40 protein-coding genes and 2 pseudogenes (1 of these 42 running past the window's edge) are annotated in these 41,512 nt (G+C 48.9%); 20 read left to right on the top strand and 22 right to left on the bottom strand.

The window, feature by feature from the left end:
- Both O3C43_02940 and O3C43_02945 read right to left on the bottom strand, forming a co-directional pair.
- Positions 1-289, bottom strand: partial view of a DUF6088 family protein gene (locus O3C43_02940; protein ID MDA1065440.1) — the start only. It extends 311 nt beyond the left edge of the window; 289 of the gene's 600 nt are visible here — the first part of the coding sequence; it begins with the start codon at positions 287-289; its stop codon lies beyond the left edge, outside the window.
- 185 nt (positions 290-474) lie between these two features.
- Positions 475-714 carry a hypothetical protein gene (locus tag O3C43_02945; protein ID MDA1065441.1) on the bottom strand — a complete coding sequence of 80 codons (240 nt, stop codon included), beginning with the start codon at positions 712-714 and terminating at the stop codon, positions 475-477.
- Positions 715-905: 191 nt separating this feature from the next.
- Here O3C43_02945 and O3C43_02950 point away from each other — a divergent pair, with 191 nt between their 5' ends.
- Complete coding sequence (locus tag O3C43_02950) at positions 906-1,592, top strand: transposase (GenBank protein MDA1065442.1); 687 nt, start codon at positions 906-908, stop codon at positions 1,590-1,592.
- A gap of 304 nt (positions 1,593-1,896) precedes the next feature.
- Here O3C43_02950 and O3C43_02955 read toward each other — a convergent pair whose 3' ends face one another.
- Complete coding sequence (locus O3C43_02955; GenBank protein MDA1065443.1) at positions 1,897-3,093, bottom strand: restriction endonuclease subunit S; 1,197 nt, start codon at positions 3,091-3,093, stop codon at positions 1,897-1,899.
- Positions 3,093-4,676, bottom strand: a pseudogene (locus tag O3C43_02960) (class I SAM-dependent DNA methyltransferase). Before O3C43_02960 ends, O3C43_02955 begins: the two are co-directional and overlap by 1 nt.
- A gap of 197 nt (positions 4,677-4,873) precedes the next feature.
- Here O3C43_02960 and O3C43_02965 point away from each other — a divergent pair.
- From O3C43_02965 to O3C43_02975, 3 genes are read left to right on the top strand one after another with little or no spacing between them, the layout of a single operon-like run.
- A complete protein-coding gene (locus O3C43_02965; protein ID MDA1065444.1) occupies positions 4,874-5,815 on the top strand; it encodes a hypothetical protein in 942 nt (313 codons plus the stop codon).
- Positions 5,806-6,273 carry a PIN domain-containing protein gene (locus O3C43_02970; GenBank protein MDA1065445.1) on the top strand — a complete coding sequence of 156 codons (468 nt, stop codon included), beginning with the start codon at positions 5,806-5,808 and terminating at the stop codon, positions 6,271-6,273. Before O3C43_02965 ends, O3C43_02970 begins: the two co-directional genes overlap by 10 nt.
- A gap of 10 nt (positions 6,274-6,283) precedes the next feature.
- Positions 6,284-6,634, top strand: coding sequence for a DUF3024 domain-containing protein (locus O3C43_02975; GenBank protein MDA1065446.1), 351 nt, complete (start codon positions 6,284-6,286; stop codon positions 6,632-6,634).
- Between the two features lie 86 nt (positions 6,635-6,720).
- Here O3C43_02975 and cyoE read toward each other — a convergent pair whose 3' ends face one another.
- On the bottom strand, positions 6,721-7,674 hold the full coding sequence (cyoE, locus tag O3C43_02980) for a heme o synthase (protein ID MDA1065447.1): 954 nt from the start codon (positions 7,672-7,674) through the stop codon (positions 6,721-6,723).
- 98 nt (positions 7,675-7,772) lie between these two features.
- On the opposite strand from cyoE, the gene O3C43_02985 reads away from it, so the two are divergent.
- The 6 genes from O3C43_02985 to O3C43_03010 all read left to right on the top strand — a co-directional run bounded on the left by O3C43_02985 (position 7,773) and on the right by O3C43_03010 (position 14,825).
- The gene (locus tag O3C43_02985) at positions 7,773-9,218 is read left to right on the top strand and encodes a cbb3-type cytochrome c oxidase subunit I (GenBank protein MDA1065448.1); all 1,446 of its coding nucleotides are present in this window, start codon (positions 7,773-7,775) and stop codon (positions 9,216-9,218) included.
- A 13-nt stretch (positions 9,219-9,231) separates the two neighbouring features.
- Positions 9,232-9,381: a hypothetical protein gene (locus tag O3C43_02990; protein MDA1065449.1), complete on the top strand. Its 150-nt coding sequence runs from the start codon at positions 9,232-9,234 to the stop codon at positions 9,379-9,381.
- The gene (locus O3C43_02995; protein MDA1065450.1) at positions 9,344-9,919 is read left to right on the top strand and encodes a cytochrome C oxidase subunit II; all 576 of its coding nucleotides are present in this window, start codon (positions 9,344-9,346) and stop codon (positions 9,917-9,919) included. The genes O3C43_02990 and O3C43_02995 overlap by 38 nt, the downstream gene beginning before the upstream one ends.
- 34 nt (positions 9,920-9,953) lie before the next feature.
- A complete protein-coding gene (locus O3C43_03000) occupies positions 9,954-11,663 on the top strand; it encodes a cbb3-type cytochrome c oxidase subunit I (GenBank protein MDA1065451.1) in 1,710 nt (569 codons plus the stop codon).
- 94 nt (positions 11,664-11,757) lie between these two features.
- On the top strand, positions 11,758-12,723 hold the full coding sequence (locus O3C43_03005; GenBank protein ID MDA1065452.1) for an SCO family protein: 966 nt from the start codon (positions 11,758-11,760) through the stop codon (positions 12,721-12,723).
- An 8-nt stretch (positions 12,724-12,731) separates the two neighbouring features.
- Complete coding sequence (locus O3C43_03010; GenBank protein MDA1065453.1) at positions 12,732-14,825, top strand: cytochrome b N-terminal domain-containing protein; 2,094 nt, start codon at positions 12,732-12,734, stop codon at positions 14,823-14,825.
- Between the two features lie 3 nt (positions 14,826-14,828).
- Here O3C43_03010 and O3C43_03015 read toward each other — a convergent pair whose 3' ends face one another.
- On the bottom strand, positions 14,829-15,545 hold the full coding sequence (locus O3C43_03015) for a Crp/Fnr family transcriptional regulator (GenBank protein MDA1065454.1): 717 nt from the start codon (positions 15,543-15,545) through the stop codon (positions 14,829-14,831).
- 70 nt (positions 15,546-15,615) lie between these two features.
- Here O3C43_03015 and O3C43_03020 point away from each other — a divergent pair, with 70 nt between their 5' ends.
- Positions 15,616-15,861, top strand: coding sequence for a DUF2249 domain-containing protein (locus O3C43_03020; GenBank protein ID MDA1065455.1), 246 nt, complete (start codon positions 15,616-15,618; stop codon positions 15,859-15,861).
- A gap of 75 nt (positions 15,862-15,936) precedes the next feature.
- On the opposite strand, the gene O3C43_03025 is transcribed toward O3C43_03020, so the two are convergent.
- From O3C43_03025 to fusA, 3 genes are all read right to left on the bottom strand, one after another.
- Entirely contained in the window at positions 15,937-16,368 is a 432-nt protein-coding gene (locus O3C43_03025) for a hypothetical protein (GenBank protein ID MDA1065456.1), read from the bottom strand.
- A 71-nt stretch (positions 16,369-16,439) separates the two neighbouring features.
- A complete protein-coding gene (locus O3C43_03030; GenBank protein ID MDA1065457.1) occupies positions 16,440-17,744 on the bottom strand; it encodes a cytochrome P450 in 1,305 nt (434 codons plus the stop codon).
- A 114-nt stretch (positions 17,745-17,858) separates the two neighbouring features.
- A complete protein-coding gene (gene fusA / locus O3C43_03035; protein ID MDA1065458.1) occupies positions 17,859-19,946 on the bottom strand; it encodes an elongation factor G in 2,088 nt (695 codons plus the stop codon).
- Positions 19,947-20,141: 195 nt separating this feature from the next.
- Between fusA and O3C43_03040 the strand changes: the two genes are divergently transcribed.
- Both O3C43_03040 and O3C43_03045 read left to right on the top strand, forming a co-directional pair.
- Entirely contained in the window at positions 20,142-21,923 is a 1,782-nt protein-coding gene (locus O3C43_03040) for a M3 family oligoendopeptidase (GenBank protein ID MDA1065459.1), read from the top strand.
- 44 nt (positions 21,924-21,967) lie between these two features.
- Positions 21,968-22,837 carry a TIM barrel protein gene (locus tag O3C43_03045; GenBank protein ID MDA1065460.1) on the top strand — a complete coding sequence of 290 codons (870 nt, stop codon included), beginning with the start codon at positions 21,968-21,970 and terminating at the stop codon, positions 22,835-22,837.
- A 19-nt stretch (positions 22,838-22,856) separates the two neighbouring features.
- Here O3C43_03045 and O3C43_03050 read toward each other — a convergent pair whose 3' ends face one another.
- The 5 genes and pseudogenes from O3C43_03050 to O3C43_03070 all read right to left on the bottom strand — a co-directional run bounded on the left by O3C43_03050 (position 22,857) and on the right by O3C43_03070 (position 26,767).
- Complete coding sequence (locus O3C43_03050; protein ID MDA1065461.1) at positions 22,857-23,702, bottom strand: hypothetical protein; 846 nt, start codon at positions 23,700-23,702, stop codon at positions 22,857-22,859.
- 15 nt (positions 23,703-23,717) lie between these two features.
- Complete coding sequence (locus O3C43_03055) at positions 23,718-25,520, bottom strand: hypothetical protein (GenBank protein MDA1065462.1); 1,803 nt, start codon at positions 25,518-25,520, stop codon at positions 23,718-23,720.
- Positions 25,521-25,709: 189 nt separating this feature from the next.
- Positions 25,710-25,904 (bottom strand): annotated as a pseudogene (locus tag O3C43_03060) (transposase).
- A 214-nt stretch (positions 25,905-26,118) separates the two neighbouring features.
- Entirely contained in the window at positions 26,119-26,541 is a 423-nt protein-coding gene (locus O3C43_03065; GenBank protein MDA1065463.1) for a PIN domain-containing protein, read from the bottom strand.
- Positions 26,525-26,767, bottom strand: coding sequence for a hypothetical protein (locus O3C43_03070; GenBank protein MDA1065464.1), 243 nt, complete (start codon positions 26,765-26,767; stop codon positions 26,525-26,527). Before O3C43_03070 ends, O3C43_03065 begins: the two co-directional genes overlap by 17 nt.
- Positions 26,768-26,921: 154 nt before the next feature.
- Between O3C43_03070 and O3C43_03075 the strand changes: the two genes are divergently transcribed.
- A complete protein-coding gene (locus O3C43_03075; GenBank protein ID MDA1065465.1) occupies positions 26,922-27,578 on the top strand; it encodes a sulfatase-like hydrolase/transferase in 657 nt (218 codons plus the stop codon).
- 40 nt (positions 27,579-27,618) lie between these two features.
- Here the strand turns inward: O3C43_03075 and O3C43_03080 are convergent, their stop codons facing one another.
- Positions 27,619-28,893 (bottom strand): hypothetical protein, encoded by a 1,275-nt coding sequence (locus O3C43_03080; GenBank protein MDA1065466.1) that lies wholly within the window; start codon positions 28,891-28,893, stop codon positions 27,619-27,621.
- 21 nt (positions 28,894-28,914) lie between these two features.
- Positions 28,915-29,136, bottom strand: a complete 222-nt coding sequence (locus tag O3C43_03085) for a hypothetical protein (protein MDA1065467.1) — start codon at positions 29,134-29,136, stop codon at positions 28,915-28,917.
- Between the two features lie 319 nt (positions 29,137-29,455).
- On the opposite strand from O3C43_03085, the gene O3C43_03090 reads away from it, so the two are divergent.
- Positions 29,456-30,403, top strand: coding sequence for a ThuA domain-containing protein (locus O3C43_03090; GenBank protein MDA1065468.1), 948 nt, complete (start codon positions 29,456-29,458; stop codon positions 30,401-30,403).
- A gap of 5 nt (positions 30,404-30,408) precedes the next feature.
- On the opposite strand, the gene O3C43_03095 is transcribed toward O3C43_03090, so the two are convergent.
- Positions 30,409-31,764, bottom strand: a complete 1,356-nt coding sequence (locus O3C43_03095; GenBank protein ID MDA1065469.1) for a cytochrome P450 — start codon at positions 31,762-31,764, stop codon at positions 30,409-30,411.
- 12 nt (positions 31,765-31,776) lie between these two features.
- Here O3C43_03095 and O3C43_03100 point away from each other — a divergent pair, with 12 nt between their 5' ends.
- Together O3C43_03100 and O3C43_03105 are read left to right on the top strand one after the other, a co-directional pair.
- Positions 31,777-32,565 (top strand): hypothetical protein, encoded by a 789-nt coding sequence (locus O3C43_03100; protein MDA1065470.1) that lies wholly within the window; start codon positions 31,777-31,779, stop codon positions 32,563-32,565.
- A gap of 104 nt (positions 32,566-32,669) precedes the next feature.
- Positions 32,670-33,428 (top strand): DUF1080 domain-containing protein, encoded by a 759-nt coding sequence (locus tag O3C43_03105; protein ID MDA1065471.1) that lies wholly within the window; start codon positions 32,670-32,672, stop codon positions 33,426-33,428.
- 36 nt (positions 33,429-33,464) lie between these two features.
- Here O3C43_03105 and O3C43_03110 read toward each other — a convergent pair whose 3' ends face one another.
- A complete protein-coding gene (locus tag O3C43_03110; GenBank protein MDA1065472.1) occupies positions 33,465-34,040 on the bottom strand; it encodes a peroxiredoxin-like family protein in 576 nt (191 codons plus the stop codon).
- 174 nt (positions 34,041-34,214) lie between these two features.
- Between O3C43_03110 and O3C43_03115 the strand changes: the two genes are divergently transcribed.
- A complete protein-coding gene (locus O3C43_03115) occupies positions 34,215-35,423 on the top strand; it encodes a hypothetical protein (GenBank protein MDA1065473.1) in 1,209 nt (402 codons plus the stop codon).
- A gap of 36 nt (positions 35,424-35,459) precedes the next feature.
- Here the strand turns inward: O3C43_03115 and O3C43_03120 are convergent, their stop codons facing one another.
- Together O3C43_03120 and O3C43_03125 are read right to left on the bottom strand one after the other, a co-directional pair.
- A complete protein-coding gene (locus O3C43_03120) occupies positions 35,460-36,647 on the bottom strand; it encodes a hypothetical protein (GenBank protein MDA1065474.1) in 1,188 nt (395 codons plus the stop codon).
- Between the two features lie 82 nt (positions 36,648-36,729).
- Positions 36,730-37,608, bottom strand: coding sequence for an HAD family hydrolase (locus O3C43_03125; GenBank protein ID MDA1065475.1), 879 nt, complete (start codon positions 37,606-37,608; stop codon positions 36,730-36,732).
- A 150-nt stretch (positions 37,609-37,758) separates the two neighbouring features.
- Here O3C43_03125 and O3C43_03130 point away from each other — a divergent pair, with 150 nt between their 5' ends.
- Positions 37,759-38,730 carry an ankyrin repeat domain-containing protein gene (locus O3C43_03130; GenBank protein MDA1065476.1) on the top strand — a complete coding sequence of 324 codons (972 nt, stop codon included), beginning with the start codon at positions 37,759-37,761 and terminating at the stop codon, positions 38,728-38,730.
- 74 nt (positions 38,731-38,804) lie between these two features.
- Entirely contained in the window at positions 38,805-40,157 is a 1,353-nt protein-coding gene (locus tag O3C43_03135) for a TonB family protein (protein MDA1065477.1), read from the top strand.
- A 131-nt stretch (positions 40,158-40,288) separates the two neighbouring features.
- On the opposite strand, the gene O3C43_03140 is transcribed toward O3C43_03135, so the two are convergent.
- Positions 40,289-40,648, bottom strand: coding sequence for a phytanoyl-CoA dioxygenase family protein (locus O3C43_03140; GenBank protein MDA1065478.1), 360 nt, complete (start codon positions 40,646-40,648; stop codon positions 40,289-40,291).
- Between the two features lie 23 nt (positions 40,649-40,671).
- The gene (locus O3C43_03145; protein MDA1065479.1) at positions 40,672-41,178 is read right to left on the bottom strand and encodes a hypothetical protein; all 507 of its coding nucleotides are present in this window, start codon (positions 41,176-41,178) and stop codon (positions 40,672-40,674) included.
- Positions 41,179-41,512 lie beyond the last annotated feature (334 nt).

The following is a 41,512-nucleotide window of genomic DNA, read 5'->3' on the forward strand; positions in this document are numbered from 1 at the left end:
AGTTGGCCGCATAAGCCCCCGTTGGCATCACGCGAACGCTGTCTCGGTCTTTCAAGGCACTGACAATCGCGTCTACCGAGGGTGATAAGACGCCCAGTTTGGGGTGCGTTTTCGGGTAGTCATACAAGCCTCGGGCGATGTTCCTAATCGTACCTTTCTTGGCCAATCGGTGCAAAACAAGGCCTATGGCTTGGCGACTTCCCAGATCCTTGAAATGATTTGGAGTAAACACCCAACCCCTCTTCTTACCGTATATTCGGCTAATGACCTTTTTATCAATGCTTTGCATCACATCATCTGATCCAATTTTGTAACAAAAAGCATATACTTTTTATTACAAGAAAATACGTATACTGCCCCCAAGTAAGTTCCTGACCCCGGCCTTCCGGGACGGTCCCGGAAGGCCGGGGTCAGGATGACAAATTACCCTAAGCACAGGCCAGGACAAGACCTAAAAAGATGAGAAATCCATCTCTACTTCCCACTCAATCGGCTGATGAAGTCACCAAGCGAAATCGGTCCTCCATCATCTTTGATAACCCCGATCGTCGAAGGTTTGAAAATGGGTGCCAGCACCAGGGCGATATCCCTATCTTTCAGTGCATTCACGATCGCATCCGAACTGCCGAGATCCAAGAAATGTTTTGGAGTAAACACCCAACCCCTATGCTTCACATAAATACGGCTAAGCATCTCTTTATCCGTGGTTTGCACAATTATTGAATAAAGCTTCAGTCACCAACAAAGCATATTTTTGGTGACTGTAAATCTCGAAATCACCTCACCGATATGGATCGCGAATCTCCCGATTCGCTTGTATCGGCTTACGCTGTGCGAATCGGGAGATTCGCGATCCGGATAAATGTAACTCGACGAAGCATCCCATCCTGCTGTATCCGTTGAACATGCCATCGAACGATGCTTCGAAACCTCCGGGTTCCTGGCTGCCCCAGACCTGGCAGTCCCGTGGTTACCTTCCCCATTTCCAGAGCAAGGACCATGTCCAGCATGTTACCGTACACCTGGCCGATAGCCTGCCGACCTCCGCCATTCAGCGCATCGAAGAGTTGATAAAGGAGATGCCGGAACCGGAACAGCCGGTCGAACGGAGAAAACAGCTACAGGACTGGATGGATGCCGGACATGGTTCGTGCGTTCTGGAAATCGACGCCTTGGCGAAACAGATGGAAGAAACGCTTCTTCATTTCGATGGCCTGCGCTACCGGACCTTAGCCTGGGTGATCATGCCCAACCATTTCCACATACTGTTCCAACCAACCGGTGATTGGCTCCTGTCAAAAATTGTCGCATCCTGGAAGAAATTCAGCGCCCGGGCTATTCGCGATTGGTTAAAAGCAAATCAGGAGATTTGCGATCCCAGGTACACCCGGCTTCTGAACTGCAAATCCATCTGGCAGCCGGAGTATTTTGACCGGTATATCCGGAACTCGGAACACCTCAAAAAAACCGAAGACTACATCCACCAGAATCCCGTAAAGGCCGGACTCGTAGCCAAGCCCCGGGACTGGCCCTGGTCCAGCGCTTCCCTCCACCGGGAACATGACACCCTCGAATCACAGGCCCCAGATTAAAAAACCTCCTCCCGGATCGCGAATCTCCCGATTCGCTACCCACAACCGGAAAAATGCAACTCGGGAGAGTTGCGATCCTGTCAGAGTTCTCCTTTGAAGGCACTTTGTTGGAGGGAGTTAAAGAGGTTGTCGAGTTCAGCCAAGTGGGCGCGTAATAGGGCTCGTATCCAATGCTATTCAATCGGAATAGCAACCCCTCGAATTCACCACTTTCAGGATAGTCCCGCCCTCTCGCAACGGATCGCGAATCTCCCGATTCGCACCCAGAGCCGGAAAAATGCAACTCGGGAGAGTTGCGATCCTGTTAAAGTTCTCCTTTGAAGGCGCGTTGTTGGAGGGAGTTAAAGAGCGTGTCGAGTTCAGCCAAGTGTTTGCGAAGGCGGGCTTTCTGGCGTTCAACCGAAGTGACGAGGTCGGCGAAGCTTTGTTGGAGGTCGAGGGGTGGTAGCGGAATCGGTAACCTCTTAATGATTCCCATATTTAATCCAGACATGATTGCACCCTTCGCATTTCGTTCCAGATACTCACGAGCCATAGGATGATGAAGAAAGTATGAATGAAGAAATTGTGGATGGCACTTTTCTGGATCTAAAGTGATGCAGCAAAGGTGCTTTGTATTAATTGAGGTTTCTATCTCAGTTGGAACAATAGCACATCGTCCACAAGTTCCCATGATAGTAATCAATACATCTCCGGGTTTAACCGTGTAGCGTTTCAATAGCTGATACTTCTCCTCAGAAACGAAACGCGGTTCACCGATTCGAAATTCATTTGCGACGGCATTGTCAATTCCGAGAACACGAATGCCAGCATCAACAAACTCACTATGGAGAAGCTGGCTCCCAAACGGACCCGTGCGAATCGAGCCCTTTTCAGCCAACGCAACATTTTCAATACTTTCTACCTTCCAGTCTTGCCGGACGGGATCGCCGAACATGTCGAGGAAGGTGGATTGGAGCAGGGTGTCGAGTTGGGCGAGAGATTCCCGCCGCTTCGCCCGCAAGGCGTCCGCCGCATCCAGGATCTTGGCGATTCGCTTTTGTTCGTCCAAGGGAGGGAGAGGGATTTTGAGTTCCGCAAAAAACTGAGCAGGTACCCTTCGCTGTCCAGCTGCACCTTTCATTTTATTTTTTCCAGCCCGCCTAATATAAGGATTTCTCAACAAACTAAAAAGATACTTTCCTTCAACACCATCACTGGGACGTATCACATGGAATTCCGTGGATCCAAATCCCAACTCCCTCGGTAGCGTTTCAGCAAACGCCATTTTACCGTTTTCAAAACAGGGCGTGATTTTTGCGATGATTAAATCGCCTCTCTGAAACGCCGTGTATCCTTTTGAAACTTCTTTGAATTCACGGTCCACAGGACTTACAATTGAAACAGATTCTTCTGACACAGCTGACATGGGAACAAAGCTGACTAACTCATCGTTCTTTGTCCCCTTAGACTTATCAAATCGAGGATTTATCTCAGCTATTTCTGCCAAACAGACGTTCATCACTTTTTTAACATCCTCTCCAACACCTTCATCCCCTCTTCAATCTCCTTCTCCAGTTTCTGCAAGCCAGCCAGGATTTCATTGGGAGGATCGTATTGAACTTCCTCATACTCGACTTCCTTGTATCGATTGATGGAGAGGTCGTAATCTTCCTTGGCGATTTCTTTTTTGGAAACGAGGAAGCTTGGATCGGTGCGTTTGCGATCGTGTTCTGACGGACGGCCCGGGCTTCGCGTTAAGCTTCGACCCGACACAGTCGGCGATCCGTCCCTACCTTGAAGATTTCGCCAGCGAGCCAGGATGTCAGGCAGATCGCTTTTATCCTGAGGGGTCCGCTTGTCATCCAGGGAAAAACCATCGGCCTGCATGTCGTAAAACCAGACCTTATCCGTGCCGCCGGAATTGGTCTTGGTGAAGAGCAGGATAGCGGTGGAGACTCCAGCGTAGGGTTTGAACACGCCGGAAGGCATAGAAATAATGGCATCGAGTTTCTGTTCCTCGACCAAGGTTTTTCTCAGCGACTTGTGTGCCTTTGAACTGCCAAACAAAACACCATCGGGCACAATGATCGCCGCTCGGCCACCGGTCTTCAACAAACGCAAAAAGAGAGCGAGGAAAAGCAGCTCGGTCTTTTTCGTCTTCACGATCTGCAAGAGATCCTTGGCGGTGGCTTCGTAATCGAGACTCCCGGCAAAGGGCGGATTGGCCAGAATGAGCGAATAGGCCCCGGCATCCCCGGCATGGGTTTCCTCCAGGGAATCCTTATAGCGGATATCCGGATTTTCCACCCCATGCAGCATCATGTTCATGCTGCCGATCCGCAACATGGTGCTATCGAAATCGTAACCGTGAAAGGTCTTTTCGTTAAAGCGTTTCCGGCTGCGGGTGTCTTTGAAAATGGTATCGCCATGGTGATCGCGCAGATACTCGTTGGCCGCCACCAGGAAACCGCAGGTGCCGCAAGCCGGATCGCAGATCGTATCCGTCGGCTGAGGGTCCATCATATCAACCATCAGCTTTATGATATGCCGTGGTGTCCGGAACTAACCGTTCTGTCCCGCGCTGGCAATCTTGCCCAGCATATATTCATACAAATCGCCCTTGGTATCACGATCCGTCATCTCGATCAAGTCGAGTTGATCCACCACATTCGACAACAAACTCGGCTTGGGAAACATGAAGATGGCATCCCGCATGTGACGCGTAAACGAACTCTCATCCTCCCCTTCACTCGGTCCCTTTCCATTCTGACCCAGCGCCTTCATAAAAGGAAAGGCCTCATCCTTCACCAGGTTGAACATGGTCTCCGGGGCCAGGTTCTTGAACCGGCTCCAGCGCAGTTCCTGACAATCGACCTTCGATCCCTCCACCGCCGGATTCTTTCCCTCCGGAAACACCGGCTCCTCAATCGCTTTTTTTGTCCGGTTGGCCTTGGCCTCCCGCAACGTATGGAGCTCATCCAGTCGCTTAATAAACAGCAAGTAGGTCAACTGCTCAATCACCGTCAACGGATTGGCAATTCCGCCCGCCCACATAGCATTCCAGATGCTGTCTACTTTGGATCTGATTTCACCAGTTATCATAAATTCACTAGAAAGTTAAAGTTGAGATTTTCCAAGCTTGCCCTTTTTAGGAAACCTAAGTTTTTGTGCACTAAAATACAAAGGCAATTGCTACATGGGAAACAGCATGAACGTATGTTTAGTATTGCTAGGAGCAATAACTTTTTCTTAATTCAGAATCCAAAAGGAGGTCCACCGTAAAACTTGAAGAACATATCGTGACATTGCGCGGAGAGGATGGCTTGGGCCGTTCTCCAAGGGCAGACATTGTTGGCAAGGTCATTAACCAGATACAAAAGGGCTGGGTGGACACGCTCAGGATGGGCTTTGTTTATTCTTCAAGCGCCAAAGCTCGCCTGCCGAAGGGACTCAAGAAAGCCGCTGATGTGCGTTTTCTGGGAATAGACGGTTCAGGAAAATCCGAAACCATTCTCCATTTTTCAGCACCTCATTTTATAGACATCTCACCTAATCTCTATGAACAACAGGAACTGGAAAACCTAAGCCAGCTGCCTGATGCTGATTGGACTGTGTTCAATCTCTTCGAACACATTCTCGAAGATATCGCTGAAGAAAGAACGGAAAGTGACCGTTTTGATGAACCTATCCTGCGAGACTTATCTGGCTACAAGCGATTGATCCATTCGGGAGGACTGGAAAGCATTATATTTGATGGTCAGGGAACCGGTCCTTCCAGCCAAATGGTAAATGAGCCGATTATTAAGATAGCGGAACGTTTGCGGCTTCACACCCCGGGATCCCAGCGAGTTCGAATCTGCGCCAAATTAGACATGCTTCGTGTCAGCGATCACCTAATGGAATTAGAGGTAAACTCAGGTGAGCGTTTTAAAGCCGTCTGGAATAAAAAACCGATTGAACAACCACGAACTCTATTGGGAAGTCAGGTCCTCTTGGAAGGTCTAGCCGTCTTTAAACCTTCAGGTAATATTCTCCGGGTAGAAATTGACGCACTTGAATCGGCGACAGGACAGGATGCCTTTTTTAGCCAGTTACCAACTCCGATTCTCCAGGAGTCGTCTGGTGAGTACCGAAGAAAGAAAGAGATAAGGCCTAAAGGAGAGACCACATCCATATTCGGGAAATGGCCAGGTACAGAATCAGATGAAGAAATCAAGCAGCTACTGAGAGAATGGTCCTGACGAATCCCCCTGCCCCCAGGTTTATTTTCGATACCGATGTGCTGGTTCATTACCTGCGCGGAAAAAAGGCAGGATTGGCGATTGAGCAGGAATTTCATTTTCAGAAAACCGGATTCCGACCGATTGTGTCGGTAGTAACCGTCGGAGAACTGCTGGCCTTTTCAAGAAACCTTAAGTGGGGTGAAAACAAACGAGGCGCTCTCGAAAGACTGAGACAGCAAATGTACATTCTCGATATCTCCCGCACTGAGATTCTAGAAACCTATGCGGAGTTGTCGTCTAATGCAAAGAACCGGGGATGGTCCATTTTCCATAAAAAGAACGATTTGTGGATAGCAGCCACAGCGGTCGCATCCGGATTGTCTTTGATTACTTGCGACAAGAAAGATTTCAAAAATTTCAGCGACAGGATCAATCTGGTAATTCTGGATGCGGACACAGGAAAGATCACACAGTAACTGCCAGCTAATGCCCTTCACCGACGAACAAATTGCATTTTACACCGAAGCCATCGAACGCATCGTCTGGTCCAAACGACGTCCGCCGCTGGATGCACGTGATCAGGTCCGTGAAGGCCAGCGGATCGAAGGCAATTCAGTCGAGTTGTTCTTGGTACGTGCCGAGTGGCGCAATCAGGGAAAATGGATCGAGGAGCCCGTCGCAAAAGCCACCTACGTCAAAAGCAGCAAGGTCTGGAAAGTTTACTGGCAACGTGCAGACCTGAAGTGGCACCCGTACGAAGGTTTGCCAGAGGTCGAAAATTTTGAGGATTTTCTCAACGAAGTAGAAGAAGATCCCTATTGCTGTTTCTGGGGATAAAACATTTCGCCTAGAGCGCCAAAACTATCGGCATTGCGAGGATCCTCCTTCACTCATTACGGCGAGGGATGCGCATTGGCCGAGTTTCAAAGAAGCCGATCTACTACCATTGCGATCAATATCGCTGGTAAGTATTTAACCGATGCTAGAAATAGCCTTCTGGCAAAAGGACGAAGGTCTTCGGTTTGAATACCGGGATTTCTAGCGGCCGCCAAAAACTGTTTTGCTGTCCAGAGAAACCAGATTCCCCCCAAGGCAGCAACCATTCCATAGATGGCACCCAGCCAGCCCAAATACCAAGGTAGCAGGGAAACGATAAAGAGCGCGGAGGCGTAAAATAGCGACCAGCTTGCGGTTCGCTTACCGTCAAGATCAACGGCAGGCAACAGCGGAAACCCGGCTGCTTGATAATCCGATCGATACATCCAGCCGATCGCGTAGAAGTGTGGCATTTGCCAAAACAACAGGATCAAGAACAAGGTTAGCCCTGGGCCAGAGAATGTATCTCCGGCAGCAGCCGATCCGATTAACGGTGGCAAGGCTCCGGAGATGGCTCCTACTTCAGTAGCCCAACGAGAGCGGCGCTTCAGAGGTGTATAGATAAGCCCGTAGGAAAGAATGGTAGCTGCCGCAAAAATCGTCGCCCAGATATTCACTAATAAAAGTAACACCAACAAACCAAGCGTACTTAAAAACAAACTCCACACGAGAGCGATGGGAGCCGATATCTCATTTTGTGGAAGTGGCCGACCAGCAGTGCGGGTCATTAATCCATCCACATCTTTTTCCCACCAGTGATTCAGAGAGAGGGCTCCTCCAGCAGATAGCGAAGTCCCCAACAAAACAAAGAACGCAAAAACCAGATCTCCACTTTTTTGCACAGCTCCGTATGCAGCCATGGTGGTGAGTATGGAAAAGAAAGCCAGGCGCGGCTTTGTCAGAATAAATAAAACTTTGCAGATAGCCAACACCCGAAACCCGATCTGGGTAGAAGCAGTAACAACAGAAGTAGAGCTAGCGGGTATGGATGAATCCTTCATGAGAAGATGGAGTATCCACACTAACTCGTTTTTTCGGCAAAGTCCTTGATGAAGATCAAGGAAATGATTCCGGCTCACGATTATATTCGTGGTCCACTATGGCCTTCATCAGTCCTAAAATTCAGCGCAGCCTTTCATTTCCGATAGCCCCAGAGTCCGCTTCAGCTCAAGCGATGTCGTCTGTTGTTTCAGCGGATACCCGACGTTGGTGCGCACTGGCAGTGGCGAGTCTTGTAATAGCCGGGCTCCTTTCACTCGCGGTTGTTATTGGCCGACTACCCTTTCTGTCGGGTATCATTACTGACCCACTCTTTTTTAAACGCTGCCTGGTTGTTCACGTAGATCTTTCTCTGGTAGTTTGGTTCTACGCATTCATCGCCAGTCTCTTGTCGATGCGGTTCAGTACCGACTCCGGCCTATGGGGTCGAATTACATTCGGAATCTCAATAACAGGAGTGATTGGAATGTTAACCGGTGCATTGATGCGCGACGCGCAGCCCGTGTTGTCGAACTACATTCCCATGATCGACCACCCGCTCTTTCTCACAGGTCTGGCTTTGTTCTTTCTTGGAATTGTTGGTTTCTATTTGGTAGCTCTCGCACGCGATACCACGTCGGCCGATGGTCCCATACCGAGCGAGGCCATGGTCGGCCTCCAAACGGCGGCTCTAGCAGTAGCACTGGCACTCGTAACCTGGATATCCGCCAGGACTGGGACACCAGCTGGCCTGGATTCTGCGACCTATTATGAATTTACGATTTGGGGAGCGGGTCACGCATTACAAGTAGCCAATACCTGCGCCATGCTGGCCGTTTGGTTATGGGCTCTGCACAAGGCCACCGGATCGCCTGTGGTTTCCAAACGCACCGCCAACATCCTATTCGGGATTCTGATCGCCCCGCATTTCATACTACCGTTGCTCACCATGAACGGGACCCTGGATTCTTTGTATCATAACGGTGCCACTCAACTTATGCGTTGGGGCATCTTCCCTATAGTAATGGCATTGTTAATACTGGGCGTTCGCCACCTTTGGCTGCATCGTTCAGACAAGCGTGGCGTGTTCGCACGAGCTCTGGTCGCCGGTTTCTATGCCAGTGCGGGACTCACGCTTCTGGGAGTCGTTCTGGGAGCCTGTATCCGAAGCTCAACAACACTGGTACCCGCTCACTACCATGCCTCATTAGGTGGGGTAACCGTGGCATTTATGACAGCGGCGTTTCTTGTCGCCGCGGCAATAAAAGCTAAAACGGGACTAGCAGAGAAAGTTTGGAAATCCGTCAAGCGGCAGCTAGCCGTGTTTGGCGTTGGACAAACTGTCTTTGTGCTCGGCTTTGCAATCGGTGGTGTATTCGGACTCAGCCGGAAAGCCTACGCATCGGAGCAGCATATTCGCAGTGCCGGAGAGTACGTGGGTCTCATCACCATGGGCCTGGGGGGCCTCATAGCCGTAGTCGGTGGACTCTGGTTTTTGTTTTTAATTATCCGCGAGATTCGCAACTGGTGGTCTGAATCAGAACCCCAGCACACCACTCACACTTAACCATCACACATCCATGAACGAAGAAAAAAAAGAACCGTTTTTAAAGCGATTGATGGACAATACCTGGCTGCTCCTGGCCTTGGGTGTCCTCATTCCACTCCTGTCCTACACTGCATGGGGCTGGATTGAACTCCTGCTGGTTAAACCAGCTCAACTCCCTTGAGAAAGAAAGTACTATGAGTATTTCAATTCCCGATAAAGACTGGTTCAAAGCTCCTGCAGGCGCCGAAAGGCTCTGGATTGGGCTGGCACTGATCTGGTGTTTGGTGATGAGTATGATGATGCCTTACTGGCATTTCCGCGGCAAACAAAACAGCCGAGGAGAAGCCTACTCCGTAACACCCGCCGCGTTCATGGAGCGCACCCTCGCATTTATCGAGGCCAACAAAGTGGGCGACCTGAACGGATTCCCCATCGTCGAACCGGCGCCCGGGGGAGACGCTTACCTGATGGCCCAGATGTGGCAGTGGTATCCCACGTTGAAGTTGCGAAAAGACGAAACCTACCGGCTCCACATATCTTCGTTGGATTTGCAGCACGGATTCTCCCTGCAACCCATCAACATGAACTTCCAGGTATCTCCCGGCTACGATCACGTGCTCACGATCACGCCGTCATCCACTGGAGAGTTCACCATCGTCTGCAACGAGTTCTGTGGCATAGGCCACGACAAAATGATCGGCAAAATTCTGGTCGAGTAACTCGCTGTTTATCCATTCAACACAAAGCATTATCATGAAATTGAATACATCTTTATCTTCAGGAGATTCAGGGGCCTACACACAGAGTCGTACCTGCGAAACGACCGGCCTCAATGTCTGCCTGACCGCCCAGCTTTTCATCAAGCTAACCGCCGTATGCGCTGTCGTCTTTCTTCTTTTAGGAGGCATAGCTGCGATACTCCTTGCCCTCACACGATGGCAGACGATTCACCTGCTACCGGTTGACTGGTTCTACCGCATACTGACTTTTCACGGTTTGAACATGCTCATCTTCTGGATCCTGTTCTTTGAAGTGGCAGTACTTTACTTTACCTGCACCAGCCCACTCAACTCGCGGCTTTTTTCACGAAAAGTCGCCTGGGTGGGATTCCTAATGATGTTGGTCGGTGCTATCATGGTGAACTACATCATTCTCGTTGGCAAAGCAGATGTGTTGATGACGAGTTACCTGCCACTGCTGGCTCATCCGGCATTCTATCTCGGCATCATCCTGGTAGCTGTTGGAACTCTCATCGGTGTGTTTAACTTTTTCGCAACGCTCTACATAGCCAAGCGGGATAAAACGTACGAAGGATCAGTTCCTCTGGTTACCTTTGGGGCAATCGCCGCAGCTATCATCGCAGTCGTCACACTGCTTCATGGTGCGATTGTCATGATTCCAACCTTCACATTTTCCATGGGTTGGACACCCCAGCCTGATCCCATGTGGTATCGAATGATCTGGTGGGGACTAGGGCACCAGTCACAACAGGTCAACGTATGCGCGATGGTGGCCATCTGGTATATGGTGGCACAGTTGGCAACCGGGGCAAAGCCAGTCAACGAAACCGTATGCCGGGGCGCATTTGTCCTCTACATCTTGTTTATCAATCTGGCCTCAGCTCACCATTTATTGGTGGACCCTGCTATTGGTGTTACCTGGAAAATCTGGAACACGTCCTACGCCATGTATCTTGCCGTGTTGGCGTCCATGATTCATGGATTCACCGTACCCGCCTCCATCGAAATGGCGATGCGCGGAAAAGGTTACGTTAAAGGATTGTTCGGTTGGATAACCAATTTGCCCTGGCGGAATCCGGCGTTTGCAGCCGTTGCTCTTTCGCTGGTGATTTTTGGATTCATCGGCGGAATTACCGGTGTAACCCTGGGCACCCAACAAATCAATATCATCGCTCACAATACATTGAGAATCACCGGGCACTTCCATGCCACCGTTGTAGGAGGCACCACCTTGGCATTCATGGGACTCACCTACTATGTGATCCCGCTGATCTGGCGACGTGACTTTGTTTTCCCAGGCGTAGCCAGGATTCAACCATGGTTGTTTGGAATCGGTATTCTAATGGTATCAATCGGCATGTCATTCGCGGGGTCTCTCGGAGTACCACGTCGCGATTGGGACATTGAACCGGCAGGCGTATTTGACGCAGCTCACATATTCCTCGGGATCATGGGAATCGGAGCAATCATCGCCGTTATTGGACTACTTATTTTCGCACTGCTTTGCGTAGGCACCATTCTCGTAGGCAAAAAGACAAATGGCCGCGCAATGGCCGATTGGGGAGTCGCACAGCAAGTGGTTGGCTCCGAAAATTTCAAGCCCGTAGACGAACACTGGGGCATGAAAGGAACCATAGCACTTACGTTAGTCTTCCTCATGTGTTTCGCAGTTTACTATTTTGCTAACTGGAAGGCGTTAGCTGATGTATGGCCAGTTCAGTAACAACTGGCGACCGGTCCAGTAGCCTATCGTCATGAAACTGTAACTGAGCTTAGGCATGGGTGTAAGCGCAAAGCACCCATGCCTTTTTAACAAAATGAAACCAATACATCACTCGCCTTTCATCGTCCGCTTCCTAACCGGATCCGGCCTGCCCCTTTTCATCCTATCATCAACTCTGGTCTATGAGTTCTTTCTACTGGCCATTGTATTTGCTCCGGACAATGCGTCTATCTGGGGTACGTTCGCCCAGGAGTTTAAACAATGGTGTTTTAATTACGACCCCGATTCAGAATCACTGGAGTGGCTTCAGGTAGTTATCATGCTTGTGGAACCACCTTTCATCGCCACCATTGCGCTGGTCCTTTGGCAACAGCCATTAAGAAAAATAAAGTCGTGGTCTGGATGGTGTAGTCGGTGGCCCGTTTTTCTTACTGGGACAATTACTGGTATAGCGGTCGTTGCCGGTCTCTTTTTCTATGGGAAACCCGGTCTTGATGTGAACCTTCCGCTTCCATTTCCAGGCGAACGAATTCGAACAAGTCTCGATAGCCCTTCGATGCAGTTCATCGATCACAAAGGGAATCCATATGGGTTTGCGGACTCTACCGGACGTGTGACCTTGGTCACAGGTATATTCGCAGCATGCGCAACCAGTTGTCCATTAATTCTCCTGGAAACGAAAGCCCTGCTAGACACTTTGCCTGAGGAAACGTTGGAACATCTGGATGTCGTCGCACTATCGTTGAGTCCGGAATATGACACCGACGCTCTCATGGACCGAATCGCAACCATGTATGGATTTTGGTATCCCAACTTTCGGTACCTGAATGGAGATCCGGAGTCCTTGAATAAAACAACCCGTGGACTCGGATTCTCCCGAGCACTTAATCCGGAATCTGGAGAGATCAATCATGCAAATCTATTTCTGGTGGTGGACGCGCAAGGAAAAATAGCATACCGATTTGGACTGGACGATCGTCACAAGGAATGGATAAGAGAGGCTGTAATGACCTTAACGAACGAAGTTAGGCAACAAGAGCTGGCGATATCCACTCGATAAACCATAGCATGAATATCACAGAAGCTCCCGTCGAGGGAGTTAAGTCAGTATCGATTCCCTCTCTACCTGCACCCACTGTTCGTGGAGAAAAATTATTCATTTTATTGGATAAAGCATGGGCTTGGCTGGACGGAGTTTTGAAGAATTTATGTCCGCCCGAACTGAACCCTCTGGCTCAATCCGGACGAGCCGCCAACTTTGCGTTGATACAGGCAGTCGTCAGTGGCGTGTTAATGTTAATTTGGTACTCACCGAGCGTTCAATTCGCCTATTCGTCGATGGAGGCCATCCAGGGTAACACACTGGGCGGGATCGTTCGAACGGCGCACCGCTACAGCTCGGACATCCTCATGTTACTTTTGTTTGTGCACGCAGGTCGTATGTTGTGTGCGCGAAAATTTTCCGGTGCACGTTGGTTGCCCTGGGTATCAGGAATCTTCCTCATCGCGCTCATCTGGTTTATAGGATGGACGGGATACTGGTTGGTGTGGGATCAACCCGCACAACAGGTAGCGGTTACATCGATTAATCTGTTAGATACCCTACCCATCTTTGGTGAACCCCTTGGCCGGAGTTTTTTAGCCAATCGATTTGTTCCCAGTCTGCTGTTCTTCGTCATTTTTTTCCTGCATATGCTACTGCCCCTCGGAATCGCAGTAGGCCTGGTTGTACATCTCCTCCGCTTGAGTCGCGTGAAATTGCTGCCCGATTGGCGGCTTGGGGTTGCAATGACCATTGGACTTTTACTGGCCGCTATCCTGATTCCTGCACCGCTCGATCAGGCAGCCGACATGGCGGTAAAAGCTGAAGGCTTCACCGTTGACGCCTGGTACATGACACCACTGGCGCTCGGACTTCGCTTTCAGCAAAGCGGACTCTGGCTGGCGATATTTGGCACCCTGGCGATTTGTGTGGCCATTCCCTGGATCCTGGGACGAAGAAAAAGACCGGAGACCTATCAAGCGGTAGTGGACGTTCCCCGATGCCATTCCTGTTCACAGTGCATAAACGACTGTCCGTTTGAAGCGATCACACTGGTTCCGCGCACCGATGGGAAACGCTTTCCTTCCCAAGCCTTCGTCGATCCGACAAAGTGCGTTGGCTGCGGCGTTTGCAATGGTTCCTGCGACTCGGCTGGAATTGGTCTGTCCTGGTTTAACAACCTCGTTGAGGAAGACCGGATTCTAAAAACCTTCAACAAGTCTATAGACGAAGGAGGTTCGTCCTGGATCGCGTTTGTTGCAGGAGACCTCGAAGGTGGAATGGCCCATTTGAACAAAGACCGCTGGATGAAGCGGCTTTCCGGGTACCAAGTGGAAGTGGTTCCAACAGCATCGTGGGTAAGGGCCAATTTTGTGGAACAACTTCTTAACAGGAATGCAAAAGGGGTACTCATCATCCGCGATTCCCGGCAGGAGGCCATTGCCCGGGATGGCAATCAATGGGTGAGCGATCGATTAGAACAAATCCGGGGGCCGGCGTTTCGTCCAGACCGGGCTGGAGGAAACACAAATTGGAAAGTGTTAGACTACGACGCTTCCAACAACGATTCCTTCACGGACGAAGTTAACAGCTTCATATCGAATTCACCTTCCCCATCCAGGAACAAAAGAAAACCGGGAGTGATTAAAATGGCCGCCGCTGCCTTGATTCTCAGCGTTGGATTGGGCGCTGCTGCGATCGCGCCGAGTCACCTTTCGGTAACCAATCCCGCGTCTTCAGAACCAGAGATCGTCTTCATCTTCAAAACGTTTGGAGATCTCGTAACCGCAGAGGAAGATTCAACCATCGAAGACTTATCAAAACCCATACATATGCGAGGTCGTTCGACTGATAAACCACACCGTTCTCCAGTAACTTTAAAAATCGGAGTCGACGGGCAACTGGAAGAATTAACGTATGGCGCAAGAGGTGTCTCCAGCGATGGCCCGGCCTTGGGCGAATGGCGGAAGACGGTCGAGGAAGGCTCGCATACCATTCAAATCGAAATCAAGACAGGAGCGGAAACTGAGCCGGTATTCTGGACCGGAACCTTCGCCGCGGTATCTCGGCGGTTACACGTAATCTCCTACGATAATAAAGACGGATTTCGGATCGAATAAACGTCAACTCTCCAGATAAGCATGCAACCCTTCAAACTGGAGTAACTCAATCTGTGAACCATCAATCCTTATGAGCGCCTCATTTCGAAATTTCGCAAAGGTTCGGGAAAGCGTTTCACTCGTTACGCCTAACTGACCCGCCAACACCTTTTTTGGAACAGGCAACCTAAATTTTACAGGTTTCCCATGGACAGGCTCAGGGGCTTGTTTAAGGAGCCAGTCCGCCAGACGGTATTCGATCTGTCGGCCTTTTATGTCCTGAATACTTTGCACGAGGTGTTTCAAGTGCAAACTCATGGAAGCGATCATTTGAAGGGACAATTGCGGCTTTTGTAGGATCAACTCCCGGAACCTGTTCTTCTTCACCAGAATCACTTGCGATGGCTCCAAAGCTACAGCATCTGCAGGATAAGTTTCCGTGGTTGCCATTGTTACCTCGGCAAAGGTATCGGGTGGATTAAAAATACAAATAATCTGTTCCCTACCATCGGGGGTGATTCGATAAACATTAATAGCACCAGACTGAACGATATAAAAGCCCTCGGAGTTTTGACCCTCGCGGAACAACACTTCTCCCTTCTGCAAGTTCTTCGTAACACAGCACTCCACAACCGAAGCCATGTCCTCGGATGGTAGGTTGGCAAACAGATGCGTCTGCCTGAGAATGGCTGCTATAGCTGTTTGGCGAAGCGACAACATGGTGCAGGAGGAATCGGACATTTAAAGATTGTAGGCAAAGCGTTTGATCTGAATCAAGGAAAGTATTTGGATACTATTATAATATCACACCATGGATACTCCGGAACCTCTGACTGTTGACGTGCGCCCACTTTGCGAAAGGGGGGAAGCTCCCATTGGAACTATTTTAGATGCAGTCGACCAATTAATGAAAAACCAGAAGTTAATACTGATCGCTCCTTTCGAACCGCTACCTCTTTACGGATTATTGGCACTACGTGGATTCACCCATACATGTCGCCTACGAGACGATGATTGTTGGGAAATTACATTTATTAGCGGCAAGGCAATGATCTAGATCTCGACAAAAAAACGAGTCCACAAAGTAGGTCAATGCTTCAGTGACCTCATGTAAGAGCTGCAGTGGTTCCTACTAAAGATCCAGATTTTGATAAATCTTCACGGCACATTTAACAGTAATGAAGGTGTAAATCAAAACGCGCCATCGCCTCCAGCTCGGCGCGTACTTCTTGATCCATTCATCGGTAATACGACTGCTGTCGTAATCGCCTTGTTCAGCACGGATCCAGCACTCCTTCAAGATTTCTTCCTTTTGGTGGATCATTTCAGAAGCATGGTCCAGGGTACCATTTGTTAGAAGCAGTTCCAGGAGCGCACAAGCCAGGAGATCATCATTCGCCTCTGGGCCTAGCACCAATTTTATCTTTTCCTGCTGTACTTCGATAAATTTTTCTACCAAGGGCACATACTCATCCAGCTTTTCTTTCTTCCAACGAACCTCCAATACAAGCAGTTCAATTGGTTTAAAGGAAAAGCTTTTGCATTCCTTTTCTTCGTTTTCCATCAGCAGCCTATTTCAAGTTTGGAACGGAAATTATTTCTAATAAGAAAACCGGGTCAAGCTGAAGCTGCTGGTTAACTATTTTCCAATGGGTGAAGTCGTCCTACGAGGTCGGATGATTGAGGTACGCCGTAATTAAAGTTCACGGCGATTTCGGGCAGGGCATCGATTTCCAAGCGAAAGTGGCGTATCAGATTAGCCATAACGATCGGCTCATGGATGCGGGCCAAATTCATTCCCAAACAGATGTGCGTGCTACCACCGAAGGTTCCATGTGCTTTTTTGGGGTAATCATTTTTTAACCATCGTCTAGGATTGAAACTAAACGGGTCTTCGTAAATATCTTCGATGAAATGCGTCAATGTATGCAGGTGAAGAATCCGGGTTCCCGCAGGAATTTCGTAACCTTTAAATTCGAGGGGTTCCGCCGACAACCTGGGGTGAACAGGAGCTGCAGGAAATATGCGCTCCATTTCCATAATCGTAGCTTTCAGTTTTGGAAATAAATCCATACCTCGAAGTAACTGCTCAGGTTGGTAGTCCTTAACTTCCTCTTGCAACTCAGCATACCAGGAAGGCATTTCCAACAGGTAGCGTAATCCGCAATTGATGGTCCGAGCCGTATTTCCTGTTCCAGCCATTAATAAAAGATAGGCCTCCGGAATTAATTCCTCGATCGAAGGTGGATTTCCCCTGTCATCTCTCTGGTCAATAATGGTCTGAAAATTGTCTTCTTCACGGTGACCGTTCAACCGTCCCTCAACCACGGTGCGCAGGTAGTTAAACACGATAGCCTTCAAGTCATGGTATGGAGAATTATCATAGTGCGCTTTACGACATTCCGGTGTCATGGCCACTCCGGGTAAAAACAGCTCTTCAAATTCAATAAACGAACGCCGCTCCTCCGGAATCAGAGGCGTCATAAGAACCGATTTTGAATTCGCTTCCGTTAAGGCCTCCATCATGAGTTCCATCAAGGTCCACGTCTCTCCACTCTGATCCGTAAGAAATTGTTTAACCACGCGGTCTATCGTTGGAATTTGGCGACCCAGGAGGCTCATAGCAAAACCCGGTTTGAGAGCTTTGCGCTTAGCGCGGTGCACGGGTCCATCCAACTGGGTAACATGAGTCGGACCCATAACCTCCCGAAAAGCCTTCATCGGATCAGAATAATTCCAACGATCCGGATGCCCCCATGCCCACTCATTTGCATCGAGTCCCCCTACACAGGCCCACTCCTCGCCACGATAATGCACACGGTATATCGGACCCAGTTTCGCGTAAGCCGTAAGGTGATCGAACTGTTCCAGTTCTGCAGGTTGTTCGCTCGCAGGCAAGTTGAGTGAATCGTAATGTGGAATGGAATCGAAACCTGACATAACTCTAACAAAGCACATAGAGTTCCTCAGTCCGAGATTTATTCGCCAGGATTGAGTACAAAAAAAGACACCCGAACGATCTGCCCGAGTGCCTTTGAAATGAATGAAGTAGTTCTACTTCTTTTTGGCGTTTCTTGCAACCGTTTCAGCGATAATCAATTCCGAGATGTTTCGCGGACATGGATGATAGTGAGAGAATTCCATTGAATATTGTCCACGGCCCGAAGTCATGCTTCGAAGATCTCCAATGTAACCAAACATATCACTTAAAGGCGCATCCGCTTTAACACGAATACCGGTAGGCGTTGAATCCTGTGACTTGATCATACCACGGCGGCGGTTCAAATCACCGATCACATCCCCGACGTTGTCGTCAGGACAAAAGACATCGATCTTCATGATTGGCTCAAGGATCTGAGGACCTGCCTTCGGCAGCGTTTGGCGATATGCAGAACGAGCAGCGATTTCGAAAGCCATTGCAGAGGAGTCGACCGCATGGAAAGCCCCATCAACGAGAGTAACTTTCACGTCCACGCAGGGATATTCAGCAAGAACACCCTTAACCATTGAGGTCCTGAACCCTTTATCAATAGCAGGCCAGTATTCCTTCGGAACGTTTCCGCCCACCACCTTGGATTCAAAAACAAATCCTTCACCCGTTTCACCAGGCTCAACAATGTAGTCGATACGGCCAAACTGACCAGAACCACCTGACTGCTTTTTGTGGGTGTAGGAATCTTCAATGCGTTGGGTAATGGATTCGCGGTACGCGACCTGTGGTTTACCCACAATTACTTGAACTCCGTGGGTACGTTTGAGGATATCAACCTTAATATCGAGGTGAAGCTCACCCATTCCTTTAAGAATAGTCTCACCACTGTCTTCATCTGTCTCAACGCGGAATGATGGATCTTCCTGAACCATTTTACCAATGGCCACACCCATTTTTTCGGCATTGAGCTTATCCACAGGCGCAACAGCGATTGAAATAACCGGATCTGGGAAGACCATCGGTTCAAGGGTTGCAGGGTTATTTTGATCAGCGAGCGTATGACCGGTTTGAACACTCTTGATTCCAAGAAGTGCAACAATATCGCCGGCTTGCGCAGAATCGACTTCGAGACGATTGTCCGCATGCATCTCAACGATACGTCCGATACGTTCACTTTTACCCGTAAAGGTATTAATAACAGACAAGCCTTTCGCTATTTTACCGGAGTATAAGCGCACAAAGGTCAAAGCACCGTATTTGTCGTCCATGATTTTGAACACCAACATACGAAGCGGCTTTTCTGGATCTACGATCGCAAATTTTCCACTGGGATTACCTTCAAGATCCATTTCTTCCTGAGGCTTTACTTCAGTCGGGTTGGGGAGGTAATCGACAACCGCATCCAAAACCAATTGCACGCCCTTGTTCTTGAAAGAAGAACCACAGTAAGCAGGGAAGAAATCCAGATTGATTGTGCCTTTGCGAATACACCGTTTAAGAGTGGCTATGTCGGGCGTTTCACCTCCGAGATAAGATTCCATGACGTCGTCATCTTGATCTACTACCATTTCAACCAGCTTTTCGAAATACTCATCGGTTATCTCAACCAAATCGGCTGGAACATCTGTTATGGTGAAATTCATGGGATCTCCGGTTTCGTCCCAAATATAAGCCTTTTTGGTAAGCACGTCCACCATCCCTACGAAGTCGTTTTCAGTGCCGATAGGTATAGTCATGACCAGAGGCTTTGCAGCCAACACGGTCTCCACTTGTTTAATAACACGGAAGAAATCGGCACCAACACGGTCCATCTTGTTGACATAAATAATACGCGCAACTTCGGACTCAGTGGCATAACGCCAATTGGTTTCAGACTGTGGCTCAACACCTCCAGATCCACAAAATACTCCTACACCTCCATCAAGTACCTTCAGGGAACGATACACTTCAATGGTGAAATCCACGTGACCAGGAGTATCGATAATGTTGAACCGATGATCCTTCCAGTAACAAGTCGTGGCAGCCGATTGGATAGTAATGCCCCGCTCCTGCTCCTGCGCCATAAAGTCAGTGGTAGCCGCACCGTCATGCACTTCACCCATCTTGTGAATTTTGCCCGTAAGCTTTAAAATACGCTCAGTTGTAGTGGTCTTGCCCGCGTCTACGTGAGCAAATATGCCTATATTTCTGTATTTGGATAGATCTGCCATAATTCGGTCCTCTTTTGTTGGCCAATTCAGGAAAAGGAGAAAGGGCTAAGGCAATAATTCCTTTTGGCAATACCAGAATGTACAATCTTCTTGCCGCCAACAGGCAAGGGATCTTCACCGTAATTGGCGAAAGATCACCCAAAGCCATCTTTTAGCAGGCTTGCTAGGATCTCGGGCATTCCTAAATTTGCCAAGATGGATTGGGACTTAACTAGCTATTTTTCAGAATTCAACGCACCGGACTACAACGGATTTAAAGCGGCACTGGTTGCCGACTTGAAACGATTGTCTTCAGATTTGGATAGGCTGAAGGAAATAACAAGTGACAACAGGTCACATTGGGCTGAATGGATAAGTCAGTTAGAGAATTTGGAGTGCCGGTATGAGCACTTGGGTAGTTACCTCAGTTGCTTAAATGCGGCCGATGCGACTGAAGAAGCTTATCAGAAGGAAGAAGCATGGCACCAGGAGAACTCGGCAGGACTAAGCACTATCAAAGCGCGCTTCAACGGAGCCTTAGGCCGAGCAAGTGAGACAGTATTTAATACGCTTGTAAACGACCCTGCCTTGGTGGACGCGGGATTTTTGCTTCAAGAGAAGCGTAACCTGGCCAAATTTCAAATGGACGATTCTTCCGAAGAACTTGCCTCGGAGCTGAACATAAATGGCATCAGCGCATGGAGCCGTCTCTACGATACCCTGTCCGGGCAGCTGAAGTTTGATTACACAGATCCTAATGGCGAAAACCAAAGGGTCTCAATGTCGGCACGCGTTTCTTTGATGTCTGGCCCCAACCGGGATGTTCGCGCATCTGCGTTTCACGGATCGAACAAAGCCTGGGCTGATCATGCAGCCACTTGCAACGCTGCCCTCAATTCACTAGCCGGTACCCGCCATTCGTTGGACAGAAGGCGCGGCTGCGATCATTTCCTGAATGAAGCCTGTTCCCAAGCTCGGGTAGAACAAGCAACTCTGGACGCCTTGTTTCAAGCGATTGATGATACAGTGAGTTTGCCACGGGAGATTCTCCAGTTTCGCACCCAAAAGATGGGACTCAAAAAAGCGGCCTACTACGACCTTTACGCACCCCTTGAATTACCGCACCAAGGTCCTATCTCCTGGGAATCCGGAACGGCCCTGGTTCAAGAATCATTTGACAAAGCTTATCCGGCCTTGGGTGTGTTCAACCGGGAGATCCTCGAAAAACGCTGGATCGATTATCAGCCTAGAGACGGCAAACGTCCCGGTGGATTTTGTACCGGAAGTCAGCTTTCGCACGAATCGCGAATATTTATGACCTTCAAAGATACAATGACCGCGGTGACGACTTATGCTCACGAGGTAGGTCACGCCTGGCACGCACGGGTTATGATGAATCAAAGACCCTACGCTTCACAATACCCGATGACCTTGGCGGAATCGGCATCTACCTTCGCTGAGTTGCTGCTGTCGGATGGGGTCATTTCAAGTCCGGACTTTTCTGATGCACAAAAACTTACGCTTCTGGATTCCGACGCAGTCCGAATCATTGCGTTTCTTTTGGATATCCCGGTCCGTTACCGTTGGGAAAAACGCTTTTACGAAGAACGACGGGAGGGTATCGTTTCGGTCAGTCGCATGAAGGAGCTCATGGAGGAAGAACAACAAAAACAATTTGGCGAAACGCTGGCGACTGATGGACTCGACCCCTATTTTTGGTGCTCGAAACTACACTTCTATATCGACGACCTACGTTTTTATAATTTTCCCTACACATTCGGGTACTTGTTGAGCGTTTCTTTGTTTGCCCGCTTTAAGGCCGAGGGAGCAGGTTTCCTTGGCGACTACGAAACCTTTCTCGAAAAATCCGGATCCATGTCGTGTGAACAAGTGGTTCGTGAAACATTGGGAGAAGACATTCAGGATCCTGCCTTTTGGATTCGTGCGATAAAAAGCCTCAATGAACCGTTTACAAAATTACAAGCCCTCCTAAACTAACGCCTAATTTTTACTCATTGCCTTTAACTATTATGAAAGAATCCATGCCTCGTAGAAAAGCACTTCAAACCATGGCCACGGGAGTAGCTGCGGTTGCAGCAACCAACGCTATTTCCAATTCCGCTTCAGCCGCCCACCACAAGAGTGGGTTGAAAGGAAATATCAACCACGCGGTGTGCAAATGGTGTTATAAAGGCATTGAGCTCGACCCGTTCTGCAAGGCAGCCAAGGAGATGGGCATCGTGGGTATCGACCTGATCAATGTTGAAGACTTCCCCACTCTGAAAAAACACGGCCTGGCTTGTTCCATGGTTTCCGGAGTTCCGGGTGGCATCAAGAAAGGTCTGAATCGCGTGGAAAATCATGATGCAATCATCGGGTTTTTTGAGACCGTGAGTCCTAAAGTTGCTGCCGCTGGTTACAAAAGTATCATTTGTTTCTCTGGTAACCATGAAGGCATGAGCGAAGAAGAAGGAATCAAAAACTGCGCCAGAGGACTTAAACAAATCGTGCCTATCGCCAAAAAACATGGAGTTAAAATCGTAATGGAGCTGTTGAATTCCAAAGTTAATCACGAGGACTACATGTGCGATAATTCCATCTGGGGAGTAAAACTGTGCGACACGGTAGGATCGGATGAATTCAAGCTGCTATATGATATTTACCATATGCAAATCATGGAAGGCGACGTTATCGCAACCATACGCAAAAACCGGGAGTACTATTCACACTACCACACCGGTGGAGTACCCGGTCGTCATGAAATCGATAAAACCCAGGAGCTCTACTACCCGGCGATTATGGAAGCTATTGTGGAAACAGGCTACCAGGGTTACGTCGCCCAAGAATTTATTCCAGCCGGTCCGGACCCACTCACCTCTCTGAAGCAGGCCGTTCAGATCTGCGATGTGTAGGAGTCATTTCAACTCGCCGCTACTGAACACGCTGGGAAGGATCAATTCCACAGATGACCCGGACCCGGACCCGGAGCTTGGTTAAAAAGGTGGTCAAGGTTCCCGAATAAAATCGAAAATCGTTCCATTTCCGAACAGTGCTCCATTCACACATTGGATCCACGTCACGGACTCCTCTGGTTTCCTGAATACGTTTCCACGTAGCAATTCGCTCGGAACGCTCCTGCAATTTATTGATTTCGCGATCACCTTTGAATTCATCGAAAGTGTTTACCACGACGACTGCATCCACAACAGCGGCTTTGGTCTTCGAATTGCCGATCAAAGTCTGCATATACCAATGGTCGATGCCCCACCCGACCAATTGAGGATCAAATACGGATAAAAACTCTATGAGTTTATCGGTGCGAAAGAGCGGACAAGTAATTTCCACAAAGTTTGTATACCGCAGAAATGAGAACAGCTTGGCACGGGTAAGGCGATGACTCCATTTCCCATACTGACTAAATGCAGGTTGAAGAATATCCAGGTCGAATTCGAAGAGTACCCTAAAAAGAAATGATATCTCCCGAGCGGAAATCTCCAAATCGTCGTCCATGGTGAAGATCGCATCATACTTTTTAAAAATCTCAGGCCAGGTTTTATTGGCATGGTACAAATTGGGAAACTTCCCACCCTTCCTCTCATTGTAATAATCGGCCAATTCACTGAGCCCGGTTTTTTCATCGGCATAAGAAGTTATCCACAGGTCAAAATGCTTGGCGCCCTTTACCCACGAATGACATTTTGAATGTAGACCGGCCGAAGTATAAACAAGGAACTTACTAGACGGTTTTACAAGCTGTTTGAGAAGATCCTCAGACATAAAGTCAGATAGAACTTATTCAGTCCGGTGTTCTGTGTGACAAGACTTACAATTTACGGCTTCCTTGTAACGTGCACCAGCCTCATCTCCACCAGACAGAATAAGCTCATTGGTCGACTCAACCAATTCAGACATTCTCTTCTTCCAATCCTCAGCCGAACCTTTCGGTGGAGTAAGCTCCATGATGGCCTGGTATTGTTTCAGCATGACAAGCAAAGCGTCTTTTTCGGCCAAGCCCTCCTGGGCTTGGACAGCCAGAGAATTTTTCCCTTTGTGAAATTCGATCATGACATCCGAAATGGACACTCCGGGTTCCTCAACTGTTGTGACCACCGGTGCATCTTGCTCCTCAAAGTCAAAGGCCGAAACTATATCGACCTCCAAACTGTCACGCCGCTTTTCCAGGGCCTGAATCTGTAAACGCATTTTATCAGACTCAACCGCGGCGAAAATAGACTTGTGAAGGGAGACAACGGCCTCCTTGGTCACCGCCGTTTCCCAGAAAAAAACCTTCTTAAGGTTCTTCAATTGTCGGAGATGCTCCACTGAAGCATCTGTAATGTTCGTTCCATATAGGTTAATATACTCCAGTTGATACAAGTTCACCAGGTGAGCGATGCCGGCATCAGTGACTGCGGTATTGTTCAGGTGAAGGTGCGTCAGATTAGTCATCTGCCCGATTGCTTCAAGACTGACATCCGTTATACTCGATCGACTGAGGTTCAATTCGACCAGGTTGGGTTTTAAAGAAAGTAGTGAGGCGATATCTTCGTCCATCGCCTGATTCGAGCGAACACCTACCCGATTATCCTCCTGAGCCAATAAATACACGCTCAAGGAAGGATGGCTCTCCAGGCTCTCCATCGCGAGAGTTATTTCATCGAGTGCCAGGAATTCCAATACATCGACCTTGAGAAAGTGGACCGCTATTTCGGGCGTCACCTCCAGCTCTTTGAGCGTGGCAGTAGCACTGGCTCCTTGATCAATCCACCAGCTAACCAAACTTACGATCTCGTCACTAGGTTGCGGTTTTCCATCGGGAGGCATGTGCTCCTCATTATCAGGAAGTAAATGGATGCGATGGATCAATGAGCTCGCCTCACTATCTCCCGGGACAAGTGCATCTCCATTTACTCCACCAGCCATCAACATTTCAAAGCTGTCCAAACGAAATTCGCCCTTGATCTTCTCCGAACTGTGGCACTGAAAACAGTAGTCTTCAAAAATGGGTTGAATGTGGGAAATATAAACAGAGGTGTTTTCTGTGATTTCTACAACCGGCACTTCCTTGGCAAAGGGACTGTATTGAGTTAAGTAATCGGAGCCGTGCGTTAAAGAGCCCCCTTTGTGGCCAGTTATGGTTATCGCAATAATAGTAAGAACCAGAGTGGCGATATAGGGAATAGGAATTTTTCCGGGCCCCGCTTCGCGATCGCCAACCGTCCAATCGAGAACCAGAAGGAAACCTGCGGTTAAAATACCCGCCCATTTGTGATAATAAATAGCCGATCCATCGTAGCCACCTTCCCAGGAAAGAAATACCCCAAACAAGGCCGAAAACGCCGTAGCAATAAATGATGCTCTAAGTAAAAAACGAATTTTCTCCGGAGCCCGCGAAACCGGTTGGAAAAATAAATATAGCTCCAACAAAACAACACCTGCAAAGATTCCGATTGGCAGGTGGAGCAATACCGGGTGAAACCGTCCCAAAAAACGCACCCAGTTCGAAGTGATATTCACGGAACTCGCATCTATAAGTGACAGAATAACGAGAATTAACAGGACAATGATACCGATCAACTTGGGGAAAACTTTCATGGGCGCTCTTGGAGAATTACGAAACGCGATAACACTTTCGGCCTAACAAGCCTTCGTCAATTCTTCCTTGGCAATTTTTTTTAAAAAAATCAGGAGCGGTGAAAATGGCTCCAATTCCTGGTTCCTTAAGGAGTTTCACTCACGGTACATCTTGGAGCATCGTCTTAGAAACTGTCTGAAAAGTTGATTTCATGTAAAAGTTAATAGCATTCTCTTAGCCATAGAGATGTAGATAAAACTCTCGGAATGATCGAATCGTTTTTCGTAAACAAGAGCCAACCTTCTGGAGTTACCCAGCCAAGCGAAGGGCCTTTCTACAATGCATCGTTTGGGTAATATTTTGAAAGATGAGGTAGGCTGATTTCGTTTTACGATGTCGAGGTGGATGCGGCGATATCTCTGGAGGTTTGCCACTCAAGAGCGATGGATATTATCGGACAATTCATAAGCTCTATATCCAAGGGCAGTCTTCTCTCGATGGATCTACCGGCTTGGCCTGCGGTCAAGATCGCGCCCATGGAAGTGATACGAGTGGAATAATGCAAAGGCTGTTCCAAGCTCACTGAGCGACAAGACCGGAACAGAAGAAAGGCAAAATTTAAGAAAGCAGTTCTACTGATAATCCTTCGTACGCTTTGAATCCTTTATCAAAGGTAACCATTTTCAGACGCGCCGTGCAGGCAAATGCTGCGAGATAAGCATCGTTCCAGATCCTAGGAGAATATCTCCTCCCCTTTGAAAAGCTACGCCAAACCAACTCCATATCAGGAGGCTCGTCTATGAACTCTATCCGCTCATCACTGAGAAAACTATCGTATTTGCTCCATGCTTGAACATGAGTCAGGGGAGAAGAAACGACTCGTGGATTCGTCGCCAATCTGAGAAACCCCTGCTGGGTCATGCTACAAAATAAACAGGAAGTGGCATCCAAATCTTTCATCCACTGCCAAGCGGAATCAGAGTGTGGATGGTTTTTAAAATTTAAAGCCAGCCAGAAATTTACATCAGCCAAGTAACGCACGATCGTCCTCTTCCAAAACTTTGCTTAGTCCTTCGCTGTCATATATCAGCAGCTCTTCATTTACACACAACGGACCCTTGAGTCGCTTCTTGGGCTCCGCGTCTCCCTTTTTCAAATCTTTGCGGAGAGTATTTACAAGATAGCTCTTAAAGGTTTCTCCCTTCACGGCTGCCTTAGCTTTCGCCTGCCGATAAACACTATCGGGAATATCTACCGTCGTTCTCATGTTAAACATAAAAGCATATTTATGCTTTTTGTAAAGACTGGTTTTCCAACAAAAAAACCTTCCAACTGGAAAGGCTTGGGAGCGTGGCCGGAACAATCATCAATACCCACTATACTGACTCGCCTTTATTTGAGGCCTCAAACTATAAGTGGGCATGGCACCAAGCGTAAAGAATCCCAAAGCATTTCTCTTTGCCCATGTTCTTACGGGAATGTGGCTTCTCCTAAGCCCAGTTAGTCAAATCAGCGCAAGCGCTCAGCCTTCGGATAAGGCCGAAACATCGAAATCCAGTCGCCCCAATATCGTGATCTTCCTTTCCGACGACATGGGCTGGGAACAAGCGGGATACAATGGAAGCAAAGAGGACCCCACCCCGGCCATAGACAGTATTGCTCGGGACGGAGTGAAGCTGACTCAGTTTTACGTGCAACCGGTGTGCTCGCCTACCAGGGCCTGCTTGATGACCGGTCGTTATGACTGGAAGAACGGTATGGAGCTTCGACCGACCGCAACCTCACAGCATGGCATGTTATCGGACGAACGAACTTTGGCCGAGGGGATTCGCGAAGCCGGGTACGCCACCTGGATGGTGGGCAAATGGCATTTGGGTGAATGGCAGCACCATCATCTACCCAACCAGCGTGGCTTCGATCATCACTATGGACATTACAGTGCTCTCATCGATTCGTTCACTCACGCACGCGGAGACGTAAGTGAACCCGTCGGAATCATCCCCGGCTACCCGGTAACCGTCTACGGCGAAAAAGAAGAAGCGCGCTATGGCAAACTGGTTCGCGAACTGTTCGAATAATAGTAAACAGCGGTGAAAACCCACAAAAGAACAACCGCGCTTAGTCGATGATCCGTTTGTCTCTGACGGCAATCCGTTCCATGATTTCCAAGCAGCGTGGTCGGCGACGGTTTTCCGCCTTGAGCTTGGCGATGTATTCCTCCCACTCCATTTCTTTTCCCTGTTCCAACAGCAAATCCCGGATCTCGCGGATGTGCGGCACGGCCGCTTCGTAACCGCGCACATTGATTTGGTTTATCTGCCCCTGGGCCAACGCCTTCCAAATGCTGATAGCCCGGTCAGGGAATTTCCGCCGAATCGCATAGGCGACCCGCGCATCCGAAAGAGCCGCACCATAGCTGCGTCTGTCGTCCCGCCGGTTTTCCGCATCGTACCACTTGATTACCTCATCGGGTTTCTTTTCCCGGATGGCGATGTCCAGGAGAACGTCGAACCGGGGTTGTCCGCGCCGAAAACCACGGTCGCGCTGCGGGGCTTCGGGCGGCGGGAGGGGCCAGACCGTTCCAGAGGCGACTGATTTCCCCGCCGGAGGTGCTTCCTCTCCTGTTTCCAGGAACCACCGGGCCAGGGCGGCCACCGGTTTTCCTAGCTTCAGTTTGCGGGCGGTCTTTATCAAACCAAAGTACCTGGATTCGGTGGGCCCGCTGAAAAACTCGTCGCCCAGCGAAGCAGCCAGAGCCATTAGGTCGCCGGTCTGTTCGTAGATTTCCTCAAGCTTACCAAAAAGGGCACCCCCATGTTGCTTAGGCTGGCCGACACACCAACGAATGCCTTCCAGGCAATGGTGCTTTGCATCATCCCAGTGCTTCACGAAGATCAAGTGCTCCACCAAGCGGGTCCAGCTTCCGTTGATCTGGGCTTCCGCGACATATAGGTCGAGTAGGTCATCCTCACGATCGGCGAATTCAAGAGCCACGGCAACCCATCGACTGAGTTGGTCCCGGGCATATTTGCGGGAAAACGAATCTTCATCGGAGCTGGGGCGGGGCAGCTTGTTCAAGCGCTTTCGATAGGCATCAGCCACGGCGGACCAGTCCTTTTTCTTCCCGAGCTGTTTCAAGGAATCGGGATGAATGGCGTCACAAAGTCCGTTGCTGTCTTCGAGATGCAAGTCGATGGCCCAACTCAATTGCTCGACCACCGTCAAGGAGGATTCGGGCATGGCCCGGACCATGTCGAGAAACAGGTCGACTAGTTCGTCCTTTGACTTGATGCCCAGGAATTCCTTCAAAGTCGCGCCGTCCTTATCCGCCCGAACGACCACAGGATCGGGATCCTCCCAGGTCAATTTTTCAAACTTATCCGGCTTACTCATGCCGTTTCTCTCCGGTTGATTTTAGCTTTCGCATCCTACAATAAGGATGCAAATCGCGCGGTCGCCCAACGCAAGCCTGCGCTGCAGGGTTTTCCCGTATTCCAACACCGCGCAAACTAGCAAGCCGCTTCCGTGGTTAAATGAAGCATTCACCAATCCAAGTTCTTTTTGCAGGAAAGATTTTACGGCATCGAGATCCCGGTGGCATGCCCCGACAAAATCACGAACCAGATTCTTATCCATCGGTGAAGGACTCTTTTTTCGACCGGAGGCTTTTCCTGAGCCTGGGCCTTTGCTGAAATGAGCGAGTAGCCGATTACTGAGAAGGTGGCAGCAGTTCCGAGTTTAATTGCTTCTCTGCGGGAGGAACAGAGTATTTTCATGTAACGGATTTATCAGAATTAAGACGCCATACTGGTTACACCCCGAAACGCAGAAGAGCGCAGTAAAAACTGTGTCCCAAAAATTCTTAAAATGTGCCGTATAAATAAAGCCGCGGCGAAATTAAAATCATCACTTAAGATTTGCCAGATCCCCTCTGGATCACGCATCTTTTCCACCTATGTTAAGAATCACTTCTCTTCTCACCCTACTCGTCTCTTTCACCACAAGCATCATGGCGGTCGACAGAATCAAGGTCATGCACCTGACCGGACAATCGAACAAATATCATAGCTGGAAAGGCACTGCCGGTGCCATTAACCAACACCTGAAAAGCGCAGGGATGTTCGATGTCGACGTGGTTACTTCCCCCGCACTGGGGGAAGACATGAGTAAGTTCGCTCCGAAATTCAGTGACTACGATGTGGTCGTTTTATGCTACGACGGTGCTGATTGGGCAGAGTCCACCCAAAAGGAATTCGTCAAATACATCAAAAGCGGCGGCGGCCTTGTGAGCGTTCACGGAACGAACAACTCGTTCGCCTACTGGCCGGAATTCAACGATATGATCGGCGTCGGCGGCTGGGGTGGCCCCACTCTTTACGATCCCCCACTCTACCAGGGCCAGCCGGACAAACAAGCCAACCGCAACGAAACCTGGGGACCCCGTATCTATTGGGATGGCTGCGGAGCTGTGCATGACACGTCTCCCGGAGGCGCCAAGCACCCACAAAAACATGATTTCCTCATCACCGTTCGCAACGCAGACCACCCCATCATGCGCGGCCTACCCGAGATGTGGCTGCAATCCCACGACGAAATTTACTCCGACCTGCGTGGACCCGCCCAAAACATGACTATCTTGGCCACGGCTTATGCGAATCAAAAACTGAAAAACGCTTCTCCTCATAACGAGCCGATGCTCTTTACCATATCCTACGGGAAAGGTCGTGTGTTCCAAACCACCCTGGGTCATGTCGGAGCTGCAGAGGACGCCACCGTTCTGTCGGTTCGCAACGTCGGGTTCATCACCACACTCCAACGCGGAGTTGAATGGGCTGCCACCGGCGAAGTTACCCAAGCCGTTCCGGAAGATTTCCCGACGGCTTACGAAACCAGCATCCGGTAGCCGAGCTACATCGGACTCAGTTTAAGCGGTAGCTTACTTAATCCACGGAATATCAAACTCGGTTTCCGCAGTGGAAGCGGTCCGTCGATCGCAATCGATCGAGCTTTTGAAACGAGCACTGACAGGGCAGCTTCGAGTTCTACTTTGGCCAATGGGGCACCGACACAATGGTGAAGACCTGCACCGAATGCGATGTGGTTACGGCTGTCCCGGGTGATATCGAGTATCTCGGTATCGCCCTCGAAAGCGGTTTCATCATGATTGGCCGAGCCCATCAGAAGTCCAACTTTCTGCCCTTTCCGGAGTTGTTGACCACCCACTTCGCAGTCCTCCAAAATCCACCGTTCAAACATCTGCAACGGCGTGTCAAAACGCAGAAGCTCGTCCACCGCCGCCGGAATAATATCGGGCTGCTCAACCATCAACGCGTATTGATCCGGTCGATTCGCAAGGGCAAGTAAAGCGTTGCCAAGCGCTTGAACAGTCGCCTCATGCCCCGCATTCAAGGTAAGTATCGAGGTCGCGATAATTTCATCTTCCGTTAGAGTATCTCCGTTCTCCTCTACGACTAACATCGACGAGATCAAATCCGTCCCGGGAGACATTCTGCGCTTCTCTATTTCTTCGTGTAGGAAAGCAACAAATTCTTTCGTCGCTTGTTCAGCGCAAGCACGATCCTCAACCGTAGCATTGTTGTCATAAGGAATGACCGCAGCGGAGCTCCAATCGATCAACCGTTGATGATCGCTGTCCTCAATCCCCATCAAATCGGCGATCAGGCTTACAGGAATCGGAGACGCAAAACTCTCAATCGCGTTGAAGCTGTTTCCGTCAAGATGCCGCTCTATTATTGATTCTGCTAACGCGGTTACGCCGGGCCGAAAGGATGCGGAAGAGCGTCTGGTGAAAGCTTGTGAGACCAAGCCTCTAAGGCGGGTATGCTCGGGTGGCTCAAAGTCGATGAACGATTCCCTCACATACTTCACCCACGTCGGCGCATCGCTCGGAAAAATACGTTCAATCAGGCCAGCATCCACTTCTTTAGCGGACAAACGATGACGAAAGTCACGACCGAACTGTTGCCGATTTTTCATGATCGAACTAACGTGCTCGTACTTGGTGAAAAACGTGAGTCTCCAGTTTTCATCAAAGAAAATGGGACGTCCGGCACGTAGACGCGCAAGCGTCGGGTAAGGATCCTCAATGTAGTCTAAATGATAGGGATCAAAGGTAAGTGACTCGTCCACCCTGCAACCGTCCTTAATGCCAGGACCCTTGTCCAGTAAAAGAACCGGCCCTTTAAACCCCGGTTCTATCGCCATCAAAATTAGTTTCACTTTTTCACCCGTTTCCAATTTCATAAACAAACTAAAATGAAATTCATTACCATCCTGGCCCTGATCCTCTCCGCAATCGCGCTGGCCTTGCCCTTCGTCAAAAAAGCTGAAGGCCCGGTATTAGTTCAAGCAACCGGCAAGAAAAACACCCAGGAGTTGAGAGACGAACTACTGAGACTTCAGAAGAGACTGGCCGTCCTCGAAAAAGCTTCGACCGCAAAAGTGAACGAGACGGTACCATTACCAAAACTCCAGGAGCAGGTTGCGGAGTTGTCCACCTTTCAGGGGGACCTTGCCGAGTACGCGTTGAACATTGACCCTCTCGACGTAATTGGAACTACGGAACGGGAGATTGAAACAGCCTATGCTATTTTAATGGACGAGAGTAAGTCACCCGGCGAAAGAGCCAAACAAGCGGCACTGCTCAAACGCTATGAGCTATTCGACGAGGAGGCGATTAATTCCATGAAAAACCTGTTTTTCACATCCGAGGATCTTTACGGAAAAGCCGCCGCGCTGAGTGCCTTGAAAGGCCATATTTCGCCGGACATTCGAGATGGCGTCCTGGAGTCGTTTAGCCAGGAGGTTTCAAACGGGTACAAGAACGCTCGATTTCGCTATTCAGGAATAGAAGCACTCGAACCCCTGCTACCCAATCCCGAAGTGGAATCCATGTTGACCCAGTTAGCTCAAAACGATCCTGAACCAAAGATCGCCGCCCGGGCCGCCAAATCCGTAGGGCTCCCCATCACCAATATAAGATCCGGGGACAAAGAAGTTGACAGTGTAAAGCCTCCCGCTGATGGAGCTAAGAGAGACGGGTGATCTCCACTTTGAATAGAAAACCAATACCAGACCGATTGATAGCAATACCTTCGGTTTCAGTTCCAAACATGTTGCGAATCCACAGGTTCCTCATCCCAATCATCATGTGCTTGGGTTGCGTCGAAAATCAGGCAGCAAATGCTCAGCCAGTTCGTGCAATAATCGACGATGAACAACCCGGCTGGCGAATATTGACCGCTCGGGATTTTACACAAGTAAACAGCGAGGAAAGTACGTGGACCTGGAAGAAGGATGTCCTGCATTGCACCGGCCATCCCACAAGCGTTCTCCGAACTACAAAGGAATATAAAAACTTTGAGATGATTGTCGAATGGAGCCACCAAAAGCCGGGCGGTAATTCGGGCGTGTTCATCTGGGCAACACCAGAGTCCATTGAAAGGCTTATGAGTGTAAACAATCCGGGACCTCCTCTGCCGGATGGCATCGAAGTCCAGATGCTTGACCACGCTTTCACCGAACAGGCGAAAGCCCGGGGCGAACCGACGGACTGGTTCAGCACGCATGGAGATGTGTTTCCTGTTCGTGCGGAAATGACTCCCTTTCCGCCGATTTCTTTAGTTGAAAATCAAATTACTATGCGCAGGCAAACAAGCGATGAGGTATCCATGCCCGTAACGAGAAATTCGAGCGGACGCAGCTTCCCGCGTAAGCACCTGAGCAAAGGTCACGGAGAATGGAATCACTACTACCTCCGTGCGATAAACGGAGAGGTTCGACTCTGGGTGAATGGAGAAGAAGTATCAGGTGGAACCGACTGCGATCCGTCCAAGGGTTACATTTGCCTCGAGAGCGAAGGTTCACCCATCATTTTTCGGAAGCTTCGTATTCGAGAGCTACCCTAAAGAACAATTGGGTTCCGCCGTTTTCAATCCTCTTTGTCATGCCTGGTCAGCCATCCGTTTCAGAATGCCTAGAATCTCAGAAGGCGACATCCTTTGAGTGTAATTGGCTTCCACATGCGCTGCCTCAATTGTGAAATCTTGATTGATAATGAAAGTAGCCGGAACGGGAAGCAGTTTAGAACCATCTCCGTTGACCAAGGTCAAATCCCTCCGGTTGTGGTAATCTTCTCCCGGGTCAAATTGCAAGTTATAGGCTTGGATGACTTCTTGATGGGAATCACTTAACACTTCGAATTCCAATTCACTTTTCTCTCGGGCAGTTAACGCGCCATCCGGACTTTGAGGGCTGATCGCGATCACGGACGCGCCCAGTGATTTAATGCGCGGCAGTTCCTTCTGAACCGCCTGAAGATCCACGATGCAAATGGGACACCACTCTCCTCGATAAAACTTTAAAACAACCGGACCGCGTTGAAGCTGTTCCGATAAACGAACAAGCTTGTTCACAGCATTGGGTAAGCTGAAGTCGGGGGCCTTTTCACCAACTGCCATGCCTTTCACATGATCGGCATTGGCAATGACGAGTTTTTGAAATGCTTGTAATTCGGACATCGGTTATTAAATGGATTGATAATAAGAAAAAGACGATGGGGACGGATGGTAAGGACTCCATCCTTTTATTCCGTTAACAGACTTTCAAAATCGGATACCATCGCGGATCGTGCCAGGGGAAAGTGAAACCAAAAATATTTTGACGAGAAGTCGATCTACGTTAATCAAAAAAGAATGGCATGGCGCATAGAGGACCACGTACTTCGAGGTGAAGTTGACAACCGCGTAAAGGGAGTTGTCCAGGGACAAATTTGGTTAGCGGGAATGGAAATCCCAATTAAATTGTCCCTGACCGGGAATGCCTGCCCTGATCTTGCCGGGTGCTTGCTCACGTTCCGCAACCCCGGAGAAGCGAAGCCATTGCCTGGAGGTAGGTCTTTGTTTCCAATCCAGGAAGGTTCTATCGGAGATCTTACTGCGTCGAGGAAAGTTCGTGTATTTGAGGTGCCGATGGAGGAGGCTTTTAATATGCTGAATAATGGAACCAGGCCGCCCGAACGCATGAGTAACAGTCTTTATCTGGAATGGTTTAGTACTCGTAATGGGAGGGTTGTCATTGAATCAGCAGACTACGAACTCGAAATCTCAGAACATGAGTGGAAGCTGACCAAGGAGGAGGAAACCCAACGAATCGAGGACGCGCGGACAGGGCTCCAAGGATTCATGGATCAACTAACCCAGGCTCTCGAGAACGCCAAGGAGAAGGTAGACTATGAAAAGGAAAATTGGGACGAATTTGACTACGAGCATTTTCTAAAAGAATCCGATGCCCGCACAGACAAGTATATGGAATTGCTGGACAAGTATGGCGACAGCGAAAAGGGCCAGGAAATGATCGCACAGGAAATGGGCTGGCATACTGAGGATTCCAAATCGGAAGATGTCGGGGAGACCGAATTTGAAATCGAATCGATTGATCCGGAATGGAAAGACGCTCCAGATGAAGAGCAGTTTCCGGAATTAATACCCGACCCGGCAACCGAAGGAAAGGATTGGATTCGGACCAAAGACGGCGACATTCGTCATCCGCTGCAACAAAAGTGTTTTCAAGGCGCGATTTCTATTTGGAATGAAATCAAAGACCTCGGACTCAACGAGGAATCGGACTCCATCAGCCAGCTACAAATAGAATACCAGACCACGGGAGCCAAACTCGCCGGGGCTCTCAACAACCTCGCCTATGGTCGCAACAATTTCGCGCCGGCATTTGCCGCTGCCTGCCTCAAGCGAGCCCTCACTCACCTCCATGCAGCTCAAAAGGCGCTGGTGGGAGTCCAAAAAGAAAACATCCTGCCGCCGGAAACCACGGAGCGGATTCGCAATGAATTCTTCGAGATCCGCGAAGGGATTCTCCACCTCCTGGATGAATTTCGCGGCAGATAATCAGACCGATAACACTAGCCCCGAAAAGCCAGATAACTACTCCAGGAACTTCTTGATCGCCAACGCCGCCAAACGCTCGCCCACCGGTTTTTTATTCTTCGGATGAAGTCCATCGTCCGGTTGATCGCTGATATCAATATAGTCCGCATTCCGTACATCGCCTACGGCTGCTGCCTGGGCCTCCTGAACGATTGCCCAGCCTTCACTTCCACCGGAAAAGGTGGGTAACTGAACCACCAGAAATGGGAAATCCCCCTGCCCCCACTCTTCCCGCCAACTGGTGATCATATTGGCAAGTAAAGGACGATAAGCTTTCGAGGCTTCCACGCCGGCTTTCGAGTTGCGCTCACCTTGATACCAAATCGCTCCGCGAATCCCGAAACCTGCAATGGGTGCAAAATGCTCGGCATACAAACTGCCCACCTTTCCCGGTGCGTAAATGCTTGCGAGCACTTCCTCTTCGGCCGTGCCTGGGGGTGGTGGTTTCTTGCCCGCAGTCTTTCGCCCTTCTGTCTTCACTCGCTTTTGCCATGCCGCCACTGCCTCTGTGTATTGTATCCATTTCTCGGATGGATTTCCCATAGCGGTCTTCGCAAACGGCACTTGATTAAGTATGTCGGATGGTGTCCACCACTCAACGGGAGTCCCTCCCAAGGCACGTGCGATTAAACCAATCGGCACCCCCGTCTCTGCCTGTAGCTTGCGCCCGAAAAAGTAAGCTACTCCGGAAAAGCCGGGAACAGTTTCAGGAGAGGATGCGCTCCAACTTTTTCCAGTGTTTAATCGCAGCTGGGGATGGTTCGCCTCCGCAATCTCGGCATCGGCATCGGTGCAACTGGAAAGCTTGAACTGCATATTCGACTGCCCCGAACAAATCCACACTTCTCCAACAAGCACATCCTCAAATTTTAATGTGGTTGAGCCGCTGCCAACAACCATCTCACGCGGACTCGAGGACGCATCCATGCTACTTAAAACAACGCTCCATTGCCCATCGGCTTTGGTTTTAGCCTTTTTGTTTTGCTTACCGAAATTCACCGTCACCCGGGACCCCGGCTCCGCAGTTCCCCACACAGGAAGCTTCATCCCTCTTTGCAATACCATGTGATCTCCAAATACCGGAGCCACCGTTAGTGACGCATCGCCCGAAGCATTGGTTGAAAGCAAAGCTGTTCCCAGAATGAGACACTCAAGAAGTGAAAAGAATGATTTCGAATTCATCATTGGATGCTGAATCAAACGCGACCTCGGCCGCAATCCTTTCTTAACGGGGCCAAAGCGCCCAACACCGGCATAGATGAAATGACTACCAGCTCGGATTCTCGGGCAGGCAGGCCTGGAACTCGTCATTGAGCATGTCTTCGTATGCTCCAGCATATTCACCGGCAAAGAATTTATCGAGCCCCTCGTTATACAGACGTTCCCAGGATGCTTCTTCTGCTCCAGGATTTATTGGGTAGAACAACGCGCCGTTCGCTTTGGCGGCCTTTTGGTCCCCCGGTGCGTCACCGATCATGAGAATCTTTTCGGATGGGTATTTGTCTTTGGCAGCCATTTCCAGGTGCTGGGTTTTTGTGCCCAATTCCTGACCTGCGATCATCGCAACAAATCCATCAATCCCGTGCTCCCCCCACTCTCTTTCCAGAGCATCGCAAGGGGTTTGACTGATACACATGGCATCGGCCTTCTCGTTAATCTTGGCTAAGGTTTCACGAACCAGCGGAAAGGGTGGCACACCGTGCACGATATCGGCTACCTGGGCATTGATGGCATCGGACCACACCTTTACAGGAGCCAGACCTTCGTTGCCTCCGGCGACTTCAGCATTGAGGGTAGCGTTGCCCAATTTGGATTCGCGACTGATCCATTCATTCAAAGCAGTCAAATCAGGCATCTTAATCCCACGAGCCTTCACTTGCGGTCTGGCCCCCAGAAGTTCAATCGCCCGAACCAAAGCGGGAAAGCGGTTCGCACCCCGCGACTTCGAATAGAGGTTAACAAAGGTCCAGGCTTCCCGGGCAAACTTGCTGCCCGCCTGCAAGCTCCAGTGCTTGATGAACATCGGAGCAAAACACTCCTGATGCTTTATTTCCATGCTGTCAAAAATGCAGCCATCAGAATCGATACCGACAAAGAATTCTTTCGACGGTGTGAAATCACGTAGTACTTGTGCTGGATCACTCATAATTTTGAGACTCGAAACTTGCGAACAGGCAGCATTCACGTCAATTCAGAATCCGTCATTGCTTCCATTGGTTAAAAACTTGGATTGCCAATGCTTCAAACCAACTTACAATTTTTTATTCAGTAATCAATTTAAACATCACTTACCCTCATGAAAAATACCCTTTGCATTCTTCTCTTCTTCCTCACCTTGAGTTCGCCTATATTCGCGGTAGTGGAACTGACCTATCATAAGGACGGAGAATCTTACGCCGTAGATGGGTTCGATCTTAACCGCCCGTTCACTGAAGAAAATGGGGAGAAAAAGTATCTTCCACTGGAAGGGACTTGGGGACTACAGATTGGAGATGAATCGTTCTGGGATAATGTATATTACCCTCGTTCGTACATCTTGATTAAAAAACATAAGGGTTATACCGACCGAAATTCGAGTGACTCATATACGCTGGCATTTGATAGCGATCATATTCCCGTTGCTGGATCAGACGCAGAAGATTTTTCCGCGGTTAAATGGGAAGAAGAAGATTTCTCAAATTCAGTTGTGGGGATCGGTTGGTATTATAACGGCGCGGTTACTTCCGCGGATATCGTCAGAACCCATATCCCAATTCACGGCGGAATGATGGAAGACGCTTATTCAAAATTTCTTATCTCAGAAAATAATTTAGACGGATTTCCATTTATTTGGGTGATGGATGGAGATTCTCTGGAACTGAGAAACCCGGAACAGCATTTTTCAAAAGACAATCCCGGATACTTATATCGGTTAGCTTGCCGAGGGTCGCCTCAAGATTTCGAAGCACTGGGCACTTCCCCCAAATTCCTATCCAAAATTTTAATTCACGAAAAGCTCACTCTCCTGCATGGAGCCTCGCTCTATGGAAATGTTGAGGTATTGAGGTATTTGAAAGAAATCAAAGCTGACAAAATCAAGGAAGATGGAAGGTACCCGGTAATTTCCCATGCCATTTATGGGAACAGGCTTGAAGCGGTAAAATTGCTAATGGAGTACGGGTTTGATCCACTTGATGAAGGTAGAAGCAGGTTTCTTCCGTTTTCTCAAGCAATCCAATTCCGACGGTACGACATTGTGGATTTCCTAACTGAAAACAAAAATATCTAACGTACACGGAGAAGGACGGCGAATCCATACTTGGAACTGCTATTTTATCACTGGCGTTGGATATTTTCAAGTTATTGAATAGCAAAGCTGAGAAATACAATATCCAACTGGAAGCCAAAAAGATTTCTTCCGACACTTACAAAGGTAACAAAGTCTTTTATGATAACTGTGTGCTGGGAAATTTTGAAATCATCAAATCTCTGCTCAATAAAGGATTTGATGTTAACAAAGAAACCAATGGAAATTCGCCCCTAAAGGCGGCCGTTCTTTCGGGTAATACGGACCTTGTTCGTTTGTTGATCGAACAGAGTGCAGACATTCACAAACCATTGAACCCCTCTGGAACCACCATTTTACACCAGGCAGCACAATCAGGAATTGCAGAAATTATTCAACTACTGGTTGAAGCGGGACATGATATAAATGCTGTCGATACGAATGGGAATTCACCGCTCTATGTCGCAGTACTTTCCAAACAAATCGATTCTGTGCACGAACTCTTGAGACTCGGTGCAGACCCGAACATCCGCCCAGAAAAACGACCAGCCGCAGTTTGGATGGCGGTGGTACAAGATGAACGAGAAAGCATTCAAACGCTCATTCAATATGGAGCCGAGTGTGAATTGGACAATACGCTGGCAATGCAGTTAATGGACTATGCCTTGGCTTTTGATATTCCGGAAGTAGTGTCGATATCTCTCGAACAATGCTTAACGGCGGATTTTAGTTTTAGAGGAGACGTCCCCGGCATTTGGGTTGCGGATTATTACGATGCGATTCATTCGAAAGAAGTTCTTTTGAACGCAGGTGCTGAACCGGACGCAAAGCCGAATTGGAATTTCAAGAAGGCGGATGAGTCGTTTAATCAACTCCTGAGTTTGGAGTCATTCTCCGTCGTTTACCCACCGACATTAAGGGAAAAATATGGCGACCTAAAGGTAAACATTGAGGTGGTTATTGATCCGATTGGAAAAGTTCGTTTCCCTAAATTTTTGGAGCCCATTCCATGGGATCTGCGGTTATTTATTAGGGAAAGTATTCGACGTTGGGCGGTGAAACTACCAAACGATAGCGATCTAACTACGGCTTACAGACTTAGAATTCCTCTGGTCCTAAAAGCTCCGAATGTTGAGATTGAGATATTTGAAATTTCCGCCCTGGATAAGGCTCCAGTACCGATTGAAAGAGTGGCACCCGTATATCCAGCGGACCTTAAGAGAGACAGGATTCAAGGAGCGGTTTCCCTGGTTTTCATTATTGATGAATCAGGAATCCCAACAAGGATCAGTGTTGAAAAGTCGAGCGACTCCAGGTTTTCACAAACAGCCATACAAGCTGTGAAACAATGGAAATTCCAACCAGGATTCATAGATGGAAGAGCCGTAAAAACGCGGATCAGGCTTCCGTTAAGTTTTACCCTAAATTAATAGTGTATGATCCATGACCTGACTAATTTCGAAAGCCATTGAGATGGGATGGAGTCAAAGATTTCAGAAATAGAGAGCAGCAGGATGCCGAAGAAAAGTATGACCGACACATTCATGAACCCGGTTACGATTCAGAAATTCTCGGGCACAGCGGCCATACACGAAGCCGGCGTTCCATCCGATTCTTTGAACACCTCAAAATAGGCTTCCTTGGAAATAATCGCATTGCTGGTGCTCCGATAATGATACTGCAACGCACGTCGACGGCCGGGCGAAGTATTAGCAGGTGTTTGGTGGGGCAAATTGCTATGGAAAGCGAGCATCCCTCCAGCCTTTAATTCGATGGGGATAGCTGAACCAGGATCGATTCGCCCGGGGACGATTTCACAATCAAAAGTGTGATGATGACGCAGAGGACCCATGCGATGACCTCCAACCAGCAGGTGCATACAACCGTTACTCACCGTGGCGTCATCTAAAGCGATCCAGATGCCGAGAACCTGATCCAGGTTTTCTACTGAGAAATAAGCGTTGTCCTGATGCCAAGGTCTGCCCCACCTCCTGGTGCTTTCACCAAAGCCATCGCTTGATACAACTCAACCGCCTGCCCCACGATGCTTTTGACTATTCCCATTATTTTAGAATGAGAGGTGTAGATCTTTTTAAAAATAGCGGCTTCATCCTGATAACTAGCCAACTTTCTTACCTTCAACTCCAATTCATCCATGTTGTCCGGTTTCGGCTCATAGCCCGGCTCCAACAGAACAAAGCACGGACTTGTTCTGGACTTAAAAGTAGCCCCCGAATAATTGGTTTTTCCTGAAGTCCCTGGCCGATACTCGGCAACCTCATCATTAAATGCATAGGAGCGGACGATATCGCTCAATCCCTGACAAGCTTCCTTCACCTCCTCAAGGCTCAGGGCATTTTCAAAGGCGAGGTAGCCATTTTTCCAATAATTGGCTAACTGTTCCTCGCTAAGCTCAATGGGGCAATCGGGATGGTCGGTTCTTTTATTCATCTCATTCAATCAGGATGGTAATTAATGACAGGTCGATTTTGAAACGGAAAGATTTTACTAAACGGTTGGAGTTTACCGTAAAAGGCTCGAGTTACATCTGCAATCCGATTCGATATAGGCCATTTTACTTCTGCTCACATTTTCAGTTTCATTCAGAAATCGGTAAGGATGGAAGAGATCTATTCTAAGAATACATAGAGCATGTTAAGTTTAATGTTTTCACCTTTCGCCAACAGTGACTTGCACTTATAGGTTAACTGAGGAAACTTACTGATCAATCTTTAGGATAGACTACACTCCTGTTATATGCCACAGTGTATGAATGATAAAAATA

The sequence above is a fragment of the Verrucomicrobiota bacterium genome (genome assembly GCA_027622555.1).
In the GTDB taxonomy this organism is placed as follows: domain Bacteria; phylum Verrucomicrobiota; class Verrucomicrobiia; order Opitutales; family UBA2995; genus UBA2995.

Bases quoted from the DNA above. Each gene is read 5' to 3' on its own strand.
- O3C43_03025 (MDA1065456.1), bottom strand. From the start codon at position 16,368: ATGGAAAACGAAGAAAAGGAATGCAAAAGCTTTTCCTTTAAACCAATT.
- O3C43_03100 (MDA1065470.1), top strand. From the start codon at position 31,777: ATGAAATTCATTACCATCCTGGCCCTGATCCTCTCCGCAATCGCGCTG.
- O3C43_03020 (MDA1065455.1), top strand. From the start codon at position 15,616: ATGGATACTCCGGAACCTCTGACTGTTGACGTGCGCCCACTTTGCGAA.
- O3C43_02975 (MDA1065446.1), top strand. From the start codon at position 6,284: ATGCCCTTCACCGACGAACAAATTGCATTTTACACCGAAGCCATCGAA.
- O3C43_03085 (MDA1065467.1), bottom strand. From the start codon at position 29,136: ATGGATAAGAATCTGGTTCGTGATTTTGTCGGGGCATGCCACCGGGAT.
- O3C43_03010 (MDA1065453.1), top strand. From the start codon at position 12,732: ATGAATATCACAGAAGCTCCCGTCGAGGGAGTTAAGTCAGTATCGATT.
- cyoE (MDA1065447.1), bottom strand. From the start codon at position 7,674: ATGAAGGATTCATCCATACCCGCTAGCTCTACTTCTGTTGTTACTGCT.
- O3C43_03015 (MDA1065454.1), bottom strand. From the start codon at position 15,545: ATGTCCGATTCCTCCTGCACCATGTTGTCGCTTCGCCAAACAGCTATA.
- O3C43_02985 (MDA1065448.1), top strand. From the start codon at position 7,773: ATGGCCTTCATCAGTCCTAAAATTCAGCGCAGCCTTTCATTTCCGATA.
- O3C43_03110 (MDA1065472.1), bottom strand. From the start codon at position 34,040: ATGTCCGAATTACAAGCATTTCAAAAACTCGTCATTGCCAATGCCGAT.
- O3C43_02970 (MDA1065445.1), top strand. From the start codon at position 5,806: ATGGTCCTGACGAATCCCCCTGCCCCCAGGTTTATTTTCGATACCGAT.
- O3C43_03095 (MDA1065469.1), bottom strand. From the start codon at position 31,764: ATGAAATTGGAAACGGGTGAAAAAGTGAAACTAATTTTGATGGCGATA.
- O3C43_03070 (MDA1065464.1), bottom strand. From the start codon at position 26,767: ATGAGAACGACGGTAGATATTCCCGATAGTGTTTATCGGCAGGCGAAA.
- O3C43_03050 (MDA1065461.1), bottom strand. From the start codon at position 23,702: ATGTCTGAGGATCTTCTCAAACAGCTTGTAAAACCGTCTAGTAAGTTC.
- O3C43_03125 (MDA1065475.1), bottom strand. From the start codon at position 37,608: ATGAGTGATCCAGCACAAGTACTACGTGATTTCACACCGTCGAAAGAA.
- O3C43_03000 (MDA1065451.1), top strand. From the start codon at position 9,954: ATGAAATTGAATACATCTTTATCTTCAGGAGATTCAGGGGCCTACACA.
- O3C43_03090 (MDA1065468.1), top strand. From the start codon at position 29,456: ATGTTAAGAATCACTTCTCTTCTCACCCTACTCGTCTCTTTCACCACA.
- O3C43_03145 (MDA1065479.1), bottom strand. From the start codon at position 41,178: ATGAATAAAAGAACCGACCATCCCGATTGCCCCATTGAGCTTAGCGAG.
- fusA (MDA1065458.1), bottom strand. From the start codon at position 19,946: ATGGCAGATCTATCCAAATACAGAAATATAGGCATATTTGCTCACGTA.
- O3C43_03055 (MDA1065462.1), bottom strand. From the start codon at position 25,520: ATGAAAGTTTTCCCCAAGTTGATCGGTATCATTGTCCTGTTAATTCTC.
- O3C43_03130 (MDA1065476.1), top strand. From the start codon at position 37,759: ATGAAAAATACCCTTTGCATTCTTCTCTTCTTCCTCACCTTGAGTTCG.
- O3C43_03075 (MDA1065465.1), top strand. From the start codon at position 26,922: ATGGCACCAAGCGTAAAGAATCCCAAAGCATTTCTCTTTGCCCATGTT.
- O3C43_03040 (MDA1065459.1), top strand. From the start codon at position 20,142: ATGGATTGGGACTTAACTAGCTATTTTTCAGAATTCAACGCACCGGAC.
- O3C43_03115 (MDA1065473.1), top strand. From the start codon at position 34,215: ATGGCATGGCGCATAGAGGACCACGTACTTCGAGGTGAAGTTGACAAC.
- O3C43_03080 (MDA1065466.1), bottom strand. From the start codon at position 28,893: ATGAGTAAGCCGGATAAGTTTGAAAAATTGACCTGGGAGGATCCCGAT.
- O3C43_03030 (MDA1065457.1), bottom strand. From the start codon at position 17,744: ATGTCAGGTTTCGATTCCATTCCACATTACGATTCACTCAACTTGCCT.
- O3C43_03105 (MDA1065471.1), top strand. From the start codon at position 32,670: ATGTGCTTGGGTTGCGTCGAAAATCAGGCAGCAAATGCTCAGCCAGTT.
- O3C43_03120 (MDA1065474.1), bottom strand. From the start codon at position 36,647: ATGATGAATTCGAAATCATTCTTTTCACTTCTTGAGTGTCTCATTCTG.
- O3C43_02955 (MDA1065443.1), bottom strand. From the start codon at position 3,093: ATGAACGTCTGTTTGGCAGAAATAGCTGAGATAAATCCTCGATTTGAT.
- O3C43_03005 (MDA1065452.1), top strand. From the start codon at position 11,758: ATGAAACCAATACATCACTCGCCTTTCATCGTCCGCTTCCTAACCGGA.
- O3C43_02990 (MDA1065449.1), top strand. From the start codon at position 9,232: ATGAACGAAGAAAAAAAAGAACCGTTTTTAAAGCGATTGATGGACAAT.
- O3C43_02950 (MDA1065442.1), top strand. From the start codon at position 906: ATGCCATCGAACGATGCTTCGAAACCTCCGGGTTCCTGGCTGCCCCAG.
- O3C43_03045 (MDA1065460.1), top strand. From the start codon at position 21,968: ATGCCTCGTAGAAAAGCACTTCAAACCATGGCCACGGGAGTAGCTGCG.